At 31.5% G+C, this 57,671-nt stretch carries 69 protein-coding genes and 2 pseudogenes (1 of these 71 running past the window's edge); 58 read left to right on the top strand and 13 right to left on the bottom strand.

Annotation, left to right across the window (positions count from 1 at the left end):
• Positions 1-89: the 5' portion of an insulinase family protein gene (locus tag KPL50_RS19950; protein WP_216300302.1), read on the bottom strand. The gene continues 2,983 nt to the left of window position 1, outside the view; the window shows 89 of its 3,072 coding nt (coding positions 1-89); its start codon is at positions 87-89; its stop codon lies off the left edge, out of view.
• Between the two features lie 429 nt (positions 90-518).
• On the opposite strand from KPL50_RS19950, the gene KPL50_RS19945 reads away from it, so the two are divergent.
• The 3 genes from KPL50_RS19945 to KPL50_RS19935 all read left to right on the top strand — a co-directional run bounded on the left by KPL50_RS19945 (position 519) and on the right by KPL50_RS19935 (position 3,489).
• Positions 519-1,334 (top strand): GyrI-like domain-containing protein, encoded by an 816-nt coding sequence (locus tag KPL50_RS19945; RefSeq protein WP_216300301.1) that lies wholly within the window; start codon positions 519-521, stop codon positions 1,332-1,334.
• Between the two features lie 124 nt (positions 1,335-1,458).
• A complete protein-coding gene (locus KPL50_RS19940; protein ID WP_216300300.1) occupies positions 1,459-2,622 on the top strand; it encodes an SAM-dependent methyltransferase in 1,164 nt (387 codons plus the stop codon).
• A gap of 63 nt (positions 2,623-2,685) precedes the next feature.
• Positions 2,686-3,489, top strand: a complete 804-nt coding sequence (locus KPL50_RS19935; RefSeq protein ID WP_216300299.1) for a pyruvate, water dikinase regulatory protein — start codon at positions 2,686-2,688, stop codon at positions 3,487-3,489.
• A gap of 70 nt (positions 3,490-3,559) precedes the next feature.
• Here KPL50_RS19935 and KPL50_RS19930 read toward each other — a convergent pair whose 3' ends face one another.
• Entirely contained in the window at positions 3,560-4,969 is a 1,410-nt protein-coding gene (locus tag KPL50_RS19930) for a peptide MFS transporter (protein WP_216300298.1), read from the bottom strand.
• Between the two features lie 396 nt (positions 4,970-5,365).
• Here KPL50_RS19930 and KPL50_RS19925 point away from each other — a divergent pair, with 396 nt between their 5' ends.
• Positions 5,366-5,809 carry a hypothetical protein gene (locus KPL50_RS19925; RefSeq protein ID WP_216300297.1) on the top strand — a complete coding sequence of 148 codons (444 nt, stop codon included), beginning with the start codon at positions 5,366-5,368 and terminating at the stop codon, positions 5,807-5,809.
• A 115-nt stretch (positions 5,810-5,924) separates the two neighbouring features.
• Here KPL50_RS19925 and KPL50_RS19920 read toward each other — a convergent pair whose 3' ends face one another.
• Positions 5,925-6,668, bottom strand: a complete 744-nt coding sequence (locus KPL50_RS19920) for an AraC family transcriptional regulator (RefSeq protein ID WP_216300296.1) — start codon at positions 6,666-6,668, stop codon at positions 5,925-5,927.
• A gap of 187 nt (positions 6,669-6,855) precedes the next feature.
• On the opposite strand from KPL50_RS19920, the gene KPL50_RS19915 reads away from it, so the two are divergent.
• From KPL50_RS19915 to KPL50_RS19900, 4 genes are all read left to right on the top strand, one after another.
• A complete protein-coding gene (locus KPL50_RS19915; RefSeq protein ID WP_216300295.1) occupies positions 6,856-8,130 on the top strand; it encodes an ABC transporter substrate-binding protein in 1,275 nt (424 codons plus the stop codon).
• Positions 8,131-8,208: 78 nt separating this feature from the next.
• The gene (locus tag KPL50_RS19910; protein ID WP_216300294.1) at positions 8,209-9,087 is read left to right on the top strand and encodes a carbohydrate ABC transporter permease; all 879 of its coding nucleotides are present in this window, start codon (positions 8,209-8,211) and stop codon (positions 9,085-9,087) included.
• Entirely contained in the window at positions 9,087-9,932 is an 846-nt protein-coding gene (locus KPL50_RS19905) for a carbohydrate ABC transporter permease (RefSeq protein WP_216300293.1), read from the top strand. The genes KPL50_RS19910 and KPL50_RS19905 overlap by 1 nt, the downstream gene beginning before the upstream one ends.
• 49 nt (positions 9,933-9,981) lie before the next feature.
• On the top strand, positions 9,982-12,261 hold the full coding sequence (locus KPL50_RS19900; protein ID WP_216300292.1) for a glycoside hydrolase family 65 protein: 2,280 nt from the start codon (positions 9,982-9,984) through the stop codon (positions 12,259-12,261).
• On the opposite strand, the gene KPL50_RS19895 is transcribed toward KPL50_RS19900, so the two are convergent.
• The 7 genes from KPL50_RS19895 to KPL50_RS19865 all read right to left on the bottom strand — a co-directional run bounded on the left by KPL50_RS19895 (position 12,258) and on the right by KPL50_RS19865 (position 20,215).
• Positions 12,258-13,637, bottom strand: coding sequence for a Na+/H+ antiporter NhaC family protein (locus KPL50_RS19895; protein ID WP_216300291.1), 1,380 nt, complete (start codon positions 13,635-13,637; stop codon positions 12,258-12,260). The genes KPL50_RS19900 and KPL50_RS19895 overlap by 4 nt on opposite strands.
• A gap of 226 nt (positions 13,638-13,863) precedes the next feature.
• A complete protein-coding gene (locus tag KPL50_RS19890; RefSeq protein WP_216300290.1) occupies positions 13,864-15,417 on the bottom strand; it encodes an aldehyde ferredoxin oxidoreductase N-terminal domain-containing protein in 1,554 nt (517 codons plus the stop codon).
• The gene (locus KPL50_RS19885; protein WP_216300289.1) at positions 15,417-16,175 is read right to left on the bottom strand and encodes an ABC transporter ATP-binding protein; all 759 of its coding nucleotides are present in this window, start codon (positions 16,173-16,175) and stop codon (positions 15,417-15,419) included. Before KPL50_RS19885 ends, KPL50_RS19890 begins: the two co-directional genes overlap by 1 nt.
• Before the next feature lie 19 nt (positions 16,176-16,194).
• Complete coding sequence (locus KPL50_RS19880) at positions 16,195-16,833, bottom strand: ATP-binding cassette domain-containing protein (RefSeq protein ID WP_216300288.1); 639 nt, start codon at positions 16,831-16,833, stop codon at positions 16,195-16,197.
• A gap of 9 nt (positions 16,834-16,842) precedes the next feature.
• Positions 16,843-17,622 (bottom strand): ABC transporter permease, encoded by a 780-nt coding sequence (locus KPL50_RS19875; protein WP_216300287.1) that lies wholly within the window; start codon positions 17,620-17,622, stop codon positions 16,843-16,845.
• Positions 17,623-17,624: 2 nt separating this feature from the next.
• Positions 17,625-18,590, bottom strand: coding sequence for an ABC transporter permease (locus tag KPL50_RS19870; RefSeq protein ID WP_216300286.1), 966 nt, complete (start codon positions 18,588-18,590; stop codon positions 17,625-17,627).
• Positions 18,590-20,215 carry an ABC transporter substrate-binding protein gene (locus KPL50_RS19865; RefSeq protein ID WP_216300285.1) on the bottom strand — a complete coding sequence of 542 codons (1,626 nt, stop codon included), beginning with the start codon at positions 20,213-20,215 and terminating at the stop codon, positions 18,590-18,592. The genes KPL50_RS19870 and KPL50_RS19865 overlap by 1 nt, the downstream gene beginning before the upstream one ends.
• Positions 20,216-20,844: 629 nt before the next feature.
• Between KPL50_RS19865 and KPL50_RS19860 the strand changes: the two genes are divergently transcribed.
• The 11 genes from KPL50_RS19860 to KPL50_RS19810 all read left to right on the top strand — a co-directional run bounded on the left by KPL50_RS19860 (position 20,845) and on the right by KPL50_RS19810 (position 33,947).
• A complete protein-coding gene (locus KPL50_RS19860) occupies positions 20,845-21,627 on the top strand; it encodes a motility protein A (RefSeq protein WP_216300284.1) in 783 nt (260 codons plus the stop codon).
• Positions 21,628-21,645: 18 nt separating this feature from the next.
• Positions 21,646-22,362, top strand: a complete 717-nt coding sequence (locus KPL50_RS19855; RefSeq protein ID WP_216300283.1) for a flagellar motor protein MotB — start codon at positions 21,646-21,648, stop codon at positions 22,360-22,362.
• 260 nt (positions 22,363-22,622) lie between these two features.
• The gene (locus KPL50_RS19850) at positions 22,623-24,236 is read left to right on the top strand and encodes a response regulator (RefSeq protein ID WP_216300282.1); all 1,614 of its coding nucleotides are present in this window, start codon (positions 22,623-22,625) and stop codon (positions 24,234-24,236) included.
• A gap of 35 nt (positions 24,237-24,271) precedes the next feature.
• On the top strand, positions 24,272-26,035 hold the full coding sequence (locus KPL50_RS19845) for a sensor histidine kinase (protein WP_253200719.1): 1,764 nt from the start codon (positions 24,272-24,274) through the stop codon (positions 26,033-26,035).
• A 17-nt stretch (positions 26,036-26,052) separates the two neighbouring features.
• Positions 26,053-27,030, top strand: a complete 978-nt coding sequence (locus tag KPL50_RS19840; protein WP_216300281.1) for a substrate-binding domain-containing protein — start codon at positions 26,053-26,055, stop codon at positions 27,028-27,030.
• Between the two features lie 31 nt (positions 27,031-27,061).
• On the top strand, positions 27,062-28,117 hold the full coding sequence (locus KPL50_RS19835; RefSeq protein WP_216300280.1) for a galactose ABC transporter substrate-binding protein: 1,056 nt from the start codon (positions 27,062-27,064) through the stop codon (positions 28,115-28,117).
• A 134-nt stretch (positions 28,118-28,251) separates the two neighbouring features.
• Positions 28,252-29,295 (top strand): galactose ABC transporter substrate-binding protein, encoded by a 1,044-nt coding sequence (locus tag KPL50_RS19830; RefSeq protein WP_216300279.1) that lies wholly within the window; start codon positions 28,252-28,254, stop codon positions 29,293-29,295.
• 163 nt (positions 29,296-29,458) lie between these two features.
• The gene (locus KPL50_RS19825; RefSeq protein WP_216300278.1) at positions 29,459-30,976 is read left to right on the top strand and encodes a sugar ABC transporter ATP-binding protein; all 1,518 of its coding nucleotides are present in this window, start codon (positions 29,459-29,461) and stop codon (positions 30,974-30,976) included.
• A 16-nt stretch (positions 30,977-30,992) separates the two neighbouring features.
• On the top strand, positions 30,993-32,009 hold the full coding sequence (gene mglC / locus KPL50_RS19820; protein ID WP_253200718.1) for a galactose/methyl galactoside ABC transporter permease MglC: 1,017 nt from the start codon (positions 30,993-30,995) through the stop codon (positions 32,007-32,009).
• Between the two features lie 221 nt (positions 32,010-32,230).
• Positions 32,231-32,923, top strand: coding sequence for an iron-sulfur cluster assembly scaffold protein (locus tag KPL50_RS19815; protein ID WP_216300277.1), 693 nt, complete (start codon positions 32,231-32,233; stop codon positions 32,921-32,923).
• Between the two features lie 22 nt (positions 32,924-32,945).
• Positions 32,946-33,947 carry a GGGtGRT protein gene (locus KPL50_RS19810; protein ID WP_216300276.1) on the top strand — a complete coding sequence of 334 codons (1,002 nt, stop codon included), beginning with the start codon at positions 32,946-32,948 and terminating at the stop codon, positions 33,945-33,947.
• Positions 33,948-34,076: 129 nt separating this feature from the next.
• Here KPL50_RS19810 and KPL50_RS19805 read toward each other — a convergent pair whose 3' ends face one another.
• The 3 genes from KPL50_RS19805 to KPL50_RS19795 are packed head-to-tail and all read right to left on the bottom strand — an operon-like array spanning position 34,077 to position 35,992.
• Complete coding sequence (locus KPL50_RS19805; protein WP_216300275.1) at positions 34,077-35,117, bottom strand: tyrosine-type recombinase/integrase; 1,041 nt, start codon at positions 35,115-35,117, stop codon at positions 34,077-34,079.
• 23 nt (positions 35,118-35,140) lie between these two features.
• A complete protein-coding gene (locus KPL50_RS19800) occupies positions 35,141-35,614 on the bottom strand; it encodes a hypothetical protein (protein WP_216300274.1) in 474 nt (157 codons plus the stop codon).
• Between the two features lie 27 nt (positions 35,615-35,641).
• Positions 35,642-35,992, bottom strand: coding sequence for a helix-turn-helix domain-containing protein (locus KPL50_RS19795; RefSeq protein ID WP_216300273.1), 351 nt, complete (start codon positions 35,990-35,992; stop codon positions 35,642-35,644).
• 176 nt (positions 35,993-36,168) lie between these two features.
• Here KPL50_RS19795 and KPL50_RS19790 point away from each other — a divergent pair, with 176 nt between their 5' ends.
• The 39 genes and pseudogenes from KPL50_RS19790 to KPL50_RS19605 all read left to right on the top strand — a co-directional run.
• Positions 36,169-36,381, top strand: coding sequence for a helix-turn-helix transcriptional regulator (locus KPL50_RS19790; protein WP_216300272.1), 213 nt, complete (start codon positions 36,169-36,171; stop codon positions 36,379-36,381).
• Positions 36,382-36,424: 43 nt separating this feature from the next.
• Positions 36,425-36,643 (top strand): hypothetical protein, encoded by a 219-nt coding sequence (locus KPL50_RS19785; protein ID WP_216300271.1) that lies wholly within the window; start codon positions 36,425-36,427, stop codon positions 36,641-36,643.
• 25 nt (positions 36,644-36,668) lie between these two features.
• Positions 36,669-37,430, top strand: a complete 762-nt coding sequence (locus KPL50_RS19780; RefSeq protein WP_216300270.1) for a hypothetical protein — start codon at positions 36,669-36,671, stop codon at positions 37,428-37,430.
• Between the two features lie 63 nt (positions 37,431-37,493).
• The gene (locus tag KPL50_RS19775; protein ID WP_216300269.1) at positions 37,494-37,676 is read left to right on the top strand and encodes a hypothetical protein; all 183 of its coding nucleotides are present in this window, start codon (positions 37,494-37,496) and stop codon (positions 37,674-37,676) included.
• Positions 37,677-37,860: 184 nt separating this feature from the next.
• A complete protein-coding gene (locus KPL50_RS19770) occupies positions 37,861-38,163 on the top strand; it encodes a hypothetical protein (RefSeq protein ID WP_216300268.1) in 303 nt (100 codons plus the stop codon).
• A 34-nt stretch (positions 38,164-38,197) separates the two neighbouring features.
• Positions 38,198-38,566 carry a hypothetical protein gene (locus tag KPL50_RS19765; RefSeq protein WP_216300267.1) on the top strand — a complete coding sequence of 123 codons (369 nt, stop codon included), beginning with the start codon at positions 38,198-38,200 and terminating at the stop codon, positions 38,564-38,566.
• A 35-nt stretch (positions 38,567-38,601) separates the two neighbouring features.
• Entirely contained in the window at positions 38,602-39,309 is a 708-nt protein-coding gene (locus KPL50_RS19760; RefSeq protein WP_216300266.1) for a Rha family transcriptional regulator, read from the top strand.
• 2 nt (positions 39,310-39,311) lie between these two features.
• Positions 39,312-39,494 carry a hypothetical protein gene (locus tag KPL50_RS19755; RefSeq protein ID WP_216300265.1) on the top strand — a complete coding sequence of 61 codons (183 nt, stop codon included), beginning with the start codon at positions 39,312-39,314 and terminating at the stop codon, positions 39,492-39,494.
• 4 nt (positions 39,495-39,498) lie between these two features.
• Entirely contained in the window at positions 39,499-39,630 is a 132-nt protein-coding gene (locus KPL50_RS27570; RefSeq protein ID WP_290443262.1) for a hypothetical protein, read from the top strand.
• A gap of 12 nt (positions 39,631-39,642) precedes the next feature.
• On the top strand, positions 39,643-39,825 hold the full coding sequence (locus KPL50_RS19750) for a hypothetical protein (RefSeq protein ID WP_216300264.1): 183 nt from the start codon (positions 39,643-39,645) through the stop codon (positions 39,823-39,825).
• A 16-nt stretch (positions 39,826-39,841) separates the two neighbouring features.
• Positions 39,842-39,979 carry a hypothetical protein gene (locus KPL50_RS19745; protein WP_216300263.1) on the top strand — a complete coding sequence of 46 codons (138 nt, stop codon included), beginning with the start codon at positions 39,842-39,844 and terminating at the stop codon, positions 39,977-39,979.
• A 60-nt stretch (positions 39,980-40,039) separates the two neighbouring features.
• Positions 40,040-40,756, top strand: coding sequence for a hypothetical protein (locus tag KPL50_RS19740; protein WP_253200717.1), 717 nt, complete (start codon positions 40,040-40,042; stop codon positions 40,754-40,756).
• Between the two features lie 34 nt (positions 40,757-40,790).
• The gene (locus tag KPL50_RS19735; RefSeq protein ID WP_216300262.1) at positions 40,791-40,973 is read left to right on the top strand and encodes a hypothetical protein; all 183 of its coding nucleotides are present in this window, start codon (positions 40,791-40,793) and stop codon (positions 40,971-40,973) included.
• A 5-nt stretch (positions 40,974-40,978) separates the two neighbouring features.
• Positions 40,979-41,215: a hypothetical protein gene (locus tag KPL50_RS19730; RefSeq protein WP_216300261.1), complete on the top strand. Its 237-nt coding sequence runs from the start codon at positions 40,979-40,981 to the stop codon at positions 41,213-41,215.
• Positions 41,216-41,254: 39 nt separating this feature from the next.
• A complete protein-coding gene (locus tag KPL50_RS19725; RefSeq protein ID WP_216300260.1) occupies positions 41,255-41,878 on the top strand; it encodes a hypothetical protein in 624 nt (207 codons plus the stop codon).
• Positions 41,879-41,880: 2 nt separating this feature from the next.
• Entirely contained in the window at positions 41,881-42,267 is a 387-nt protein-coding gene (locus KPL50_RS19720) for a hypothetical protein (RefSeq protein ID WP_216300259.1), read from the top strand.
• Entirely contained in the window at positions 42,260-42,817 is a 558-nt protein-coding gene (locus KPL50_RS19715) for a DUF4406 domain-containing protein (protein ID WP_216300258.1), read from the top strand. Before KPL50_RS19720 ends, KPL50_RS19715 begins: the two co-directional genes overlap by 8 nt.
• Positions 42,818-42,856: 39 nt before the next feature.
• Positions 42,857-43,687 (top strand): phage replication initiation protein, encoded by an 831-nt coding sequence (locus KPL50_RS19710; protein WP_216300257.1) that lies wholly within the window; start codon positions 42,857-42,859, stop codon positions 43,685-43,687.
• Positions 43,680-43,856: a hypothetical protein gene (locus KPL50_RS19705; RefSeq protein WP_216300256.1), complete on the top strand. Its 177-nt coding sequence runs from the start codon at positions 43,680-43,682 to the stop codon at positions 43,854-43,856. Before KPL50_RS19710 ends, KPL50_RS19705 begins: the two co-directional genes overlap by 8 nt.
• Positions 43,853-44,020, top strand: coding sequence for a hypothetical protein (locus KPL50_RS19700; RefSeq protein WP_216300255.1), 168 nt, complete (start codon positions 43,853-43,855; stop codon positions 44,018-44,020). Before KPL50_RS19705 ends, KPL50_RS19700 begins: the two co-directional genes overlap by 4 nt.
• Positions 44,021-44,062: 42 nt before the next feature.
• Positions 44,063-44,464: a hypothetical protein gene (locus tag KPL50_RS19695; RefSeq protein WP_216300254.1), complete on the top strand. Its 402-nt coding sequence runs from the start codon at positions 44,063-44,065 to the stop codon at positions 44,462-44,464.
• A pseudogene (locus tag KPL50_RS19690) lies at positions 44,465-45,499 on the top strand (nucleoid-associated protein).
• 295 nt (positions 45,500-45,794) lie between these two features.
• Positions 45,795-46,736 (top strand): phosphoadenosine phosphosulfate reductase family protein, encoded by a 942-nt coding sequence (locus KPL50_RS19685; protein WP_216300253.1) that lies wholly within the window; start codon positions 45,795-45,797, stop codon positions 46,734-46,736.
• Between the two features lie 158 nt (positions 46,737-46,894).
• Complete coding sequence (gene xerA, locus KPL50_RS19680) at positions 46,895-47,887, top strand: site-specific tyrosine recombinase/integron integrase (protein ID WP_216300252.1); 993 nt, start codon at positions 46,895-46,897, stop codon at positions 47,885-47,887.
• Positions 47,865-48,344 (top strand): hypothetical protein, encoded by a 480-nt coding sequence (locus tag KPL50_RS19675; RefSeq protein WP_216300251.1) that lies wholly within the window; start codon positions 47,865-47,867, stop codon positions 48,342-48,344. Before xerA ends, KPL50_RS19675 begins: the two co-directional genes overlap by 23 nt.
• 266 nt (positions 48,345-48,610) lie before the next feature.
• Positions 48,611-48,835 (top strand): hypothetical protein, encoded by a 225-nt coding sequence (locus KPL50_RS19670; protein WP_216300250.1) that lies wholly within the window; start codon positions 48,611-48,613, stop codon positions 48,833-48,835.
• Positions 48,832-49,389: a tyrosine-type recombinase/integrase gene (locus tag KPL50_RS19665; protein WP_216300249.1), complete on the top strand. Its 558-nt coding sequence runs from the start codon at positions 48,832-48,834 to the stop codon at positions 49,387-49,389. The genes KPL50_RS19670 and KPL50_RS19665 overlap by 4 nt, the downstream gene beginning before the upstream one ends.
• A 265-nt stretch (positions 49,390-49,654) precedes the next feature.
• Positions 49,655-49,798 carry a hypothetical protein gene (locus tag KPL50_RS19660; RefSeq protein ID WP_216300248.1) on the top strand — a complete coding sequence of 48 codons (144 nt, stop codon included), beginning with the start codon at positions 49,655-49,657 and terminating at the stop codon, positions 49,796-49,798.
• 53 nt (positions 49,799-49,851) lie between these two features.
• The gene (locus tag KPL50_RS19655; protein WP_216300247.1) at positions 49,852-50,289 is read left to right on the top strand and encodes an HNH endonuclease; all 438 of its coding nucleotides are present in this window, start codon (positions 49,852-49,854) and stop codon (positions 50,287-50,289) included.
• Between the two features lie 163 nt (positions 50,290-50,452).
• Positions 50,453-51,016: a P27 family phage terminase small subunit gene (locus KPL50_RS19650; RefSeq protein ID WP_216300246.1), complete on the top strand. Its 564-nt coding sequence runs from the start codon at positions 50,453-50,455 to the stop codon at positions 51,014-51,016.
• On the top strand, positions 51,009-52,715 hold the full coding sequence (locus KPL50_RS19645; RefSeq protein ID WP_216300245.1) for a terminase large subunit: 1,707 nt from the start codon (positions 51,009-51,011) through the stop codon (positions 52,713-52,715). Before KPL50_RS19650 ends, KPL50_RS19645 begins: the two co-directional genes overlap by 8 nt.
• Before the next feature lie 68 nt (positions 52,716-52,783).
• Complete coding sequence (locus tag KPL50_RS19640; RefSeq protein ID WP_216300244.1) at positions 52,784-53,968, top strand: phage portal protein; 1,185 nt, start codon at positions 52,784-52,786, stop codon at positions 53,966-53,968.
• A 2-nt stretch (positions 53,969-53,970) separates the two neighbouring features.
• Positions 53,971-54,573, top strand: a complete 603-nt coding sequence (locus KPL50_RS19635; protein WP_309245199.1) for an HK97 family phage prohead protease — start codon at positions 53,971-53,973, stop codon at positions 54,571-54,573.
• 79 nt (positions 54,574-54,652) lie between these two features.
• Positions 54,653-55,792 (top strand): phage major capsid protein, encoded by a 1,140-nt coding sequence (locus KPL50_RS19630; RefSeq protein WP_216300243.1) that lies wholly within the window; start codon positions 54,653-54,655, stop codon positions 55,790-55,792.
• A 57-nt stretch (positions 55,793-55,849) separates the two neighbouring features.
• The gene (locus tag KPL50_RS19625) at positions 55,850-56,125 is read left to right on the top strand and encodes a head-tail connector protein (protein WP_216300242.1); all 276 of its coding nucleotides are present in this window, start codon (positions 55,850-55,852) and stop codon (positions 56,123-56,125) included.
• 13 nt (positions 56,126-56,138) lie between these two features.
• Positions 56,139-56,474 carry a head-tail adaptor protein gene (locus KPL50_RS19620; protein WP_216300241.1) on the top strand — a complete coding sequence of 112 codons (336 nt, stop codon included), beginning with the start codon at positions 56,139-56,141 and terminating at the stop codon, positions 56,472-56,474.
• Positions 56,474-56,911, top strand: coding sequence for an HK97 gp10 family phage protein (locus tag KPL50_RS19615; RefSeq protein ID WP_216300240.1), 438 nt, complete (start codon positions 56,474-56,476; stop codon positions 56,909-56,911). Before KPL50_RS19620 ends, KPL50_RS19615 begins: the two co-directional genes overlap by 1 nt.
• An 85-nt stretch (positions 56,912-56,996) precedes the next feature.
• Positions 56,997-57,464: a DUF6838 family protein gene (locus KPL50_RS19610; protein ID WP_216300239.1), complete on the top strand. Its 468-nt coding sequence runs from the start codon at positions 56,997-56,999 to the stop codon at positions 57,462-57,464.
• Between the two features lie 15 nt (positions 57,465-57,479).
• Positions 57,480-57,671, top strand: a pseudogene (locus KPL50_RS19605) (phage tail sheath protein); the annotation flags it as partial.

The following is a 57,671-nucleotide window of genomic DNA, read 5'->3' as shown; positions in this document are numbered from 1 at the left end:
TCCGCATTTGCAGAAACAATAGGACTCGCGAGTGTTCCCATAAAGCACATAATAGTAAGTGCGCTACAGAAAATTCTTAATTTTTTCATGTTTTTCCCCCTAGAATATTTAAATTTTACCATATTAAATTTAAAGTGTGTTACTTTATACAGTATTATATATAATACTCCTTATTTTGGAAAATTTCAACTTAAATAATCACTATAGCAGCTTAAAGTCTAAGTTGCTATAGTGACTATATTTTCAGAAAAGTCTATTTATCCACAAATTTACCTTTTGTTTATTCTATGCCTTAAGAGACTTATTATACTTATCAATTTCATTAATTTTATAATTTTCTTAATCACTGCAGTAATAAAATAATTATATATTAATTAGAGTATTGACCTTAGAGTGAGTCTAAGGTCAATACTCTAATTTTATTTGTTTATTTATCCACCTTTTTATTACTTTAATGCTTATAATTAAAGTAATAAAAAAAATAAGGTACAATAACAGGAAGGTGAGAAAAGAGATTTATGGAAGATAAATTTTTAATTGGCGAGTTGTCCAAACTTTTTAATATAAGCACAGATACACTAAGACATTACGATAAAATTGATCTTTTAAAACCTGAATACGACACTAAAAATAAATATAGATATTACAGCATTAGAAATTTTTTCAAATTAAGTAGAATACTTTTTTTGAAAAATCTTGATATTTCTTTAAATGATATAAAGAAATATATGATAAATAAGAATACTAGCAATTTAGTAACCCTTCTTAAGGGGAAAGAAGAGGAAATTGATACGAAAATAAATAAGCTTATAAATTTGAAAAAGAAAATAAATGATAAACTTGAGATTTTAGAGAGTATAAAAGAAGAGATGAACGTGGTAAAAATAAAAAGACTTACTGAAAGAAGAGGAGTTTTTCTAGATACTAATAATAGTAAAGACGACTCTGAAATTAAAGAATCATTTAAAAATAGTGAGCAATATTTGAAACTTAGTTCTTGGCTCATTGAAGGGCAACTATATGCTTCATTATCAATAGAAAACATAATAAAGAAAAATTTTAATAGGGTTAGGTATTTCATTGAGATAGTATCCATAGAAAATTCATTACATAAACAATTAAAGATAATTCCTGAAAATGACTATGCCTGCATTGTATTTTCAGGTCCATATAGGGATATCGAAAAACATTATAGATTTCTTATTGGATGGATTGAAAAAAATGGATATCAAATATTGGGAGATTCTATCGAAAAAAATATAGTAGACTACGATTTTGCGGATTCTGAAGAAGAATATGTTTCAGAAATACAAATTCCTATTAAAAAGCTATAATCTTATATATATTGAAAGGGTTTTTCTTGATAATGACCTTAAAGTGGTAGAATTAATTAATTTGTTATATAGTGATATAATTGTATAGAAAAGTAGTTTAAAATAAATAATAAGGTGTGTTGAAATGGAAAAATTAAAAAAAGCGATTGATGAAATAGTTCAGCAAGATATTATAAAATTAGTTGTTAGTAATAAAATGAATATGGATGCGAACTACAATAGAATAACATTTGTATTAAAAGAAGATGATGTAAAACAATATTATCAAATAGAAAAATCCACTGACAAGCAAGTTTTTCATGAGAATATTGATATAGATATTTTAGGAGAAAAACTTTTAGAATATGTATCATCTAATTATAAACAAGTGGATGCTTGGTCAAACACAACTACATTTGAATTAAAAATATCTAAAAAAGGTAAAGTTCACTTAGGTGTAAAAAAAAGCAATAATGTAAAACTGGCTAATAAGGAACATAACAAAGAAAAAAATTATATTCTTAAAGAGGGAATGATAATAGAGCCTCTTATAGATTTAGGTATCTTTACAAAAGAAGGCAGAGTTGTTAATTCAAAATATGATAAGTATAAGCAAATAAACAGGTTTGTTGAAATTATAGATGACGAAGTTAAAAATAATGATTTTAAGGAACTCACTATATTAGATTTTGGTTGTGGGAAGTCTTATTTAACCTTTATATTATATTATTATTTTGTAGAAATTAAAAAAATCAATGTGAAAATGATAGGCCTAGATCTTAAAGAAGATGTAATAAAAAAATGTAATGATATAGCTAAAAAATACAATTATGAAAATTTACATTTTGAGCTAGGGGATATAAACGGATTTAAATATAATAATAGTGTAGATATGGTTATTACCTTGCATGCATGTGATACGGCCACTGATTACGCACTATATAATGCTATAAAGTGGGATAGTAAGATGATTTTCTCTGTTCCTTGCTGCCAACATGAATTTAATAGCCAAATTAAAACAGAGTCATTATCCATATTAACAAAGTACGGAATAGTTCAAGAAAGAGTTTCAGCACTTATGACAGATTCAGTAAGAGCAAATCTTTTAGAGTGCGCGGGATATAAGACACAGCTCCTAGAATTTATAGATATATCGCATTCTCCTAAAAATATATTAATTAGAGCTTCAAAAGCCAATATATCTAAGGAGAAAAGAGAAAAATCACTAACGGAAGTTAATGCTTTAATGAATCAATTTAATCTAAATCCAACCTTATTTAATTTATTGAAAAAAGATAATTTAATTTAAGTTCTATAATTAACCTTATTTTAACTGAAGAAAAATATAAAAGAAAGTAGATGTGATGCAAAGATGTTAACAATATATGCGGTATCGGATTCAATAGGTGAAACAGCGGAACTTGTGGCTAAATCAGTAGCAAGTCAGTTCCCTGATAGTGTAATAGTAAAAAAAACACCACATATCAAAACAGCTGAGGATGTTAATAATTTTATTAGTAAAATAGATACTAATTTCAAAGCAATGGTTATTTCAACGATAATAATGGTAGATGTAAAAGAATTTTTAGTTCAAAGATGCGTAGAAAAAGGAATACTTGTATCAAATGTATTAGGACCAGGAATAGGCCTAGCTTCTAAGTTATTAGGTAAACAGCCAGACTATATTCCAGGAGCAATATGGAACATGGATGAGGAGTATTATAAAAGAATAGAAGCTATGGAGTTTGCTATACATTATGATGATAGCCGGGATTATAATGGAATAAAACATGCAGATGTAGTGCTTATAGGTGTCTCAAGAACTTCAAAAACTCCATTATGTATGTATTTAGCTAATAAAGGAATTAAGGCAATAAATATACCCTTAATGCCAGAAATTCCTGTTCCCGATGAGCTATACAACATTCCTGGTAGGAAGATAATAGGGCTTAAAATAGATCCTTTTGTGCTTATTGAAATAAGGAAGCATAGAATGGATAAATTTAATGGGCTTAATTCTAGCTTCCAATATGCTAATGATGCAAGGATATTAGATGAATTAGATTATGCAGAAAAAATAATGAAAAAAACAAGATGCTTAACAATAGATGTTACTAAAAGGGCTATAGAGGACACGGCTTTAATTATTATGAAGAGTATTGGATATAATCAATAAAAAATTAAATTAAAAAGATGATTTCTGAAATACAGAAATCATCTTTTTAAGCTTAGTGCACTTCAATAGATTATGAGATATGTTTGTGAGCAGGCATAATCTTATCAAAAAGTGGGCTAAGAAAGCATAGTAATAAGCCTGAAGCAATTGTTAATACAGCTACGAAACCAAATACCTGGAGTGCACCCCAAGTTTCAACTAAGGCAGCAGCCATACCAGCAATATAGTTACCCATACCTGTAGCAAATAACCATACTCCCATCATAAGAGCAGCAATTTGCTTTGGTGCAAGTTTACTAACCATTGAAAGTCCAACTGGAGATAAGAACATTTCCCCAACAGTGTGCAATGTATATGCGCCTAAAAGCCAAAGAATATTAGCTTTAATTGCTGCATCCGCTGAATTACCTCTTTCCATTGATGCACCAACCATAAGTGCAAAGCCAATACCAAGAAGAATCAAACCTAAACCCATTTTAGTTGCTGTAGGTATGTCTCCTTTTGGTCTTTTTGAAAGTCGCACAAAGAGCATTGCAAAAAGGGGACCAAGAATAACACATAAAAATGGATTTATAGATTGGAACCAAGATGTTGGCACTTCAAATCCACCTACAGTTCTGTTTATAAATTTATTTGTGTAAATTGTTAAGCTTGAACCAGCTTGCTCAAATCCTGCCCAGAAAATAATTACAAAGAAAGCAAGAACAAAAATTGCAACAACGCCTTTCTTTTCATCTTTTGTTAAAGCTTCTTTCTTAGCCTCCGCGGAAGCTTTTTTAGCTTGTGCTTTTTCAAGAGCAGCCTCTTTATTAAATGCTCCAACTTCTCCAAGAACTTTTTTTGCAAATAAAATATAAAGAATAGTTCCTATAAGCATTCCGAGTCCTGCTGCAAGGAAACCATACTTATAACCATAACTTATCACTTCTGTTCCATTGGTAACTGCAAAAGTTTTTTCTGCAAGCGTACCGCATATAAGTGGTGAAAAGAAAGCACCAATATTGATAAATGTGTAGAAAATTGAGTAGGCTCCATCTTTTCTAGGGTCTTTATTGTCATAAAAATCTCCTACTATAGATGTAATATTCGGTTTCCAAAATCCATTACCAATAATCATCAAGCCAAGTGCCAACATAACCATTGGTTTTCCTTGTGCAGCAAAGAGAACGAACATACCAGCTGCTATAAATATTGATCCGATAAAGAAGGTTTTTCTTTTTCCCCAAAAATTGTCGGCTATATAACCTCCAGCGAGTGGTGCAAAATAAACAAACATAGTGAAATTAGCATATAATGTAGAGGCAGTTGCTGTGTCAAGGCCTAATCCGCCTTTAATCCCTTCTGTTACAAGATATAGTATTAAAAGTCCTCTCATACCATAGTAGCTGAACCTCTCAAAGACTTGTAGCAATGAGACGAACCAGAATCCCATAGGATAACCTTTGAATGATGGATGTTGATTGTGTACGGTAGTATTCATTATGAGCCCCCCCTTAAATGTTTTGGATACTTACTCATCATAGAAGCTTTTTTGTTATAACATATGTATGAATGGAGTATTTCAAAATAATTCCATGTAAACGTATCCAAATTTTTCTGTTTTTCAGGACTATTTTACCACAAGGAATATACAAAATGCAACAATATATTCTAACATATTTTATTTATGATAGAAAAAAATCGCGAAAAGAAGGAGTTAAAGATAATGATTAGTTAGCTCCTTCTTTTTACTATTTACTAACCACTTATTTTTTCTAAATTTGCCATTGTTAAGTAATATTAAATATATATAATATTGAAAATATAGAGTAAAATACAAATAAGAGTAAATTTGGAGGAGATATTTATTAAGAGGGATAATGGGGGCGGAATTGAAATGAGGAAAGTTTATCGTTTGTTGTTTGCATTACATCTATTTGTAGGAATAGGAGCCATGGCCGGAGGACTAGCCGCTATTAGCAATGCCCAAGCACCACTCGGTATTCCAGTTGAGGTTTTAAAAAATTCACCCTTTAGCAATTTTCTTATACCCGGAATTATTTTATTTACCATAATTGGTATTGGTAATGTTATTAGTGCTTTAATGTTTAGGTTTAAGTCAAGATTTCAAGGTTATATAAGCAGTGTTTTTAGTTGGGCTTTAGTGATCTTCATCGTTGTACAATGCATTATAATGAATGATATTGTATTCTTGCATGTTTTATTTTTTATGATTGGATTAATTGAAGCTGGTTTATCAATGATTATTATATTTGAAAAACGTCTATTCCCTGCAAATCTTATTTTAAATGTTTATGAAGGCAGGGTAAATTGCAAGTAATCCTCATTTAGCAGCAGGCACGCATATAGAATTCTTATTATATACAATCTTTATAAGCATAATGCCACCCCTAGTAGTTTAAGGGTGGCATTATGCTTTAAGTGTAAAGAGCTTATTAATCCTCCACTAAGGAATTTGTACTTGAACACTGCTTTTTATAGTCACTTGGCGTTAATCCGGTTTGTTTTTTGAAAAAACGAGAAAAATAAGTTACATGGCTGAAATTAAAAGCATAGCTTATTTCACTGATGCTTGAATTTGCATGGTTCATGTAAAGTTTAATTGCAATAATTCGCTGATGATTAATATATTCGTATAAGGTTTTGCTCACTTCCTTTTTAAAAGCAGCACACAGGTAATTGGGATGCACGTTTACAAAAGAAGAGATTTCTCCTAGGGATAAATTATTTTCTATATTCTTATTTATATAAGTAATAACTCGATTAATAAGTGGATTATAGATATTTTCTTTATATTTTTTTAAAACCATAATAAAATCATTTAGCATTTTGTATTCTAAAGCCTGAACTTCAGATAGAATAGTAGTTTCGTCAATAAGGTTAATATAATAATCACTTAACATAAAGGAAGTCTCAGTATCTAGTCCTGCTTCAATTACAGCCCGTGTAAAAAATGTACAGGAGGCTATAAGTGAGTACTTTAGCGAGCTAAGGGGTAGTTTAGAAAGTTGAGCTCGTTCTAGGGAATTGATTTGTTTCAAGATCTCGATACTTTTATCGTTATCCATATGTTGAATAGCTTGTACCAACTCACACTCCAGTGCATATGGTGGATGAATATAAGAGATATATCTATTTCTTGCCATCGTATGTTCAAGTTTCTCGTATATATTTCCCAAAGAATTATCACCTCACAAAAATTAACCATAATAAAGTGCAAAATATATTAACATTGTGTAAAAAGCATACAATTTTCTGGGTATAATGTCAATATACTTTGAATATTTTGACTATACCAAACTATTGGTGTAAAGGTATTCATTATATTTTGAAGCCGTAAAGAAATAAAAAATAGGGGGAATTAGCATGAAAAAATCCATGAGTACTATTTTAGCTATTGTATTTGCATTATCAACTATGACTGGATGTGCCTCAAAAAGTGGGGATACAAAACCAACTGATCCAGTTAAAAAGGAGAAAGCAGTAATTACAGTAATTCAAAACAAGGTTGAAATTCAAACACAGCTTGAAGATGCAGCAAAGACCTTTAATAGCTCTCAAACTGATGTTGAGGTTCAAATCTTAGGTTCAGCAGGAGATAATTTAGTAACAACCCTACAATCACAGTTTGCATCTAGTCCAGAAAAAGCACCTACACTTTTCACTTGCGGCAGTGGTAGCGAGTTTGAAAAGTTCTTCAGTTTTATGGCGCCACTGGACTCTGCAAAAGCAGCAAAACAAGTAGCTAAAGGACAGGCTGATGATGCAATGAAGGATGGTAAGCTATACGGTTTGCCAATGGCTATTGAAGGCTTTGGATTAATATATAATAAAACTATGTTCAAGGAGGCAGGAGTAGACCCTGCTAGTATCAAGTCAATAGATGATTTAGCCCAAGCAAGCAAGAAACTTGCACTTGTTAAAGGTGTGAAAAGTCCAATAGCCTTTGCAAAAGAAACATACTTCCAATTTATGCACCCATTCAACTGGCCATTTGCAACAATGAGTAACTACAAAGAGGTTATTCCTAAGGTTATAAGTGGAGAATTAAAGTTAAAAGACGTCCCAGAAGTTAAACAATATGCAGAAGATTTAGCAAAGCTTAAACCATATACAAATCTTGCCAAGGATAGTTATGACGATCAAGTTGCAGGATTTGCACAAGGAAAATTTGCAATGATTCATCAAGGAAACTGGGCACAAGGAATAATTGACGATTATAAAGTTAGTTTTGAATATGGTATGATGGCAATGCCAATAAATGGTAATCAGTCCATATCAGTAGGAAACTCAAACTTCTTTAGAGTAAATAAAGCTGCTTCGAAAGCACAACAAGCAGGAGCAATTGCGTTCCTTGATTGGTTATTTACTAATCCAGCTGGGCAAGTATATGTTACTGAGAAATTCAAGGTTATTCCTGCATACAATGGCTTTGATACTAGTAAATTAGATGTTCTTTCCAAGGATGTTTCGAAATATTCAGAGGATGGAAAGACTCTTCCATGGACTTTCAGTCTATTCCCAGCAGGTGTTGACAAGGATTGTTCCAGTGCAATGGAAAAATTTTATGCAGGCAAAACAAATACAGATCAATTACTAGATGAAATAAACGCAGTTTGGATTAATGCAGCAAAGAAATAGCATACCTTCTTAGATTAAAAGCCTCCATAAGGGGCTTTTAATCTAAGAAAAATAAAAATAGAAATGGAGGGTGTAATAATGAATAAAAAACTCAAAGGCAAAATAACTACAGCCTTGTTTGTTATTCCTTCGCTGTTTATATTTATAAATGTAGTTATTATTCCTTTTGTTATGGGAATAGTATACTCTTTTACAAATTGGAATGGTTTTGCTTTTAAAGGTTCAACTTTTGTAGGATTTACAAATTATGCAGCGGCTTTCGGAGATAAAAAGTTTAGTGACGCTTTTTGGCTTACAACACAATATACTTTTGTTATGATTATTCTTGTTAATATTGTAGGGCTTTCACTAGCTCTACTAGTAACTTCAAAAATTAAGGGTAAAAATTTTTTTAGAGGGGTATATTTTTTACCTAATTTAATTGGCGGTCTTATTCTAGGTTTTATATGGAAATTTATATTTACAAAGTTTTTCGAACAATTTGGTATATTGACACATACAGAAAAGATATTCTTTAATTGGTTAGATGAGCCTACATCAGCCTTTTGGGCCTTGGTTGTTGTAGGGGTATGGCAAATGGCGGGATATGTAATGGTAATATACATAGCTTCTATTGAGAGTATATCTGAGGAAGTTATGGAAGCTGCCAGTATAGATGGGGCAAACAACTGGACTAAATTCAAAAGAATAACACTTCCTCTAATAGCACCTGCTTTTACAATAAGTTTATTTATCACTTTATCAAATTCTTTCAAGCAATATGATACTAACCTATCATTAACGAACGGTGGGCCTTTTGGAAGTACAGAACTTGTTACCATGAATATATTTTCAACAGCCTTTAGCTATAATAAGTATGCACAGGCACAGGCTAAGTCTATTATCTTTTTCTTGGTCATAATGGTAGTTACTGTCTTACAGATCTATACTACTAAGAAAAGAGAGGTTGATATGTAATGAAAGGAAAATTAAAAGCATCTACAATGTTTGTTATACTAGGAGTTCTTTCAGTAGCGGTAACCTTATTCCCTATGTATATTATGGTGGTCAACTCTTTTAAAGGTAGAGCTCAGATTTTCACGGACACCATAGGACTACCGAAATCCTTAGATTTCTCTTTTTATATATCAGCTATTGAAAAAATGAAATTTCTAAAAGCCTTATCAAACTCTTTACTTGTAACAATAATAAGTATTGTTTTGATAATAATTTTTTCATCAATGTCAGCATGGGCAATAGTAAGAAGTAGTTCAAAGCTTGGCAATTTCATATTTTACACTTTTGTTGCAACAATGCTTGTTCCTTTTCAGTCTGTTATGATTCCACTAATGCAATACATGAGCGGGTGGGAAATTAAAGCTATTAATTTTTCGATGATAGATACCTATTATGGACTAATTTTTATGTATATTGGTTTTGGAACCAGCTTATCTGTCTTTCTATATCATGGATTTATAAAGGCTGTTCCACGATCCCTAGAAGAAGCTGCAATGATAGATGGATGCAACAAGTTCCAGGTGTTTTGGAGAATCGTATTTCCTAACTTAAAGCCAATTACAGTTACAGTAGCCATTTTAAATGTAATATGGATATGGAATGACTATTTACTGCCATCTTTGGTACTAAGAAGTCCAACCCTCCGAACGATTCCACTTTCAACCTTCTATTTTTTCGGAGAATTTACAATACAATGGAATCTGGCAATGGCAGGACTTGTGCTTACGATTATACCAATAATTATTTTCTATCTATTTTCACAGAAATATATTATTAAAGGTGTTATGGCTGGAGCCGTTAAATAATTCAGAGTTATAAGTATATTATCCATAACTCAAAGGGAGAGTAAACATTATGAAAAATGGATGGATTATTAGCGATAATAGTTTAAATAAAGAGGATCTTTTAAAAAATGAAAGTATTTTTAATGTTTCAAATGGATATATAGGAATTAGAGGAAACTTTGAAGAGAAATATCCTGAGAATTACGGAACAATTAGAGGAACCTATATAAATGCGTTTTATGAGGAAGCGCCTATTCAATATGGGGAAAAAGCCTATGCTTTTCCAGAAATTATGCAAAAAATTGTAAATATTACAGATGCACAAAATATTAATATAATAATTAATGGAGAACAGTTCTCTCTGTTTGAGGGAACTGTAAAAAGCCTAAATAGGTACCTAGACATGGAAGTTGGGTGCTACGTTCGCGAAATATGGTGGGTTTCACCGGGAGGATTAGAACTTAAAATAAAGATAACAAGACTTGCTTCATTAAAATACTTAGAATTATTCGCTATTAATTACGAAGTAGAAAAAGTTAATTTTAATGAAGGAATTATTATAGAGTCTGCAATTGATGGGGATGTAACAAACTTTACAGATGAAAGCGACCCTCGTCTAGCAGCAGGACATGGTAATATCTTATCTGTAGTGTCTATGGTGGTAGAAAGTGATATTATGCAGGTAGTATCGGAAACAGAAAACTCTAAGAAGCTTGTAGCTGTCACAACAAGGCATAGCTGCAATGTTAATTATGAAGTTTCTCTTGTGAACACAGGCAAAGCAGTAAAGACTATTTTTAAAACAGGGTCCGGGAAAGAAATTATAAACTTTACAAAATATAATGTATATACCGATTCAAGGCGATACGAAAATCTAGTGAATCAAGGAATAGATATAGTAGAAAAGATAAGCAAAAAACCTTTTAGGCAATTATTAGATGAGCAAAGAGATTATTTAAAGGGATTTTGGAGCCTAGCAGACATTAATATTGAAGGAGATGAAAAACTTAAGCTTGGGCTCAGGTATAATCTATTTCAACTTCTTCAAGCAGTAGGAAAGGATGCTAAAAGCAACATAACAGCAAAGGGATTAAGCGGAGAAGGCTACGAAGGCCATTATTTTTGGGATACAGAAATTTATATTCTTCCATTCTTCACTCTATGCTATCCGGAACTAGCAAAGGGACTGTTGAAATATCGATACACTATTTTAGATAAGGCAAGGAAAAGAGCAAGAGAGCTAGGTCACAAAAGTGGGGCAGCATATCCTTGGAGAACTATAATAGGTGATGAGTGTTCAGCTTATTTCCCTGGTGGAACTGCTCAATACCATATCAACGCTGATATAGCATATTCTTATATACAATATTATTTAGCAACGGGAGATATAGATTTTATAAAAGAGTGTGGGGCAGAGGTTGTTTTTGAAACCGCAAGAATATGGCTTGAAATAGGACATTTTCATAAGGGACAATTTAAAATTGATGCGGTAACAGGGCCGGATGAGTATACTGCCATTGTAAATAATAATTACTATACAAATGTCATGGCAAAATATAATTTAAAATGGGCATCAAAATTGTATTATGAACTCTTAGAGAAGGATTCGAAAATGCTAAATAGCTTATGTAAGAAAATAAGCTTAACTGAGGAAGAAATAGAGCAGTTTGCAGAAGCCTATAAAAATATGTGTTTGCCCTATAATGATGAACTTAAAATTAACGCCCAGGATGATACCTTTTTATCTAAAGCAGTATGGGATTTTGAAAATACACCAAAAGAGAAATATCCTCTTTTGCTAAATTTCCATCCACTAACTATCTATAGATACCAAGTGTTAAAGCAGGCAGATACGGTACTTGCACATTTTCTCGTGGAAGATGAGTCAGATACTCAAACTATTAAAAATTCTTATGATTATTATGAAAAAATAACAACACATGATTCATCCTTATCCTGTGCTGCCTATAGCATTATGGCATCCAAGATAGGATATTCTGAAAAAGCATATGAATATTTTATAGAAACAGCAAGATTAGATTTAGATGATACTCATGGAAACACTAAGGATGGTGTACATACTGCTAATATGGGTGGGACCTGGATGGCAATAGTGTATGGCTTTGCAGGTCTGAGAATAAAAGAAGATTATATTTCCCTTACACCAAAGCTTCCTGAAAAATGGAAGGAGCTTAAATTTAAATTTTTATATAAAGGTGCTCATATTCAAATAGATATGAAAATGGATAAAACAGAAATAACTGTTGAATGTGATTGTACCATTAGTTTGAAAGTTAATAATATATTATACGAAATTGTGGAAAGTGGGAAAATAGAAATAGTGAATTAAAGAGTTTCCGCCACTGATTTTTGCTTTTCTTTAAGTCTATATGAAACAATTATTGTAATAATAGGGGAGAGATAGCACAATACTGCAAAGGGCGCATAGGAAGTAGCGGAAATTCCAGTAAGAGATTTAAGTATAAGGGCATTAATATTCCAAACCATTAAAGGTGCAATTATGGTACCTGTATCCGAAATAGTCCTTGCAAGAAGGGTAGTATCGACACCAAGTTCATTATATTTATCCTGTAGAAGTCTTCCAGGAAGTAATATGCCAACAGTCTGATCACAGGTTATTATGGTTAAGAAACTGCTAATTAGCGCTGTTTTAAAAATAAGCTGCCTCTTGGTACGTACACCACTGGTTAGTTTTTCAATTAGTGGAGCTATCATTCCAGTTTTCTCAAATAGGCTTGTTAGACTAACTGCACCCATAACTATAAGAACCACCTCTACCATAGATTTAATACCACCACTAATAAGTATTTTATTAAGCTCAGTAGAGGCAGTAGAACCATGGTATCCAAAAAAAAGTGATTTTATAAGGGAAGCAAGGGACATATGCTGAGAGAAAACACTGACTAGGCAACCTGCCAAAAGACCTATTAATATTGTAGGTATTGTTTTAGAACCTAAAAGAGACATCACAAGGATTATGACAGGTAGAAGTGCAATAAATGGTGATATTTTAAAGCCATCTAATATTGCATTTTGATAATATATTAGATTTTCAGACCCAGTGCTAATGCTGAAATTTCTGCCTATTAAGTAATATACTAAAGCGGTAATTAGAAATAGTGGAATAAAGGTTGGGAGCATTGCAGTCATTACTTGTTTATAGCTTCTTTTGGTTGTTGTAAGTGTAAGATTAAACAGACCGGAGATTGGAGACATCTTATCTGCAATAAAAGCACCAGATATTATTACTCCAAGAAGTATTGGGGCGGGTACTCCAAAGCCCTTGCCAACACCAAGTAGGGCAATGCCTATTGTACTTACTGTTCCAATTGCAGTCCCCATAAATATAGATACTAGAGAAACTATTAGAAAGGTAGCAAGAAGAAAATTCATATTTTTCATATATTCAAATCCATAATACATTAGGGAGGGTACAACACCTGAGGCCATCCAAACAGAAGCTGCTGCACCGATAAGTAGAATTAGTACATAAAGCATCCAAGCTTCTTTTAGCCCGGAAAATAATAGAACTGTTATATCCTTTACTGTGTATTTGTATTTTATAAGTATGGTAGATGTAAAAATAATACTACTTAAAAACCCATATGCCAGTGATATTTTAATTGTAATACATGCAGAAATTAGAATTATACTTGCTGCAACAATAATATAAAAATGAATTTTTGATATACTTTTTTTGTTCATGTGTCACCTCTATAAAATATATTTATAATCTGAATTCCACATTTAATAATTACAATTATAAATCAATACAATTTAATAAAGAATCAATGATATTGTTTGTATATTTTACCATTTAAACCGTATCTTTTCAAGGACAAATAATGAACAATATTATTAATTATATGAAATATAATAAAAACTCCCTTTAAAAAGAGGGAGTTTTTAAGGTTATAGCAAATTCCAATAATTAATTCTTATGATCAAAATATCTATAAAGCACCTTTACAAACTCTGGTATAGTGTTTTGAGCAGAAGTAAGTTTCACCGATTTTTCATAGCTTAGCTCTTTTTCTAAGCAATTTAAGCTGTAATCTATTAGTTCTGTATTCTCAATTTTTATTCCAGTAGCATAATAAAATAAATTCTTCAGTATATCTAATACATCTTCATTGTCTATTAACGCGAAGGATGAAAATAAACAGAAACCTAAGTTTTCCAGCATTATAATATAACCATATAGTAAATCTAAATCACTGACATTTTTAAAGCTTCTTTTCATCATAAATTTTACATTGAAGTTTTTTTCTTCTGTGGTAGATGGTCTTGAAACCATAGGTAGAAGCTCAGATTTTTCACTATAAAGTTTATATATTCCTTGAGTTTTACTTCCTATAACCCTTCCAATAATATTTAAATCCTCAACATCTTTTAAGAGCTTTATTAGAACTTCCACAGTTCCAATAATATTTTCTGCTTTTAGATAAAGCCCGCAAGCAAATATAAGCTCTATAGAATCTAATCCTAATTCAAATGCACTTTTATTAAAGAGTTTTGTGAAAGTCAGATCATCTATATCAAATATTTCCTTTAATGCCGCATATGCTTCGCTTTCTGCTGGGGATGAGAATATATTGTTACCATCGTTACTATGTCTGTTTAAGCAACCTATAACACACAAGGGTGAACAGGTTCTATTTATTTTTTCCTTTAGAATTACTGTATTAACTTTTTTCTCTACCTTATTAAACCTTATATTTTTACCACCTTTTAGCAACTTCATCAGTGTTATTGAGCCATAGGCTGGCAACGCACCACCACAAATAGGATCTGATACTATAATTTTTACTAGCTTTTTAGCCTCTGCTTTTAAGGCTTCCTTGTTAAATACACTACTATTAAAATAGCTATCTGATTGTACCAATATAGCTTTTAGACCCTTGTTTCCAAAAATGTCTCCAAAGCCTCCTCGGCAGCAGTAGTAAACGGGATCACCTTTCGGATATGTACTAAATATAGTGCTTAAAGGAAGTTGAGCTTCACCGCTAGGACCTATGCCTATTATAGCCGTATCGATTCCATAAGAAGCTCTAAGAAAATCTATAGTACTATTTACCTTTAAGCCTTTTAAATTTTTCAGGGTTATAATCTTAGCTTCATTTTCACATAGGGTTATTACAGCATTTTTATCTTTGTTTTTTCCTTTTATAATTATAGCTGTAATATCTAAGGAGGCCAGTTTTTGTGCCATTGACCCTGAAATATTATTTATTTGAAGTCCTTTATCTTTCTGAGATTTGGAGGCTAAAATCATTCTTCCCGTACTAGGTACATTAGTTCCTGTAAATAATCCAGGAACTATGACTATGACATTATCTTCATCATATCTGCCCACATTATCTTTTACATTTTTCTGGACTAGATATGCAGCTAGCCCTCTCCCATAATGCCCTAAAGAATTCAAGTCATAATCTTCCACTGATATTTCATTATTAGATAAGTCTATTGTATAGATTTTTTTCACTAATTAATCCTCCTTAAAAATTTATAGCCTTTTATAAGATCTTTACTATATTCGCTTTTAGCATTTATATAAAAATCCTTGAAACTCTCATCATCTTCAATTTCACCGTTTTTAATGACTAAAATCCTATCCCAATATCCATTGAAAAAATCTATATTATGCACTATGGTGATAAGTGTTGTACCTTGGTTAATTCTTATGTTATTGAAGCTTTTGAATATATCGGTACTGCTCTCTTCATCCAACATAGAAGTACATTCGTCTGCAATAATTATTTTAGGATTTGGAATCAGTGCCCTTGCAATTGCAACCTTTTGCCTCTGACCTCCACTTAAAGTACAAATCTTTTTATCTAAAAGTGGTAACAAATTTAAATCTACTAAGCTTAAAGCTCTATCAATGGATATAAAATCCCTTTTATGCCTTTTGCATATTCTAATGGGCTCTTCTAATTCCAATCTAAGGCTGTGACAATCTTCCAGTGAACTATAAGGATCTTGGAATATATACTGAATGTCGGCACAAATGGTGAATTCTCTTTTTTTCAAAGACTTTAGACGAATTCCACTGTATAATATTTCACCAATATCTAATTTTTCTAGTCCTATTATTATTTTGGCTAAAGTAGTCTTTCCACTTCCACTTTCTCCGATTATGGCTACCATCTCACCTTTATAAAAGGTTAAGTTAACTTTATTTAAAGCCAACTTATCTTTGTAAAACTTACTCAAATCCACTATATTAAGTATCTCTTCCATACATGACCTCCATATATTCCTAAATATAAATCACTCTATGACAAACATTTTGTAAAAATCCTTTGTTATGAGATACTATAACTATCGTTAAGGTATTTTCTATTAATATTAGAAAATCCATAATGATTTTTAAAGTTATAAAATCTAAAGCAGAAGAGGGCTCATCTAATATTAGTAGCTGGGGCTTTTTTATATAAGAAAGCATTAGGATTAATCTTTGTTTCATTCCCCCACTTAGCTCATATGGATACTTTTTCATAACTTCTTCAGGGAGACTTAAGGCGTTTAAAACTTCTATAATTTTACTTAGATCAAAGTCCAAATTATTTCCCTTTAAAGTAAGCTTTATGTATTCTTCTATAGTAATTTTAGGATTTAACGCATCTTGAGAAAATTGAGGCATGTAGCTAATATAGGAGTATTTTTCACTGCTACTAAGTTTTAAATCCTGTCCTAAGAGTTGGCATTTTTCATATTTAATAACCCCACAAAAATTTAAAGAAAAAAGAGAATTAAGCAGAGAAGTTTTTCCACATCCACTCCTCCCCATTATTCCAATAAATTCTCCTTCAAATATTTCAGCGTCCTCAAATTCTAAAATTTTCCCATCATCATAAGTTATACTATAATTTTTAAATTCTAAAATTGTACTACTCATTACACCACCCTAGCTTTCATCGAAGGTTAATAGACTTAATGAAATTATAAATATTGAAAGGCACAATATAGGTGGAAGCAAATACCAAAAATACACCCCATCATAAAATATGCCTCCATAGTTCATAGCATTTTTTAACATTTTACCCCAAGTCATTATTAGAGGATTACCTATTCCAAAATAAGATAGGGTGGTTTCATATACAGCTGCTTTATTGCATTGAAGTATGAACATGGTAGTTAGTATTGGTTTTATTTCACGCCAAAGCTTTTTAAACAAATCAACTATATTTCCTTTTAAAAGTAAGGTATATTTTATTTTATCTTTTTCTATTACAGACATGAGCTTCCCTCTAACTATTCGGAAAACTTTTCCCCAGGAAAAAAACACAATTGCGTACAATGTGTTTTGCAAAGAAGGCTCAGAGAATGTGGCAAAAAACAAGATTATTATTATTTCAGGAATCATTAAAAACATATCTGAAATCCTTAGAATGACCTTATCTACAAAACCACCATAATGTGCAGCGAAAACGGCGAGTAGGCTTCCTAAAAAGGTGCTAAGAAAACCAGAAATCAAGGTTATAAAAATAGTTATTCTAAATCCATTTAAAAGCAATGTAAATAAATCATGACCCATATCATCAGTGCCAAGTAAATGATATTTCGATGGAGAAAGTAATGAGTCAAAACTAAAATTTGTAATATCATAGGAGGATAAAAAAGGACTTAATAAGGCTATTAGTAAAAATAATATTAACACCCAAAATGAAATCTTCTTTATGTTCATATTTAATACCTCGTTGTAAATTTTTTTAAAAGGGATTCAAATATTAGAGTTACGAAAAACCCATAAAAAGCTATTAATAACAATATTCCTTGCATCAAAGGGTAATCTCTACTTGAAGTTGCAATTTTTAAAAGTTGCCCCATTCCAGGATATGAAAAAATAGATTCTACAAAAATAGAACCTGTAATGGCATATAAGAACTGTATATTAAGTTTGCCTAATATCTCGGGAACCATATTGTAAAATATAAACTTCTTGTTTATATCTTTTTTTTCAATGTTTAAGTAATTTGCCATGATTATATAGTTTTCTTTATTTATTTTTTTTGCGCTATTATAAGCCATTATATATAAAGATGGTACTTCGCCAATAACTAAAGCCATTAATGGTAGAAATGAATGGCTTATTAGATCTGCATAAAAGCTTTTACTGAAAAATTGAACCCCTACATTATAAGCTCCTCCAGAGGGGAACCATTTAAGTCTATAAGAAAATATAAGTTGAATTATTAAACCTAAGATAAAAACTGGTATGGATTGAAGGGCTATCATAGATATTAGCTTCAGCCTAGATCTTTGGTCTTTTAATGCATCTTTGATAGCTAGTGGAACAGCCACAAAAAATGATAATATTAGGGAGACCATGGACAAAAATAGTGTCCATGGTCTTCTCCCTAAGATCAATGATAGGACAGGCATTTTAAAATAAAAGGAATATCCTAAATCAAGTGTAAATACATGTTTTGTATATATTAAAAATTGATCTACCAAAGGCTTTTCAGGAGCATAGTAATCTTTGAAAGCATTAAAAGTGTCTTCTGGTAAAGACTGATTAAGTATATAGGTATCTGTCTCACTTAGTGCTAATGGGCTTCCTGGTATAATCCTAGGTAAAAAGAAACTAAGTGCTAAAATTAAAACTATATATATAATATACTTAAGCTTAGACAAATCATTAGTTCTCTGCATTACTTTTTCCAGGACCCCTTTATAAATACTAATTTGTTTTGTACTGTAGGAACAGCGATAGCTACTCCATCCTTTGTGAAGAACCAACCATCAAAAACACTAGCGTCATAGGCAAAAACTATTTTTTTATAGTATAAGGTTAATGTTGGAAGCTCATCTGCAATTATTTGTTGAAGCTTTGCAACTTCATCATATCTTTTCTTTTTATCTAATTCTCTTAATTGCTCTTCAAAAACTTTGTCGAATTCTTGATTGATCCATTTTGCGCCACCTTGAGTTGTAATCTGTGGAGTAGAACCACTAGATGGATTAGAAATGAATCTTTGAAGAAGAACAGGGTCGCCTCCAAATGAACCGTGCCCACCCAGAGCTAAGGTGAATTTGCCTTCTTTAATCATTGAGTCTACAGATTTGGAATCTAATGTTTTAACAACAAGCGCTATCCCAATATCACTTAGATACTTCTTTAGCATTTCAGCCTGAGAAACGTCACTATCCGCTACTATTAATTCGTATTTTAACTCTTTTCCTTTATACTCCAGGATTCCATTAGAATTAGAATCTTTCATTCCAATACCTTTTAACAATTCCTTTGATTTAGTAGGATTAAAGTCATAATTTAGCACATCTTTAGAATACCACTCAGAATCAGGATGAATATGGCCTGGATTCCCTGGATTAGCACCGCCCTTGAAGGCCTTAGCAACATATTCCTCTCTATTTATTCCATAATAAAGAGCCTGTCTAAATTCCTTAATATTAAACTCTTTTACCTCAAAATTGAAGTATAGCCTACCAACCCAAAATCCTGGTCCCTCTATTACTTTAAACTTGCCTGCTTCTTTGAGCTGTTTCGCTTCACCATATTTTATGTTTGCAGCACCATTTAATTCTCCGCTTTCCAAAGATGCCTTAGGATTATTAGAAGCAGAGATTATAAGCTTATCTATTGCAGGTGCTCCTAAGAAATACTCCTTATTAGCATTGAAAACATAGCTGCCGGCTTCTTTATCGTATTTTTCAAGTTTTAGTGGTCCTGAGCCTATTACAGCATTTTGTGTATTAAACTTTTCTGGTTCTGTTACGTTTTCCCATATGTGTTTAGGCATAATAGGTACATTACCAGCTATATCTGTTATAAATGGCGCATGTACGTCATTAAGTTCAACTTCAACTGTATATTTATCTATTGCTCTAACTTCCTTAACGGGAGAGACCGATATCCACTGATAAGGATGCTTTTTAATGTAATCAAAAGAAAACTTAACATCTTCTGAAGTTACTTCTTTTCCATCTGTAAATTTTGCAGTTTCATTTAAATTAAATGTCCATATTTTATTATTACTTGAAACTGTCCACTTCTTAGCAAGTAAAGGGATTATACCCGTTTCATCCTTCCAAGTTAAGGTGTCAAATATATAGCTTGTTAATAAATAACCACGACCCTTAGAAGAAACAGTATAAACAGATGGATAACCTAGATTGTCTCCGTCTATTCTAAGTGTTTTTTCTTCAGTAACACTCTTTTTTGTTTGAGAACTTACTTGTGGAACATTTATGCTACCACATGCTACCATAGAAAAAGCAAGGATTGTACTTAATAAAATAGATATTACTCTTTTCAAATGCGTTTCCCCCTATAATTTTGAATATTAAAAAAAATTTAACAATATAATTTTAGCATATAACCAAATTATTTCAATTCAATTTAGGAAGTATAGAGTTTTTCAATAAGTAGGGTAAAATGTATTCCCTTACTCAATAGCAACTAAAATTGATTATGTAGCTTTTAATTTTAATTATTCCTGCGGGTTTAAAAAAAGCATCGTTATTTAAAGGGCCTTAGTTTGATAGCTCCAGTTTGAAAGCTTTCTTTTTAACAAAGTATCCATTACTGTTATAAGCAATACTACTTTTTTTCTACCCATACCCTTCTAGTCCGCAGAATTTTTGCAAATGCTATATATTTTTTTCTTCCATTTGTTGCTTTTTTTTAAAAGTTTTGATACAATTATGGTTGCGAAAAATAAAAAGACAAAAATGTTATTTTTTAGACGATAACTTTGGATTTTCTAAGAGCATTGGAGAGAACTTTACAAAAAAATGTAGAATGACGGAAATATGTATTGGATTTTATATCTAACACATAATATTGCAACATCTCAATTGATAATTTAGTTCGATATTTGTTCTAGAAGAGTATATAAGTAAAAAAAATAATAATAACGTTTATTTGAATTAGGGGGAGATAGCTTTGGATATTATATCACTTATAGGTATGGTGGTAGCGGTTGGTTTTATTTTATTTGGAATATTGACAAGTGGATCTATTTTAACTTTTGTTGATATACCTTCTATACTTATAGTTATAGGAGGAACGGCAGGGGCATTATTATTAAGTGCCACAAAGAAAAATGCAATGCAGTTTATAAAATGTATAGGAATGGTATTTAAAGAAAAGGGAAAACATGAAGTTGAGATTATAAACATGTTGGTTGAATGGTCTTCTAAAGCTAGAAAAGGAGGTCTTTTGGCTTTAGAAGAAGAAATACCAAAAATTGAGGACAAGTTTATTAAAACAGGTTTAATGATGATTATAGATGGTTCAGAGCCTGAAACTATAAAGAGGGTTCTTTCTATAAAGCTGAGAGGAACAGTTGATAGGCACAGTAGTAACAGGGGATTAATGGATACGGGAGCGTCGCTAGCACCAGCATTTGGTATGGTAGGAACCCTTATAGGACTAGTAAACATGTTGAAAAGTCTATCAGATCCATCCACAATAGGACCACAAATGTCTGTTGCCTTAATTACCACGTTCTATGGTTCTTTACTAGCCAATATAGTTTTTCTACCTATGTCAAAAAAGCTAAAGGCTAAGACAACAGCTGAAATATATCAAAAGGAAATGATAATTGAAGGACTTATGAGTATTCAAGCAGGTGAAAATCCTAATACCATAAAAACAAAGTTAATGGCATTTTATAACGACAAAGAAAATGAAGCAATTGATGCAAAAGTTACTCGTCAAGAATAGTATGTAAGGAGGACCAATATGGATGATGAAAATAAATTTGACACAGAAGATGAGGGTATAAACAATGAGTGGCTTGCAACTTATGGAGATTTAGTTACACTTTTAATGTGTTTTTTTGTACTCCTATATTCCATGGCCGTTATTGATCAAAGTAAGGCAAAGCAAGCTATGGCTTCTTTGAATAATATGGGGGTTTTTTCTCAACAATCAGGTACTAATCCATCCGTAGGTAACGGAATGTTAGATGGTAACGCTGCAATTGTAGGCTCACCAGAACAACAAATGGATAACCTTTATAAGGAAGTTAAAAAAATTGTAGAGAAAAAAGATTTACAATCTTCTATTGAAGTTGAAAATCAACCAAAGGGTGTCTTAATTAGATTTAAAGATGATATGATTTTTGACACGGCAAGTGCAGAATTAAAACCAGGAGCTAAGGAGATTTTGACACAAATTTCAGATATATTAAAAAAATATAATAAGAATATAAAAGTAGAAGGGCACAGTGACAATATACCGATAAAAAGTGATAAATATCAAAATAATTGGGAACTTTCATCAGCTAGAGCAATAAGCGTAGTAAAGTTTCTAAGCAGTGAACTTCCACCAGATAAACGCATAAAAGAGAAAAGTTTTGAGGTGTCTGGATATGGGGAGTTTAGACCTATAGCACCAAATGATACAGAAAAAAACAGACAAAAAAACAGAAGAATAGTACTACTCATAATTAAGTAATATTGCAGCACAGCAGGTAAAGATTTAATTATGTAGCTATGACTTTATAAGGAGAATAAAATTCCTTGTAAAGTTTTTTTGTTATATAGAAAATAGCTTGCGCAAAATTAACAGGACATATAATTTGTAGATTTCAGTATATTGCTTGTTTTTATATTTTAGCTAAAAAAGATTATTGAAGTGAGGGAATTGTCAGTGCTATAATGAAAGAAATACTAAGATTTAAGAAGAGGCTATCAATGAATGCATAGGGGGACAATATGTATAAATTAATTTTAGTGGATGATGAAGAAGAAGTAAGAAAAGGCATAATACAAAAGATAAACTGGCAGCAATATGGTTTTGAACTAGTAGGAGAAGCAGAAAATGGCCGAGAAGCCTTAGAACTTTCAGAAAAGTTTACTCCAGATGTAGTTATAACTGATATTAAGATGCCTTTTATGGATGGACTTCAGCTTTCAGAAGAATTAAGAAAACGATATCCTACCATTAAGATAATAATACTAACTGGTTTTGATAAATTCGAATATGCACAAAAGGCAGTAAATTTAAATGTTGTTGAGTACGCACTAAAACCAGTTTCGGCAAAGGAATTCATTGAGGTACTTTTGAGGGTTAAAGCACAGATTGATGAGGAGATGTTAAGAAAAAAGGATATGGAAGCAATGAATGAATATTTTGTAAAGAGCTTGCCTATTTTGAAAGAGAAATTTCTTACTTATCTAATTACTAGCAAACTTAATAAGGACGAAATTGAGGAAAAATGTAAAAACTATAATATTAATTTAAATGGAAATAGATTTGTTGTAGCAGCTATAAATATTGATCGGAAAATTATATATAAAGACAAGAAAATTGATAATAGTAATGAAGTGGATTTGATCAAATTTGCAGTAATTAATATAATAGAAGAAATCCTTTTTGAACGTGATAGAGGTATAGTTTTTATACACAACGATTTAATTGTAATAATTAGTCCATATTTGGAAGAGGATAGAGGCTATATTTTTAACAGTATTCAAGCTACCCTTGAAGAAATAAAACAGAATATTGAAAAGTATTTGAAATTAACTATTACAATTGGTCTTGGAACAATTACAAGTGATGTTTCAAATATATATGATTCTTATCAGAATGCTATTCTTGCATTAGACTATAGGTTTATCATGGGCAATAATCGAATTATTTGGATAGAAGATATTGAGCCAAGCAGTAGTGAAAAAATAGTTTTTGATGAGATTATGGAACATGACCTGAGAAGTTCTATTAAAGTAGGAACTGAAAGTGAAATTATCCAAACAATAGATGGGTTGTTTTATCAACTTTTAGATGTAAAGGCGCCGTTTAAGCATTTTCAAATATACTTGTTAGAAATACTAACAACAATAATTAAAACAGCAGAAAGCTTAAATGTAGATTTAACCTATATTTTTGGCGAAAACTACAATTTATTCGTGGAATTGTATGAATTTAATGATTTAAATCAGGTTAAGAGTTGGTTCGAATATATTTCTATTAAAATAATGAACTACATTACAAAAGATAGGCAAGACAGTTGTACGCTTTTAGTTGAAAAAACTAAGGCATATATAAATAAACATTATAGTGATAGTAGTATAACTATTAATAGTCTTTGTAATTACCTGTACATAAGTCCAACTTATTTTAGTTTTATTTTTAAAAAAGAGACAAAAATGACTTTTATAAATTATTTAACTCAAATTAGAATGGATGCTTCAAAGGAGCTAATTAAGGCTACAAAATTGAAATCTTTTGAAATCGCTTACAAAGTTGGATATGCAGAGCCAAATTATTTTAGTTACTGCTTTAAAAAACATTTTGGGATTTCGCCATCTGAGTTTAGAAATAATTAATTAAACATTCTTCATACCTAAGAGGAGATGAAATTTTGAAAAACAAGATTGTGCAATTTTTGAAGAATACCTATAATGTTGCAGTTAATACCTTTAAGGTAAGAGGAATACAATTTATCATTACCATATCTTTTACACTCATTACGGTTCTGGCTATGCTATTTGTTGGTATTGTGATTTATAATAAGTTTTCTATTTCTTTAGAAGATAATGCTACCCTAAGTACAAAGCAACTAGTTAATCAGGTAAATTCAAATATTGAGTACTATTTAAAGAGTACTAAGGAAGTTTCCAATTTATTAGATAAAAATATTTATTTAAATCAACAAATACCAAATAGTAAGTTAAAAGATCAAATGAATGTAATACAGAATATTAGAGGAGATATTGCAAGTTTAGCTGTTTTTTCAGATAAGGGAGAACTTATAATTGAATCTTCTACGTCAGTATTAAAGGAAAATGTAAATATAATTGATCAAGATTGGTTTAAATCAGCACTGAACAAATCAGATAACCTAAAGTTTTCGTTACCCCATGTTCAAAATCTTTTTAATGGAAAACATGATTGGGTTGTTTCATTAAGTAGAGTTATATACTTTTATAAAGGGAATGAAAGGGTACGGGGAGTGCTATTAGTTGATATGAATTATAGCACTATAGGCCAGCTTTGCCAAAACATATCTATAGGAAAAAGAGGCTATATTTATATTGTTGATTCTGATAATAACATAATATATCATCCAGAACAACAGCTCATTAACATAGGTTTAAAATCTGAAAACCGTGAGGATTACTTAGGTAGTTATCTAGAAAATTCTGATGAAGGAAAACAATTAATTACAATTAAAACAGTTAATTATACTAATTGGAAGGTTGTAGCAGTTGCATATATGTCAGAAATATTAGATTTTAAAAAAACTAGTACTAACTTCATAGGATGGATTTTGTTTGTCTGTATCATATTAATTATTTTTATATTTGGGTTTATTTCAGCTAAAATATCACATCCAATAAAGCAGTTAGAAGAGTCAATGAAGATGGTAGAAGCGGGAGATTTTAATATATATATTGACGTTAAAGGAGAAGATGAGGTGGAAAGATTATCTACAGCCTTTAATTTGATGATTTCTAAAGTTAGGTATCTTATGGCACAAATAGTGATAGAGCAGGAAGCAAAACGGAAAAGCGAATTAAATGCACTGCAAGCGCAGATTAATCCACATTTTCTATACAATACCTTAGATTCAATTGTTTGGATGGCGGAAAATGAGAAAAATGATGGCGTAATAACAATGGTGACTGCTCTTGCTAAACTATTTAGAATAAGTATAAGTAGGGGTAAAAATATTATTACAGTCCAGGAAGAAATGGAGCATGCAAAAAATTACTTAATAATACAAAAGATTAGATATAAAAATAAATTTGTATTTGAAATTATAATACAAAAGGAAGTTCTAGAATATAAAACCTTAAAGTTAATATTACAGCCCCTAATAGAAAACTCAATTTATCATGGTATCGAGTATATGGTAGACAAAGGTTTTATAAAAATATCAGCCTCAATTACTAATGGTAAATTATTGTATGAAATATGTGACAATGGGCTTGGAATTGAACCGGAGAAATTAAAGCACCTACTAGAATATAGAGGAAAAGATAATACTGGGTCAGGAGTTGGAGTGAAAAATGTACATGAGAGAATTCAACTAAGCTATGGCACGGAATTCGGTCTTGAAATACAAAGTGAAATTGAAGAGGGGACTACAATTAAAATTTGGCTACCTCTTACAAAAGAATAGAACTGAGGTGTTGCAATATGTCTAAAAAGAATTTCTTATTAATTTTCTTGTTTATCATACTCCTTATATCACCTTTCTTATTTGGAATTATAAATCTAAGTACTAAGGGGGAGGAAGAACCTAAAAAGATATCATTAATATTAAAGACTCAAAATGGTGATTACTTTAAAAATGTTAGAATGGGTGCGGAGGTTGCAGCTAAAGAATTTAATGTAAAAGTAGACTTTACTTCGCCTAGCGATGAAAATGATATTGATGGACAAATAGCCCTTGTGAATGCAGCTATTGAAAGAAAAGTAGATACAGTAATACTGGCACCAAGTGATTATAATAGGCTAGTGAACGTAACTGAAAAAGCTATAAGTGAAAAAATACCGGTACTCGTCATAGACAGTAAATTAAATACTAATAAGATTAGCAGCTATATAACTACAGACAATGTTAAAGCTGGAAGGATGGCAGGGGAAAAGCTTGTTACACTATGTGGTGTAAGCTCAAGAATTGCTATTATTAATTTTGTTGAAGGAGCAAGTAATAATAAGGAGAGAGAAGAGGGCTTGTGGTCCATAATTTTAAAAAATCCTGAATTAAAGGTGGTATATAAGGATTATGTGGCAGCAGATTCAGAGAGTGCATCAGTGCTTACAAAAAAACTTGTGTTGGGTGATGATAAAGTTAATACAATAATAGCATTAAATTATATAAGCTCTATAGGTGTAGCAAAAGCAATTGATGAAATAGGGCTTGCTGGAAAAGTGAACGTCATTACATTTGACAATACTCCGGAACAAATAGAATTTTTAGAAAGTGGTGTAATACAAGCTACCGTTACTCAGAGTCCTTTTGGCATGGGGTACTTAGCAGTTAAATATGCGGTACTCAATTTACAAAACAAGAAAATTCCAAAGTATGTTGACACGGGCCTTGTTGTGATAGATAGAGTTAACATGTATAAACAAGAAAATCAAAAGATATTATTTCCTTTTACTCAATAAATATATGCAGAAATATATAGGGAGAATTTTAATGAATAATATAAAAAAAATCATAATAGTCTTGGCAATGACATTTATTATAACAGCTATTTTTAAGGGGTGTGCAGACAGTGATACTTATTCAAAGACTGGCTACAAGGGAAGTTTACCGAAAGTAGGAGCAGCTATTTATAAATATGATGATGAATTTATGTCTTATATACGTAATTCAATGGAAAATGATGCCTATGGAAGAATAGCATTGAATATGAATGACTCTCAAAATGATCAAAACATACAGTTACAACAAGTGGATGAAATGGTTTCAAAAGGAGCTAGAGCATTAGCTATAAATTTAGTTGATCCAAAAGCTGCAAAGGCTGTAATTGACAAAGCAAAGGCGGCCAACTTATCAGTTATATTTTTTAACAAGGAACCAGATGCATCAGTATTGAATAGTTATGATAAAGCATGGTTCGTAGGTACAGATTCAAAGGAATCTGGAATTTTGCAAGGTAAAATGATAGTTGATCTTTGGAATGAAAATAAGAATGAATGGGATAAAAATCAAGACGGTACACTTTCATATGTATTACTTAAGGGTGAGCCAGGGCATCCGGATGCAGAGGCTCGCACAAAATATGCACTATATGAAATTAAGAAGGCGGGTATCCATGTAGAAGAGCTCGCAGAGTCGACAGCTATGTGGGATGCTGCAAAAGCAAAGGATAAAATGGATGGATGGATATCAAAGTTTAATGATAGAATTGAATTTGTAATTTCCAATAACGATGTTATGGCACTGGGTGCATTAGATTCACTAGAAAAAGCAGGATACTTATCTGAAGATAAATTTATACCCGTAGTTGGAATAGATGCCATTCCAGATGCTGCTAAAAAGATAAAAGAAGGTACTATGGTGGGCACAATATTAAATGATGCCAATAGTCAAGGCAAGGCAATAATCGATTTAGTTACTAATGCTGCAAATGGAAAGAATATTGTTAATGGTACTTCTTGGAAAATAACTAATAATAAATATGTACGTATTCCCTACGTGACTATAATAAAAGACAATATTGATGTAGCAGAGCAGGCTTATAAATAGCAATAACCATTAAATTGGAAAACACCGTAGGATTTTAATATATCACAGTAGGATTTTGTATTAATATTAAACCCCTTTGATGTTATTATTAATACAGGTTAACGTTTACATTAAAATTTAGAGGGGGAAAATTCATGAAAAAGGCAATTACAATGATTCTAGTATCAGCAATGATGGCGACCATATTAGCAGGTTGCTCAAGTAAAACTACATCACCAGCCCCAACCACTGGTACTGAAACTAAAAAGGTATCTATAGGAAGCACAATTTATAAATTTGATGATACATTCATGACAGGGGTTCGTAATGCAATATCTACAGCTGCAGCTGATGCTAAATCAAGTGTAGAAATAGTTGATAGCCAAAATTCATCAGCAACTCAAAATGATAAAATAGATTTATTTATTACTAAGAAAGTAAATGCACTACAAATTAATCCAGTTGATTCTGCAGCTGCGGGTGCAATTGCAACTAAAGCAAAGAATGCTAACATCCCAGTTGTATTTTTTAATCGTATGCCTTCAACTACTGACATGAATATTTGGGATAAACTTTATTATGTAGGAGCAAAACCTGAACAGTCTGGAATAATGCAGGGTAAGATTTTAGCTGCTTATTGGAAAGCTCATCCAGAAGCAGACAAGAATAAAGATGGAGTTATGGATTATGTTATGCTTACTGGCGAACCAGGACATCCTGATGCTATTGCCAGAACTAAATCTTCCATTGATCAAATAGTAAGTGAAGGAATAAAAGTTAAGGTTATAGCTAGTGATACTGGTATGTGGGATCGTGTTAAAGCACAAGATAAATTACAATCAATTTTAGCTGCTAATGGTGATAAAATTGAAGCAGTACTTGCTAACAACGATGACATGGCACTAGGCGCTATATCAGCATTACAAGCTAAAGGATACTTCAAAGATGGTAAATTCATGCCTGTTGTTGGCGTTGATGCTACAGCTCCAGGACTTGCAGCACTAGCTGATGGAACTTTACTTGGAACAGTACTTAATGATGCTAAAAATCAAGGAATTGCAACTTTCAAGATTTCACAATTACTTGCTGAAGGAAAGGTTCCAACTACTGAAAACATTGGATACACTCTAACAGACAATAAATATGTATGGATTGATTACAAATCAATAACTAAAGATAATATGGGTGATGCTAAATAAGCCTCTATATTTATAGTATATAAAATGCACCAAAATAACTAAAGTACAATAGGGTTTCTATTGTACTTTGGTTTGTTAATGAAATTATAAAATTTATTTATTATTAAGATATAATTTATTATTAAGATATAATTTATTATTAAGGTATACAGGAGGCATTACAATGAAGGAAGATAATTATTTGCTAGAGTTAAATAATATATCCAAAGCGTTTCCTGGTGTAAAAGCATTAGATGATGTAACTCTTAAAGTGCGTGCTGGAAAAGTACATGCACTAATGGGCGAAAATGGTGCAGGTAAATCTACACTTATGAAATGCCTTTTCGGTATATATTCGCAGGATTCAGGAGAAATATTTTTAAATGGAAAAAAGGTAATAACAAACAATTCGAAAGAAGCTCTAAATCTTGGAATAGCCATGATACATCAAGAGATTCACCCAGTTAAATTTCGTAATGTAATGGAGAACATGTGGCTTGGACGTTTACCGATGCATGGCATTGGACCTTTTAAATTAGTTGATGAGAAAAAAATGTACAAGGATACACAAGAACTTTTTAAAAGTCTTGGACTTGATGTTAATCCTAATACAATAGTAGGAAATTTATCCGTTTCTATAGTGCAACAGATGGAAATAGCAAAGGCAGTTTCCTACGATGCAAAAGTAATAATTATGGATGAACCTACATCATCTCTATCTGAAACTGAAGTTGAACATTTATTTAGAATAATTCGCGACTTACAAAAAAAAGGGGTTGCAATAATTTATATATCCCACAAGATGGAAGAAATTCTTAAAATCTCTGATGAAGTATCTATAATGAGAGACGGTAAGATGATGGGAACTTGGGATGCTAGTGAACTTACAACTGATTTGATAATTAAAAAGATGGTAGGTCGCGATCTGACTAATAGATTTCCAGATAGATCAAATGTGCCAGGTGACGAGATTTTAAGGATTGAAGGATTTACTTCCTCATATCCAAGATCATTTAAAGGCGTTTCTTTTAATCTAAGAAAGGGCGAAATACTTGGTGTAGGTGGTCTTGTAGGAGCTCAAAGAACAGAACTTATGGAAGCTGTTTTTGGCCTTAGAAGTTTGCATGCAGGTAAGACTTTTATAAATAATAAACAAGTCAGTATTAAGTCGCCAATCGATGCAAAAAAACATAATATGGCTCTAATTACAGAAGAACGTAGAGCAACAGGGATATTTCCAGTACTATCAGTTATGGAAAATATGGTAATAGCAAACCAGGCAAAATACCTGAATAAAATAGGAATATTAGATGATAAAAGGCGAAAACAAGATTCTATAAAGAGTATGAAGCAGTTAAATGTAAAAACACCTTCATATAAAGAACTTATACAAAATTTATCCGGTGGTAATCAACAGAAGGTATTACTCGCAAGGTGGCTTCTTACGGCTCCAGAGATCCTGATTCTTGATGAACCTACACGTGGAATCGATGTAGGCGCAAAATTTGAGATTTATTCAATTATTACAGAACTTGCAAGGCAAGGAAAAAGTATTATAATGATATCTTCTGAAATGCCTGAGCTCTTAGGTATGTCTGATAGAATAATGGTAATGTGTGAAGGTCATCTTTCAGGTATTATAGATGGAAAAACAGCAACAGAGGAAGCTGTAATGGTGCTTGCTAGCAAGTATATGGAATAGTGAGGGGGAAAGATAAATGGAAATGGAAAAGAAAAGGTTCGGAGGTAAGGATATACAAGCTTTCTTAAAGCAATATGCTATATATGTAGTACTAGTAGTATTAATAATTGGTATAGCTATAAAAGATCCACGCTTTATTTCATTAGATACTTTTATGGATGTTTTGACTCAAAGCTCAACGAGAATAATAATAGCACTGGGAGCTTGTTTTGCAATTTTGACTGCTGGAGCGGATCTTTCAGCAGGACGTGTGGTAGGATTCTCCGCAGTTATTTCTGCTTCAATGATTCAAGCTGCTGATTATTCAAGTAAGTTTTACCCGAACTTAGGTCATTTGAACATATTAATTCCTATAATAGTAGGTATTTTAGCAGGAGGTGTAGTTGGCCTTTTAAATGGATTCATAGTATCGAGATTTGATGTACCTCCATTTATAGCAACCCTTGGTACAATGGTTATTGTTTATGGAGCAAATTCTATATATTTTGATATGGCTCCTAATAGATCACAACCTATAGGAGGTCTAAGGGCTGATTTTTCTAAACTTGGAACAGACTCATTTTTAGGAATTCCATATGTAGTAATTATAGCGGCAATTGTCACTGTAATAATATATGTGGTTTTAAATAAGACAAAGCTTGGTAAAGATGTGTATGCTATAGGTGGAAACAGGGAAGCTGCAACTGTTTCAGGTATTAATGTACGTAAGTCTTTATTAACAATTTATGTAATAGCAGGACTTCTTTATGGTTTAGCTGGTGTTCTAGAAGCTGCAAGAACTGGTGGAGCAACAAATAATTATGGTAATGGTTATGAACTAGATGCAATCGCTGCCTGCGTTGTGGGTGGTTGGTCTGTATCTGGAGGTGTTGGTACTGTTCCAGGAATTGTAGTAGGTGTATTTATATTTAGCGTAATCAATTACGGGTTAACATTTATAGGCGTTAATCCATATTGGCAACAGATAATAAAAGGAGTAATTATAGTATCAGCAGTTGCTGTTGATATAAGAAAATATCTTCGTAAGAAATAAAATCTTGAAATTGTATTTAAAGCCCTAAATATCGCTGGATTTATTTATTAATAAATCCAGCGATATTATTATGTTTACATTTATTCTATTGTTAAGTTAGGTTTTTTTTGTTAAAATAGAATTGATAACATAATTAATATTTTGTCCCAGTGGGACATTTTAGTTCCAGGAATGTTTGTAAAACATTAAATTACCATCTACATAAGGAAGGAGATAATATTATGATTTATTCAACAGAAGTTTCAGAAATGATTTGTGTTGCAAAAGGACCTAATCATGGATCGGCACCAATTCCTGAAGAAGGAAAATGGGTACAATCTAAAGAAATTAAAGATATCTCAGGTTTAACACACGGAATCGGTTGGTGTGCTCCTCAACAGGGTGCATGCAAGCTTACATTAAATGTAAAAGAGGGCATAATACAAGAAGCATTAGTTGAGGTAATAGGATGTTCAGGTAGTACTCACTCAGCTGCAATGGCTTCAGAAATACTTCCAGGAAAAACTATTTTGGAAGCATTAAACACAGACTTAGTATGTGATGCAATAAATACAGCTATGAGAGAGTTATTCCTTCAAATCGTTTACGGAAGAACTCAAACTGCATTTTCAGAAGGTGGACTACCTATAGGTGCTGGCCTTGAAGACTTAGGTAAGGGTCTTAGAAGTCAAGTTGGTACAATGTATGGAACACTAGCTAAGGGTCCAAGATACTTAGAAATGGCTGAAGGTTACGTTACTAATATTGCTTTAGATATGAACAACGAGATAATAGGTTATAAATTTGTCCAACTTGGAAAAATGATGGATATGATTAAAAATGGCATGGATGCTAATGAGGCTATGGAAAAAGCTACTGGAAGTTATGGTAGATTTGATGAAGCTACAACAGTAATCGACCCAAGACAAAAATAATACAAGAAGGAGGAATAATTAAATGGCTTTATTTGAAAGTTTTGAAAGAAGAATAGACCAAATATTACCTGTATTAAATAAGCACGGAATATATTCACTAGAAGAAGCAAAATCAATTTGTGAAGATAAAGGTATTGATGTTTTTGGTATAGTAAAAGGAATTCAACCTATAGCATTTGAAAATGCTTGCTGGGCATATGTAGTAGGGGCGGCTATAGCAATCAAAAATGGCTGTACTAAAGCAGCTGATGCGGCAGTATATATAGGCGAAGGTCTTCAATCTTTTTGTATACCTGGCTCTGTTGCTGACGATAGAAAAGTTGGAATTGGTCATGGTAACTTAGCAGAGATGCTACTTCGCGAAGAAACTAAATGCTTTGCATTTTTAGCTGGACATGAATCCTTTGCTGCTGCTGAAGGAGCAATTGGACTTGCAAGAGCTGCTAATAAAGTAAGAACAGAACCACTAAAAGTAATACTTAACGGTCTTGGAAAAGATGCGGCTTTTATAATTTCAAGAATTAATGGATTTACATATGTTCAAACTAAGTTTGACTATTATACTGGTAAATTAGACATAGTTAAAGAAACAGCTTATTCCACAGGAGAGAAAGCTAAAGTTAGATGCTACGGAGCAGATGACGTACGTGAAGGCGTTGCAATAATGCATTCTGAGGGAGTAGATGTTTCGATTACAGGAAACTCAACAAACCCAACAAGATTCCAACATCCAGTTGCTGGTACTTATAAAAAAGAATGTTACGAACAAGGTAAAAAATACTTCTCAGTAGCATCCGGTGGTGGTACTGGAAGAACTCTTCATCCAGATAATATGGGAGCAGGTCCTGCTTCATACGGAATGACTGATACTATGGGAAGAATGCATTCAGATGCACAATTCGCAGGTTCTTCATCAGTTCCCGCTCACGTTGAAATGATGGGACTTATAGGAATGGGAAACAATCCTATGGTTGGAGCTTCAGTTGCAGTTGCGGTTGCAGTGGAAGAGGCAATGAGTAAATAATAAACCACTGAAACCCCTAGTAATATAGGGGTTTTGTTTTGCCTAAAACCTTTTAGGAACATATAAAAACAGGTGAATAATACACTGGTAGTACACAAGTAATACACAGGCGTAATACACAAAATTATACTAAAAAAAATAAGCGATTTTCTCTATTTCTTCCTTAAGCTGAGATATTGTTCTATGAGTGTAAATCTTTTCAGTAATATCTACTATTGAATGACCTACAATTAATTTAAGGATATACTCGTTGAAGTTATATTCTTTTGCAAGTGTTATAAAAGTATGCCTAGTATCATGTGGTCTATGGTTCATATTTAGCATTTCCATAACTTTTTTAAACCTCAATCTGTATTTATCATAGGTCATTGAATTTCCTTGCTGTCCATTTAGAACTACAAATAAATGTTCATTATTTTCGTTGTAGCGATTTTGTATTAGCGGAAATACTTTTGAGTGTATAGGAACTATTCTATTTTTCCCTGCATCTGTCTTTAACCCTCCAAGCATAGTTCTATTATTAATATCAATATCTAAGGTTTTTAAAATTGCAAGTTCTTGTGGTCTCCATCCACTATAAATTCCTATTAAAATCATATCTACAAAAGGTAAATTTATATTATCCCATAGAATTTTAATTTCATTCTTGTTGAAAGGTACTCTTTCGATTTTTGGCTTACCTTTTTTAACCGTGTTACATAGAAAAGCATAGTCTTTGTCACAAATCTCATGTTTTAAAGCATACTTATATATTAAATTAAACATGGATTTCATTCTAGCTTTTGTACTATTCCCGACAACTGCGTTCTTTATAGTTTCTTCCAACGTCATAGTTTTTATATCTTTAAATCTCATTGTATGTAAAGAACCACAATGATTATAAGCAGATTTCCATGTCCTTATAGCAGATGGCACAATATTTTGAAAATGTTCTTCGCTCCATTTTTCATATACCTCTGCAAAAGTTATAGAATCTGTTTTAATATCATAAGGGTTAGCATTAAATTCAGCTAAGGCTTGAATTGCTAATTGCCTAGACTTATAATAACCAATTGCTTGATATAATTGCTTACCATTTTCATCCCATCCTATTGTTTTTCTAGCTCTATAAGGATTTCTTCTATTCCCTGTTAGTTTATGTACTGAACCGAAGCCGTTTGGGTTTTTCATAACTATAAAATCACTCCCTTATATTAAAACATTTTAACAATTCCCAAAGAAGGTTCAAGGATTATCAAATAATTATCTATTTCATAATAAGTACCATACTTTTCCTTGTAATGTTGGATTGATGCATCTAAAAAATCCTCTGTCACATTTATATATTCAGCCATTTCACAACGATTTCTCGCTCCTGTGTTGTAGGCATTTAGGATGTCCACAATACCTACTAATTTTTCATAGCCCCAGTTCCTTGCTCTTTTTTCCTGTTTAATACTCGAAAGTTCACAATTATCTAAAATATTTCCACAACTAGTGTAATGATGTCCTAACTCTTCTGCTAGCACGCATGTTTTTTCTTTGGCTAACTCAATATTAGAATCTATGGCAATTTTACTATTTTTATATAATCCTTTTAAGTTATTTAAAAAATCATTTTTACTGAAATCGACTTCTTTTACCTTAACTATCCCTTCACAGGTTGCTAATAGTTCATCATATGTCAAAACCTACGCCCCCTAGCTTATTGAGTATTACTCTTCATCTTCAAAAAGTGCATCTATATATTGTTCTATTAATTTCATTTTTTTAGGAGTTAATTTTTTGCCATCAAAGTGTGCTGCGATTGTATCAATTGATTGGTTTTGTTCTTTTTCCTTTTTATTATCAGATAATCCAATTATATAATCAAGTGTAACATTAAAATACTTAGTTAAAATTCTGGCATTAGCTAACGTTGGTTCAGCTTTCCCATTTTCCCATTTAGACACAGTGCTCTTTGCAAGATTTACGCCATAAGTTTTGGCTAAATCATCACACATCTTATCCATAGATACGCCTTTATCTTCTCTTAACTCTTTTAATATACTTCTCAATTCATTCATTTTTTTCAATCTCCTTCAACTCCAGTAGTTTCCTGTAGTGAAAGTATATCACATTTGTTTTTCTTTGTGAACAATTATTTAAATAAAAAGACAAAATGTTATTGACATGGAAACTTAAAGGGGTTATATTTATAGCACAAACAGTTTCCAAAAGGCTAACAGAAGGAGGTGACATATTGGACAAGTCAAACAAAAGAGAATCCTATTTTAAATTCAAAGGCTATTTAGCAGAAAATAGCATTCAACAAAAGGAAATAGCCCATATTATAAATATTTCACAGGCTACGTTAAGCAAAAGGCTAAACGGTAAAGGGGGTGACTTTACTATCCAAGATCTAAAGAAAATTTGTAAAACATTAAATGTAAAAGCCGAAATTTTTTTTAATTAACATGTTTCCAAAGAGCTAATAGATTAATAGAGGAGATGTGAAAATGGGTAAAAACAGTAGCAGTAACAACCTAACAGTAAAAGAAGTAGCAGAACTGCTCGATAAGACGCAACAATTTGTGCGTATCGGTCTACAAAGAAATATACTACCTTTTGGTTATGCCGTAAAAATGTCTAGCATATGGACATATCATATATCTGCATATAAAGTTTACAGCTATTTAGGAATTACACAAAGTTACATTAACCAAGAGAGGATATGAACAATTAACAAAAGGAGGACAAGCTATGAATAAATTAACAAAATTATTTGAAGGTCAAGAAGTGATAATCAAAACAGATAAAGGCAATAAACTTATAAATTTAGTTAGTACAGCTAAGAGTTGTGGGTTGGTGAGAAATAGAGGAAAGAATCAAATTATAAGATGGGATGATGTTAAAAAGAAACTTAACCATATATTTGGGAGTGTCGAAGGTTCGACCTCGAAAGGAGTAAAAGCAGAAATTACCTATATCCTAGAAGAAATAGAAAACACCGATGATAGAAACCAAGTCTACATGTCAAGTTGGTTATCCAAAAGATTAGCACTTGAATGCCACAGTGATAAGGCAATGAGGTATAAGAATTTCTTAATAACAATGGATGAAGCTAGAGAAAATGAACAATCAATATCAGTTGGGAATAATCAAGTAGACCCACAGGCAGTGCTTCAGTTAGCACAAGGTATGCAATTTATAGGGAATGCAGTACAAGGTATGCAGGCCGCAATGCTTAACATAGAAACATATGTTAAGGACAGTATTCAATCAAAGGATATGCAGATAGAACAAACTATGAAATTGGTAGGACTGAGGGCTATAAACACAAAAAGGATATCGGACAGGCTAAAAGAAATTTTAATTTACAAAACTGGGATGCCAGTAAGTGCAAGTAGTCCCAGCTACATTAAGGCTAAGAGACAGATATTCAAGCAATTCAAGGTTATTAAATGGGAGGACATTCCAGTAGGTCAATATAATGCGGTTCATGCTTTTATAGAAGAAATGTAAGTATTAAGAATAAATTACCAATCAAAGTCACACACTATATAAAAACTTAGGAGTGTGAATTATATGAATAGACCAAAGCCCTCTTTAATAGAAACTAAAGATGGTTGGATAGTGACAGACGGGTGGATAAGAGATGCACATTTCAGAGTGCTTAAACAGCCAAGTGAAAAAGCCTTGAAATATTTAGATGAATTTTTCTTAGATAGTTATATTGAAGCTAAAAAACAGAGAAATAAAGTATCTTAACAAAACCAATTTTAACAAATACCACATCACAACAATTCTAATATTATTACATCTGAACAACTCTAACCACATTAAGCACCACCCAAGGTGTACAACCCCAGCAGAGGGTAAAAAAAATAAGTCGCAATGGTGTAAAAGTCCCCAACAACGGGCAAAAAAATATATGCGAAGGAAAGTGAAAATTATGGATTATAACAAAATCGCAAATAAGTATACAAACGCAGATATCAAAGACTATAAATTTGCAAATGCTTTAGAAGTTAAAAAGGTATTAGGATATGATTTTAGGACAATAAGAGGATTCAAAGCACTATCTGATGGAGATAAAGTAAAAGCTGAACGGTTAATTTGTAGGTTTTTAAATGGTCATGGACTAGAAGCAAGAGAGGGAATAAGGCCTACAAAAATAAAAAGAGAATCTGGGAAATTTACTCTTCACTATGGTAAAAAATACAGTTATTTGTACGATGGCGGTTCAGTTGGATAATGAAAATAGAACGAATTATGAAAGGGGAATGAAAATGTTAAATAAAGAGGAATTAAAAAACATGATTGACCAAGAATATTCAATCGAAGAAATTGCTGAAAAATTTGGTGAGGGGCATTGTTCAGAGGACTTTGGAATGAAATCCAATCAATGTTGTGAGGATGCAGATTGTAATAAATGTTGGATTGATTGTTTAACATTAAAGGTTGATAAAAGTGTATTAAGCGACATATTACATGAGTATCTAGGAAGAGAAAAAATAAAGATGATAGGAATTTGCTCTATGTCAAAAGTAGAAAGTAGCCAATATCAAATATATGTTGATGTTGAATATCCTGATGGAGAAAAGGAATGTAACTTATATCAAGTAAACATAAAAGATGGAGAAGTAGAAGAAATTTAATGTCGCAATGCAAATAATTATAAGGAGGACAAGCTATGAATAATTTAACGGTAATAAAGAGATTTGGAGAGCTAATGGTAGATAGCAGAGAAGTTGCAGAAATGGTTGCTAGGGAACATTCAAATTTAATGAGAGATATAAGAGGATATGTAAGTATTTTAGAAAATTCAAAAATGAATTCTCAAAACTTTTTTATGCCAAGCACTTATAAAACAGAAGGAAATAATAAAACTTATGATTGCTACCTATTAACTAGAAAAGGTTGCGATTTAGCAGCTAACAAGATGACAGGAGAAAAAGGAGTGCTTTTTACCGCAGAATACGTTACACAATTTGAAAATATGGAACAAACATTAAAAACCGTACAACCTAAACTATCCAAAGAACTCCAAGCCATATTTGCAATAGATGCAAAAACAGTTGAAATTGACAACAGGCTAGTAAAGTTAGAAAACAACATGACAATAGATTATGAACAGCAGGAAATATTAAACGGTAAAGCTAGATTTACAGTTGTACAAGTATTGGGTGGCAAAGATGCCCCAGCATATAAAGAATGCAGCAGAAAGGCGTTCAGTGAATTATGGAGATGCTACAAAAGAGTTATGCAAGTTAATTCTTATAAAAATACTGCATGTGTAAATTATGACAAAGGGAAAGAGATAATTGAAAACTGGAAACCTAACAGAGATTTAGAATTGATGATTTTAGGTGCTAATAGTCAATTTAAATTACGTATGTAGCCATGGATAAAGTAATCTGCATAGTTTGCAATAGACCTCTTAAGGATCCATTAAGCAGAAAAATCAAATGTGGCCCTAAATGTCTAAAAATATTAAATGAAGCTAAAAAAATGTACAAGTCTAAAAATAAGAAACATAAAAGAGTTGAACTAAAAGGGCAGATGAATCTATTCAAGGAGGATTAAAGAAATGCAAGTAGTTCAAATTATACCATTTAAAAATTATACAGAAAAAAAGTGGTTAATGAAGAGGTACAAGAAATATAAGCAGCTTAAAGTTGAAGCATTTGAAGATTATATATTAATTGAAAAATTATCGTAGGAGGTATTAATAATGTTAAGAAAAGCTTTAGAAAATAGAGTAGGACATCTTAGTAATGCAGAGTTTGCAATAGTATGTAACATAGCTACTGACGATTTAAAGTTTAACAGAATTAACTTTAAAAAAAGTACAAGCATTAATTATGTATTAGATATAGCGGTTAGATGCTCAAATGTTTTTAAAAGTTGCAATTAGAAAGAAGGGTTGAAAAATGGAAAAGACTACGGAAGAAAAGTTACAAAAAATAGTTAAGTTATATTTTGATGGTCATACCGCAGCAGAAGCTATAAAAGAAGTAAATAAAAAAGAACCCTTTACAGAGGGTCCAGTGGTAAACAACTTAGTTTAATTGTATCACAATTGACAATTAATGCGAAGCAAATAATTAAAATTTGAGAGGAGTAAAATTATGAATTTAGAGAATGGAATAAAAGATATTATAGGTAAAAAATTAGAGGATGGAACTATTGAAAAGCTAGTATCAGAGCAATTAGAACTAGGCATCAAGAGATCATTAGAGGATATTTTAGGCCACTATGGAGATGTAACTAAAATTATTGAAAAGAAGATCAAAGAAGTTATGATTCCCTATCTCGAGAGCTATGATTATTCACAATATATTGTTAAGTTAGATTCTGTGTTGGTTGATGTACTAAAAGATTCAACATTAGAAAATAGAAAATTATTAGAAAATTTCAAAGAATTAATGACAATTGAAGAAAATCTAAAGGATATTAAGATAACCCAAATTTATAAAAAATGGTGTGAATATTGCACTGAAAAAATAGATTCAGAAAAAATAGATGGTTATGACTATGAAGGTGGCTATATTAATACTAGTTTAGATGTAGAGGAAGTTAGCAGCGATTGGAGCAATTATGAAAAACATATAGTTAGGTTTGAATGTGAAGAAGATAAGGACCTAAATATAGAATTTATACTTACAAGATGGAAGGAATTTGATAAAACTCATAGATTAGATTGGAAGAAAACTAATGAATTAAGTTCATTAAAGCATTTAAATAAATTTGATATGTTCATGATGAAGATAGACCAGGCTTTTTCAAAAATAGAGATAGATGATAGCAGCACCAATGATGAAATATTTATTGAATATAAGGAATAGTTAAATTCACAATTTTGAAAAGAGGTGCCGCCAAATGTTAAGTGAGAAGACCTTTAAAGAAATGGAAATGAATTATGGTTGTGGTTACTGGGGAATGTGTTATGAACACTCATGTCCATGTGCAATAGTAACTGAACATAAAGGATTGCAAGAAAGTATTTACAACGGATTTATTATAGAAAACCGCAAATTAACTGAGGAATATGAAAGGGGTTAGAAATTATGAATTGTTATGATTTAAAATTATGTAAAGATATAGATTGTGTTACATGCAGCAAATTAAAACCTAGCAGGGCCGTAATTAGTAAAGAATTAATGGTTTGTACCTGTGGAAATTCTAAAAATGAAATTTATGCTGAGTTGGTTGGTATGAAAATTTCGAAAATATCTATTAAATGTCCAAAATGTAAAAAAGAAAGTTTAATAGCTCATATGGATGGTAATTTAAGAGACATGTAGCTACAGAATATAATTAAAATTTGAGAGGAGAATTAATTTATGAATTATAAAAAAATAGAAGATGAAATTAAGGAATGGTTTGAGGACCATATTGCAACATTTAAAAAGTATGATGATAGAGTTTCTGCTTTAAGTTGGGGAGGTCCAGATACAAATAGTTATTATACTAGATTTGTATTTGATGGTTCAAGAATGTATGTTACTGGTGATATCGGCGATGCAGTATTTTGTTTTACAGAAAAAGCTACTATTAAATCAATTATAACTTATGGACTTGACTATTTTCATGGCAAATTATCGGCACTTGATGAAGATAAATACTCATTTGATAGTGACGAAGCAATTGCAAGAATTAGAGAAGAAATAAAAAATATGCAGGATGATGAAGAATTTGATTTTGATAATAAAAGAGATAGGGAAAGAAAAAAAATAGTTGATAACCATATTAGGCTTTTAAGAGGCTTAATAATTGAAAGTAGAGATTGCACCAGTAAAAGCAATTGGGATTATGTAGTTAACCAAGTTTATGACGATTTAACCGATTGCGATTGCGATGCTGCAGAATGGATATTTAGTGCAGGGGATATTATCCCTTATAGAGTTCAAGGCTACTTAATAGGTCTTAAAATGGCTTATGAGCAATTGAATAAGGAGGGAATATAGTAATGAATAATGATGAAGCAAGAGAAATATTTAAAAAATTAGGATTAAGTTATGAAAAAATATCTCAACTCCATGTAAGGATGTTATCCAATATGGTAGAAGCGGAGTTAATAACTTATCTCGCAAGCGGTGATTTTCACGCTGCACAAATGAATATGAGAGTAAGTGCTGCAAAAGTTAAAGACTCAAAATTTGAAAAAGGTAAATTGCAATATTGTTATATGAAAGTTGATGGTAGTTACTTTAAAGGCAGAGAAGCAATCTCTTTTAATAAAGATGGATTTATAGGATTTGGTGGGGAACTCAGTAGTGTTAACACAGAACCAATTCTAAAAGCATTTTGGAAATGGTGCAATATGTTAACGGATATCGTGGAAAGCAATGAATAAAAATATTTATATAGCAGGAAAAATAACAGGATCAGAAAATTTTAAAGAAATATTCAAAGCAGCTGAGGTTGATTTAAGGGAACGAGGGTTTGTACCAATGAACCCAGCAACATTAAACGGAGGGTTTGAACATGCTGACTACATGCACATATGTTATTCGATGATTGATGTATGTGACACTGTGTACTTGCTTATAGGGTGGCAGGAGAGCAAAGGAGCAGTAATGGAATATGAATATGCTAGGAAAAACCATAAAGACATAATAAGAGAAGGAGAAAAAACACTCAAAATATGTATTGTAGGTAGAGGGTGGCAACCACATAAATTCGATAAATTTGAATTGGCTGGTTTCAACTTAACAGAAGATCAAAAGAATGCATTTAATAGATTAGGAATAGCATTAGAAAAATTAAGAGCTTTGATTAAAGTACCAGAAAAAACACTCGCCGAAAAATGCTTAAATCTTTTTGAAGAGTTTGAACCACTGCAATTTTCAGATGAAATAAAAAGTAAAACTAAGAACTGGAATAGAAAAAGATTTTATGATTAAATTCACAATATAAAAAAATACCGACATGGGGGAATATGAATGGCACAAAAAAGAATGTTTTCACTAAAAATTATAGACACAGATTTATTTTTAGAAATGCCAGTTAGTTCACAATTACTATATTTTCAATTATCTATGCGGGCTGATGATGATGGATTTGTTAGCTCACCTAATAAAATAATAAAAATGGTCAATTGTTCAAGTGATGATTTAAAAATACTAATAGCTAAAAATTTTATAATACCTTTTGAAAGTGGAGTTTGTGTAATTATTCACTGGAGAATACACAATTATATTCAAAATGATAGGTACCAAGAGACTTTATACGAACAAGAAAAAGCTTACTTAGAGGAAGATAATGGAGCTTATAAACTTATGGATACGGAATGTATACAAGATGGATACAATTTGGACACGCAGGTTAGATTAGGTAAGGTTAGGATAGATGAGGTAAGTAAAGATAAGAGTATTAAGAAAACTTTTGAAATTATAATTACTGAGTTTACAGAAAATGAGGAATTGAAAAAAACTATTATAGAATTTATGAAAATGAGAAAATCAATTAAAAAAGCCTTAACAGAAAAAGCACTAGAGTTGATATTAAAAAAATTAAACGGTTTAACCTCATTAGATAATGAAAAGATACAAATTTTAAATAATAGCATTATGAGTAGTTGGCAAGGAGTATTCCCTTTAAAGGATGAAAAATCTAAAACTACTTCAAATAATTATGGTAGAAATAAAAACCAATTTGTAGAAAATTGTCCTGCAAGAGATTACGATTTTAAAGAATTGGAAGAAAAACTTTTAGGAGAAAAGGAAGAAGTAGTAGAAGGAAAAGTAGGAATTAATATAGCTGATTATGAGTAATGAAGAAATATGGACCTTAAAAGAAATTGCAAAGGAAGTAGTCAACTTAATTAAATTTACATTAGAAATGCAGGCAGTTACTAGGTATAAGGCAAATGAAAAACCTAAAATACAAATATTAATGTTATGGACCACAAATATATTAAAAAAGGAAAGTGATAATAAATGAGAGGCGTATCAAATAGGGCCATGGATGATTTGCAGACAGTGCATAATTTAGCAGATATATTAGTTGATTTGTGTAAAGAAGCTCCTACGGGAAAACTATTAGAGCAAATAAATAAAAATGTAAAAAGAATTAAGAAAATCACAAAAGAATACTTTGAAAATTAATATGTTTTGGTAAATAAAAAATAAATATTGGAGGTATATATTATGAGTAGAATATCAGCTTTTAAAAATAAAATTAATAGGTTAGAGGGTGAAAATAGTAATTTAAAAATAATAAATATTGGAAATACTAAACTTGTTTTAAAGTATAGAAAAGATTTAAATGTTCTAAGAAATATAGTCATGGACCAGGATATTAAAATATTCAAATTAGAAGATGTCGCGACTTTTAAAAGTTTAGCAGCTAAAGAAAAAGAAATAATTGGGTTAAAACAAGAGGGACAATGTAAGCAAATAATTATTGATGGCTTGCACTATAAACTAGATAGGTCTGATAAGGAGTTAAAAAATGCGTATGTGAATGTAACTAGGATGGACAAGCTCATTAAGGATTCAGAAGATAAGAAAATAAAAAATAGAATTAGAAAATTCTTAGGAGGTAACTAAATGGAATATATAAAAGAAATAAACATCAATGAAGCAGTAATCCATGTATTAGATAATAATTCAGATGAACCTATATTGAATGAATATGTTTTAGATTTAGATGAAGAAAAGTATAGTTTTTTATTAAAACATGTTCAGAAATGTTTAAAGGATGAAGAGTTAAGGTAGGCAATTTTTAACAAAGAAGCAAGTGAAGTAAAGGACGTATCTCAACAATACCTAAATGGTGAAAACAATTTACTAGATGTGTCCAAAGAAATAGCAAGAAACTTATTCAGCATCATGAGGAGCAAAGGGGATATTCCTTCCTGTGACCTTATAATAGTCTCATTTACTACAGAGTTTGGACCAGTTTTAGGCATATTCAAGATGGATTATATTAAGAACTATATGCACGCTATAGATTTTATAGATAATAAAATGGGCGTTGATATAGTACCTCAATTTACTGGTTTACCTGGAAGTGGCCAAAGAGTCCAAAGGTGTGCTTTTATAAAACCGATTAGAAAAGATAATTCTTTTGATTTAATGGTTATTGATAAGTGCAGTAAGAATAAGGTTGAGGAAGAATATGGAGCAAAATATTTTATCAACAATTTTTTGAACTGTGAGATTGTAAACAATGAAAGGGATATGACTAAGAATTTCATGGTTGCTGCAGAGAGTTGGGCTAGAAATAATTTTAAAGAAGATGCTAGTAAACAAGAAATGTTTAGAAAAGATATTAAAAGGCAACTTGAGGAAAAGGACAACATCAATTTAGAGGAATTCACTGAAAACATATTTGAAAATGATGAAACTATCGAAAGTTTCTTGGAAAATATGCAGAAATATGATGTAGCTAAAACAGTAATAATCGACAAGGAATATGTAGAAAAGAAACTTAAAAGAACTAGGCTTAAGATAGATAAAGATATAGATATATATATAAATCAAGAGGCCTATAAAGATAACAGCAGATTCGAAATACAAAGGGTTGGAGATGGGACCATAAACATGATAATAAAGCATGTCAGCAATTACATTGAAAAATAGTTAGGTCACAATTGCTAAATATCATGACAAATGAAAGAAGGAGTTAAAATTGAAAATTAAATATAAAATTCCGCTTTCAAAATCCCTAGTAAACTAGGTTTTGAGGTTTGAGGGGTAACACTACCTAATAGATTTGCAATCCACAGAGATGTGAACCGCTTCAGGTGTTGAAATGAAGAGTAAAACTTGTCAACAATAGCGTTGATACCTGTACTAATAATACATGCAAGGGTATTTGGCCTTGGAAGCCTAAACGAGTGCTCCTTCTTAGCAGTGAATAACTTGCTGAGAAGGAATGAAAGTGGAAACATCAGAATTGAAAATGCTTCAAGCCTTACCTTTAGAAGTGAAAATAATGAAGTCTAAAGCAAGAATTGAGGAATGGTATAGATATTATAGTGGTCAAGTTTATGTTAGTTTCAGTGGTGGTAAAGATAGTACGGTGCTGCTTCATTTGGTTAGAAGTTTATACCCTAATGTAGTAGCAGTTTATTCAGATACAGGCTTAGAATTTCCCGAAATAAGAAACTTTGTAAAAGAAACTGAAAATGTAATTTGGGTAAAACCTAAAATGAACTTTAAGGATGTAATTAAAACTTACGGGTATCCAGTAATAAGTAAGGAAATAGCATTAACGATTGAATATGCTAGGAAAGATAGTAAATGGGCAATTCAAAAGCTAAATGGAGAATACACACTTTATGGAAACCATAAGAAATATAAATTTCTATTAAATGCAAATTTTAAAATATCTAGTCAGTGTTGTATGATAATGAAAAAAAGACCGCTTAAAGCATTTGGACATGAAACAGGATTAAAACCATTCATAGGAACAATGGCAGCAGAGGGTGGTATGAGAGAAAGCGCATATAAAAAAACTGGGTGTAATTCATTTGATAATGGCCAAAGTGTACCTTTGGGTTTTTGGACTGAGAAAGATATATGGGATTATATAAAACTTTATAATTTACCTTATTCCAAAATATATAAAATGGGGTACGAAAGAACTGGTTGTATGTTTTGCATGTTCGGTGCTCACCTTGAAAAAGGAGAAAATAGGTTCCAAAGGATGCAAAGAAGTCACCCAAAACAATATGATTATTGCATGAAAAGTATAGAAGATGGCGGTCTAGGAATGACGGTGGTACTTGATTATATAAATGTACCTTATGAAAATAACATTACCAATATGAAGACGTCAGAGGGTGTAAAATATCAACAATTTAAGATAGTCTAGTGACGTAATAACAAGATACGACGACATAAAGCACAAAAAATAAAAAGAGAGCCGCAGTCTGGACAACCTCAAGCTCTCTTAAATCTCAACTAGGAGATATAGATATTATACCCTATATCTCCTTTAAAACAAATGAAAAATTTAGGAGGTAAATTAACATGGGATTAGCAAATGATGAAGTAATAATTAGAATGGTAGGTAAGTTAACATTGGAATTTACCGATATAGATCAACTAAAAGTTAGAAGAATAATTGAAGAAGTCTTATACAAATATGATGTAGTACCACAGGAAACTGGTCTTACAACAAGTGGCGATACAGAAGATAAACTACAAATTTATTTAGTAGTGAAAAAGTTAGAAGGATTAAGCATAACAACATTAAAAAACTACAATCGTGAGATACTAAAATTTGCAAATTATCTTAGAAAGCCTCTTGCAACTGTCACAAGTATGGACATTAGAATGTACTTAGCACAGAGATGTAAGAATCTTAAGCCTAGCACTACCAATACACAAAGTTATATATTAAAATCATTTTTCAGTTGGTTATTAGCAGAAGAATATATACCTAAAAATCCTATGTTAACAATAAAAGCAACCAAAGAGCGGGGAAGACTTAGACATGCTTTGACTGTTGATGAAGTAGAAATACTAAGACAGAAATGTAAGAGTATAAGAGAAAAAGCTTTGTTAGAATTTACGTATAGCAGCGGATGCAGACTATCAGAAATAGTTGATATAAATAAAGAAGATATAGATTGGCATAATAAAACATTAAAAGTAATTGGAAAAGGTAATAAAGAAAGAATAGTTTGTTTTAATACAAAAGCTAGATACCTTTTAAGAGAGTATATATTGTCTAGAGCAGATAATAACCCTGCTTTATTTGTTACCAGCAAGGGTAAACATAATAGATTAGGTGGAAGAAGTATTGAGAGAGAAATTAAAAATATTGCTATAAGAGCGGATTTAGGGAAATCAATATACCCACATCTGTTGAGACATAGCATAGCCACACATTTGCTAGCGGCAGGAATGGCATTGCATAATGTACAAGCATTGCTAGGTCATAGTGACCCAAAAACAACTCAAATTTACGCAGAAACAAGTCTAGAAAATGTAGTTTATGAATACAAAAGAATTTCTTAAAATAAAAGGAGTGATTATTATTTACGCTATTAATACTTACAAGGATTTATGCACTGAAATAGATATAGCAAACATAAATATATCAAGACTCAAAAGTCAAAAGAAAACTTTAGAATTATCACTTAAAGCACCAGGAGAATTACAAGCACAAACATATTCTGACATGCCACATGGTTCAAAGGATGCCACAACATTAGAAAGAATTATACCTCGTTTAAATATAATAGATGTAAGACTTGAAAGAGAAGAAATGATTTTAAAAGGTATGTTAGAACAAAAGGAATTAATGAATATAAAATTAAAATCATTAACAGGTATAGAATATAAAATTGTTAAACTAAAAGATGTTGACGATTTAAACTATATACAAATATCGCAAAGGCTAAATATAAGTAAAAGCAAGGTAGAAAGAACTATGGCAAAAGTTAAAAAAGAAAGAAAATTAAAAAATAAATAAAAATATTTTTAAAGTGACGTCTTTTGACGGTTTTGCTAGATTATAGTATGTATAACGACAAGTGAATAAGATTAAAAAAGACATTAGCAGTTTGGCTGGTGTCTTTTTTTATGTTCAAGAGGTCGTTCAAGAGGTGAGCGTATGTGTCCTAACTGTGATTGTGAATTAGAAAACGGTCGGTGTCCAATCTGTGGGTTTGTGGGAACATGATGTGATTAATAGAGTAGGCTACTCTAAAAATAAAATAAAATATAAGGAGCAAGGATATGTTAAGTATATATACAGTTCTTAAATGTAAAACATGCATGTTAGAGTTTGTATTGCTAAGCGAAGATATTAAGGCAATGTCTGAGGATAGATATTTAACGTGTCCTTACTGCAACAGCAAAAGGATAATAGTTACAAAGGCTAATGATAGTTTAAAAGAATGTATGAGCCATAGTGCCTACCAAAGAGTTCATGGAAAACTAAGGCAGGTGAAATATGAATGAATACAGTTGAACCTTTAAGAGATCAAGATTTACTTTTTGATATTGAAGATTATTTGAAAACTAAAAATTATAGAGATTATGTGTTATTCGAGACTGGTATATTTTTAGGCAGAAGAATATCTGATATGCTTAAATTTAAAGTTAGAGACGTAAAAAACAAAGATTATGTTTATTTTAGAGAAAGCAAGACAAATAAAGAAGCTAAAATTGTTATAAATGATGAACTGAAAAAAATATATAAAGATTATATAAAAGATATGAAAGATTATGAATTTCTTTTCCAAAGCAGAGAAGGTAAAAACAAACCAATTACAAGACAAAGAGTATGGCAAATATTAAATGAAGCAGCCGACTTTTTTGAGTATAAAGAAAATATTGGTTGTCATACACTTAGAAAAACATTTGGGTATTGGTTATATAAACAAAGTAAAGATGTTATGGGTATAAAAGAACTATTAAATCAAAGTGATATAGCTATTACAAAAAGATATATCGGAATTAATCAAGACAGTAAAGATAGTTTAGTCAAAGGATTATCTTTTAAGAGAAAGTAATTAATTATATTTTTTTAGCTATTAGTTTGACTTAAAATGTCAACGTAAAATTAAAAACCAAAAATAAACGCGTATATTAAGAAGGAAAAATCTAGTGATAGTTTTACAGAATATATAGATATGTCAAACTCCACATACAAAATACGAACGATATTGTAATGCTTTTAGTTAATATTCGTGCGTTTATCAGTGTTTTCATAGATAAAAACATTATAATAAAAAACATATATACATGGGATAATATTTCACGAGAGGGGATGTTAGAATGTCAGATGAATACATTAGAGATATATTAATAGCACTTATCAATAAAGGTCAAGTGTACTTAGGAGCAAGTAATAAAGAAATAGCTGAGAGCATAGCCGAGTTTATAACTACACTAAGGAATGAAACTAAAATTAAAATCTAAAAGAATGAGCTCTTAATGGGGCTCATTTTTTATGCAGTGGAGCAGGTGAGTTTATGCTATATAAGCTATGCAGATGCAATAAGAAGATACCATACACTACTAAGATGTGTGATGAATGTACTAACATCAGTGCCAAGGATAAGAGGGAAGAAAATAGGCACTATGATAAGACGGTAAGGAAGCACGCTAATATATATGGTACTAAGACATGGCACATACTGCGTGCGCAGTGTTGCAGTAAGTTTAATGGATTAGATATATACAGTTACTATATTAATAGCAGAGTTGAGTATGGTAGCCTAGCACATCATATAGTACCGTTAGAAGATGACTTAACAAAGTGTTATGAGTTGGACAATCTAATATATCTAAGCCGAGAGTCACATGATCTAGTACATATAGAATATAACCGAAGTGATAAGAGCAAGGATGATATGCAAAAGTTATTGAGAGAGTTGATTGAGAGGTACGAAGAGGAGTTTGAAATTTAGTTTTGAACCCCGGGGGGATGGTCGAAAGTTTTTAGGTAATTGCCATTCACCGACTATCCTCTGTTTTCACGCAAAAACTCGGGAAATGGAAGGTTCAGATAACAAAAAAGAGGCTTTTTGATTTTTTACGAACATTGATTTTTAATGAAAGGAGATGTCAGTTATGGCAGGAAGAAACGGAAAATCTATTAACCTTCACATAGCTGAAGGTAATCCTAGTCATTTAACAAAAGCAGAAATTAAGCATAGAAAAGAAAGTGAAATGCAAATAGGAAGTAGTACTATAAAATGCCCTAGCTATATTAAAGAAAATATTAATGCTTATATAAAATGGAAAGAAATAATAAAACTTTATAAAGATACAAAAATTATTTCTAGTGGGGATATAACATTCTTGGCTAGATATTGTATGGCCTTCAGTGAATATATTGAATTATTAGAAAGGAAGAAAAGAATTAATCATATTAGTGAAAACTGTGATGATCTTATAGATTACATTGAAAACAGTGACGAATTTGATTTTAGAATTCAAAAGCAACTTAAAGATATGGTTTCTACAGAAGCTATTCTAAAAATAGATACTGCGATTAATAAAAAAATGGACTTATTAATAAAGATGGAGGATAGATCCTTTCTTAATCCTTTAGCAAAAGTAAAAAACATACCAAAGGCCCCAGAAGAAAAACCAACAAATAAATTTGATAAGTTTGGATCTAGAAATGGATAGAGTATTAGACTATTGCAATAAGGTTTTAAACGGTGAAATAATTGCTGGCGCAAGTGTTAAAATGAGCTGTGAAAGACACATAAGAGATTTAGAAAATAGCAAACTAGCACCTTATAAATACACTTTTGATATATCTAAAGCTAATGATATTATACAATATTCAGAATCATTAATACTTATAGAAGGTTCAAAAGAAAAACCATTAAATTTATATCCATTTCAAGATTTTATACTAGGATCACTAATGGGTTGGGTAAGCAAAGAAACAGGGTTTAGAAGATTTAGAGAAAGTTATATACAAGTAGCGAGGCAACAGGGTAAGAGTTTACTAAGTGGTGTACTTACAACTTATTTTGGTAATTTTGTCCCATATAAAAAGGGGCTTATTTTACTTTTTGCAGTAGATTTAAACCAAGCAAAAATTGTTTATACAGAAGCTACAAAGTTTATAGAATCTGACCAAGACTTACAAGATTTATTTAATATTAAGGAATACAAAAGTGAAATAGAATGTTTGAATAGTGGGAATTTAATAAGGGCAATCAGTAAAAATGCTAAGGCAATGGATGGATTTAGAACTATTTTCGCTAGTGCTGATGAACTTCACAACCACGCTAAGGGCGATTTATATAATTTAGTTAAAGATGGTCAAGCCGATTTGGATGAAACGCTATTAAACTCTATAACAACTGCGGGATTTACAATAGATGGATTTTGTCATAAAAAATATAGATATTGTAAAGACATTTTAGAAGGTAAGGAAATTAATGAGGAATATTTTATATTTATATCTGAATTAGATGAAGAGGATGATATAGAAGATATAAATAATTGGTATAAAGCCAAGCCAGCATTGCAATATGATGTAACAGGCAACAAAATAAAAGTGCTTGAAAATAGTTACCGTGAAGCTAAAAAAATGGGTGGGGTTCAATTAAATAATTTTCTTACAAAGCATTTAAATATGTGGGTAGAGTACACTGATGTGAAATTCATGAACATGAAGCACTTTAGAAAATGTGCGTGCGATTTAACCTTAGAAGATTTTAGAGGTCGTATGTGTAGTATAGGGCTAGATTTGTCCAGTGGTGGAGACTTGACTTCATTAATTTTTGAATTTACTTTTTTAGAAGGTGAAGAAAAGAAATACTTTGTGCACCAACATAGTTTTATCCCAGCGCTAAGAGTTGAAGAACATAAGTTAACGGATAATGCACCCTACGGACTATGGATTACAAAGAAATTACTAACCTCTACAACTAGAGCACAAGGTATTAAAACAGACTACAAAGAAGTATTGAAGTATATTAAAAATACTATAAAAAAATATGAACTAGAAGTTGATATGATTTATTATGATGAAGCAAATGCAAGTGCATTTCTTGCTGACTTAGAAGAAATTGCAGATTGCTTGGACGTATACCAAAACTCTAAGAGTTTGAATGATTCTGTTATGGATATAAAATACGAAGCTGAAGCTTGTAATCTATTATATAACAAAAATGATGAGTTGCTTGTATGGGCCATGAATAATGCAGAAATTACAAAGCCGGTTAAAGGAAAAGTAATGCTAGATAAAAATAGTAGATTTAAAAGAATAGATCCAATTGCTGCATGGACAGATTGCCATAAGTTTGTTATGCGTTGCGAAGCTAAAAGCTATGACGCAGTTTCTGAACTCGATAAAATGGATTGGTAAGGAGGTGAGAAAAAACGAGCATATTAGATTTTTTTAAAAGAACTGAAAAAAGAGATTTAACCGCAGATTTGAGTAAATATACTTGGGAAGAATTATATAACCAGGGGTACGATACGGATAGAAGTGATTTAAAAGAAAGTACCTATTTCAGCTGTATAAAAATAATATCTGAAAGTGTCGCAAAGTGTGATATACAAGTTAAGCAAAAAACCAAAGAAGGTGAATTCGTAGCAGAAAGCCACCCACTTTTTGAACTTTTAAATTTAAGATTTAATGACTATATGAGCTCCTTGGATGCAGTAAAAACATTTATTGCAATAGGTAAACATTACGGTAGGGCGGGGCTTGTCATACAACGTAATTTTAATGATGTGATAGGATTGTATCCTGTTAAGTTGACGGGAGTTACGGTTGATACAACAGGCATTATAAGTGGTGCCATGAATAACAAAGTGCTATGGGACTACGAAAGTGTTGGCGGTGAAACTGGAAGTGTATTTGATAAAGATGTGATAGTTTACAAGGATTTTACATTAGACGGGATTAACACAAAAGCAACTACAAGTATAGTAGGGCAAACACTAGATACCTCTATAAAAAGCCAAAAACATTTAAATGATATTTTTAGCAATGGAATGAGTTCAAAACTTGTAATTCAACTTACTTCAGACATAAAAGATGAAAGTGAATTGAAGAAAATACAAGAAAAATTTAATAGAATTTATTCATTCAACGGCAAAATATTTACCTTGCCTGCTGGATTTACTGCACAGCCTTTGGATTTAAAATTAACCGATATGCAATTTGCAGAATTAAGGCGATTGAGCAAAGAAGAAATAGCAACATCGATGCAAGTGCCTTTGTCAAAGTTAGGCATTTTAAGAGAAACCGCCATTAGTGAAGAACAGGATAACATTAAGTTATGGTCAGATAATTTGTCAGTTATAATAACACAGATTGAAAAAGAAATGGACTATAAATTATTAACAAGGGAAGAACGTGCTAAAGGTTACAGAATAAGGTTCAATATTGATATTTTACTTAGATTAGATGCAAAAGCACAAGCTGATGTATTAACTATGTATGTAAATAAAGGAGTGCTTACTGCAAATGAAGCAAGAGAAAAGCTAGGAGTGCCAAGGACACAGTATGGCGATGAAATATTTATGCCTTCAGGACAAATAAGTATTAAACAACTTATGGAAGGTGGAGCATCATGGGCAAATAAAAATCCAGTGAAAGGGGGTGAATAAGAGTGATAAACATAGAAGTAAGAGAAAATGAGGTAGTCATAAAGGGCTATATTAATACAGTAGAAAGAGATAGTAGGGAGATGCCAAGTCCACAAGGGAAGTTTGTTGAACAGGTAAAAACGGGTACATGGACTAGGGCATTAAAAAGCGGTAAAGACATAAGCCTATTATTGAACCATGATTGGAATAGAAAACTAGGTGGAACAAAAGAGGGAAATTTAACACTTAGGGAAGACAATATAGGATTATATGCAGAAGTAAGGTCCGCAGATGCAGAAGTTATCCAAAAAGCTAAAGATAATAAGCTAGTCGGTTGGAGTTTTGGATTCAACAATATTAAAGACAGTTGGGAAAATGCCGAAGGAAAAACTTCAAGAAGATTTTTGGAAGAAATAGACTTGAAAGAGGTTTCTTTGTTAGACAATACTAGAATACCAGCCTATGTTGGCACTAGTGTAGAAAGTAGAGATAATAAGGAAATAATGACGGAAGAAAGATTTATAAAAGATGAAATTGAACTTATAAATCATGCTAAGGAAGAAAAAAGAGAATTAACAGAAGAAGAAAAAACTAGAAAAAGAATATTAATAGAATTAGAATTATAGAATTTTGCTGAGATGATAAGCGAAGTTCTTTTTTTATGTTCAAAAATGAAAAAAATAAATTATAAAGGTAGGCAAAAATATGAATAAGAAATCAATAAAAAGAATTTTAGAGATTAGGTCATTACAAACTGAAACAGTTGTGGAATTAAGAGCTGCATTAGTGACATTGCAAACAGAAACAAGAACATTACTAGTTACAGATGTGACAGCAGCAGAAACGAAAATGGTTGAGGTTAGAAATCTTCAAAAGAAGATTGTTTTGATGGAAGAAATTGAAGCCGAAGAAAAAAGGTCACTTGAAGCACAGAAGGGTAAAAAGAAAGATAAAAAAACCGAAGTTGATGAAGCTGGAGAAATGAGAGCAGTTGTTAAAAGTATCATGGGAACTGAAATGACTACAGAAGAAAGAGCAACTATAAAATCTGTAGACAATGCAGCAGTAATTCCAAAACAATTTATAAACCAATTACAAGAAATCAAAAAAGGTTTTGGGTCTGTAAAAGAATACTGTGATATAATCCCAGTTACAAAAAATGAGGGTACAATCCCAGTTGTAGATCTAGACCAAAATACATTACCAGAGGTTGTAGAAGGCGACAATATCATCGATGGAACATTAGTAACTACAGATTTACCTTTTAAGTGCGCAAAACATGGATTAATCCAAACTTTAACATCTGAATTGCTTGATGATGCAGAAATTGAAATTGAAGGATTAGTTAAAAAGAACTTTACTGAAATAGTCATGGTCGCTGAAAATACTAAGATACTTAAAATAGTAAAGGATAATGCAGCAGTAGTAACTGGAGCGATAAACTATGAAGATGTAACTAAAACAATGGATGGTGCTTTACCAAGTGTAAGAGCCGGGCTAGCTTGTCTTACAAATGTAGCAGGATATGTACTTCTTAAAAATATGAAAGATGTAAACAAAAGAAGTCTTGATTTAGTTACAGAAATAGGTGGAAAGTATTACTTCAATGGCAAGGAATTAATAGTTGTGGATGATACTTTATTACCAGCAACAGCTTTAAAAGCGGTTTATTATGTATTGAACTTCAAAGAAGCAGTTAAGTTTATGGATAGGAAAGCTGTAACAATCGCAAGGTCAGTTGAAGCTGGATTCACTACAGACACTGTAAAAGTAAGAATACTAGAAAGATTTGCAGTTGTTAAAGGGTCAGTTAGAAGTATCAAGAAAATTGAATTCACAATATAAGTATTTTAAAAGAGGGGGGTATATTCCACCTCTTTTATTTAAAAATGAGGTGATCATGTGTTAGATTTAGAAAGTGTAAAGCAATATTTAAGGATAGATTTTGATAGTGATGATAACTATGTAATTGAACTTATAGAAGTATCTTCAATTTATATTGAAACTTGCGTGGGAGTAGCTTACAAAGCAGATTTAAAGGCTGTAAAATTAGCGGAATTATTGCAAAATAAATTGATAAATGATATGTATGAAAATAGAAGTGCAGAAGTTACTGGAAGTATAAAACAAGACAGAATTGTCACAACCATTTTAGATAAATTATCTAATTTTATATAAATGAGGTGATAATATGAAAAATATAACAAATAAATTAAATTGTAGGGCTGAATTGTGGGGAATGGTACCTTTTGAAAATGAATTAGGAGAACAGGATGTAAAAGAAGGCAAAATAAAAGAAGTTATATACTGCAATATATTACCCGCTAGTGCTTCACAAAGAAATAATGGAGTTACAGAGGTAATAAACCATAGCCACAAATTTACAGTGAGAACTAAGTCTATAGAAGATATAAAAGTTAATATGTTTTTTATATTTAAAACTCAAAAATATGAATTTATTTATTGGAACCCAGACTTTAAAAATAATGAATATATCGAGATCTTTACAAAGCTGGTGATGGAATAGTGGCAAACGTAGGATTTGATACAAGTGAGTTAGACACTTACATGAGAGATATGGCAGGGCTTAGTAGAACAATGCCAAAAGAGTGCAAAAAGTTTCTTAAAAAAAGCGCAACAGACTTAAGCAAAGTACAAAAAAGCACTTTTAAAAGTTTTGGAATCGGTGACACTGGTGAAACTGAAAAAGAAATATTAAAGTCTATAAAGTCAGGTAAAACTTATAAGTACGCAGGAGAAATGCATTGTAGGGCATATTGTTCACATCCTTTAGGGCACTTATTTGACGTAGGATTTATTCATAAAGGTGGATTCAAGGACAAAATTGGTGCAGAAACATGGGTTGAAGGGTATCACTTCATTGAAAAAGCAGAACAGCAATTTCAGGGCGGATATGCTAGGTCGATAGATGATTTTATCGATAAAATGATTCGAGAAATGTAATAATATTTACACTCTTTATTTTAATATAAAAATTGTGGCAAATATAGATATTTAAATAAGGGCGTTTATAAAAATACATTGGGAGGTGGTTTGTATTGTAACACTTAAAACAATCAATTTTGCTATTGTAACGCAGATAACAAATGCCTTGAAAGATACTGCCTATAAGGATGTAAAGTTTGCTAGTACAGACATAGTTGAGAAAATAACAAGGCCTTCATTTTATATAGATTTTCAGAACAATAAAACAAATTTAATGTTAGCAAATGCCAGGGAGCGTAATTTAGAATTGCGACTCTTTTATTTTTGTAAAAATATTAAGAATAGCAAAATTGAATTGATGGATATGCAGGACCTGCTAAGTGCAATTTTTATTAGTCATCTGAAAATTGATGAAGAAACCTATATTCATATTCATGAGTGTGATTTTGATATTAATAAAAAAGATGGTTATTTAATATTAAAGATTGCTGAATTGTATTTGTTAGAGCAGTTAGAAGAAGAAGGTACAGAAATGTTAGAAGTATTAGAAGTAAACACTAAAATAAATTAGAAAGAAGGTAACAGTATGAACCAATTACCAACGATTGATATAATTTTTAAGCAACAAGCTTATTCATTCGTTCAAAGAAGTTCGAGGGGAAATGTAATCTTAATCTTAAGAGATTCAACAGACATTACATTTAAAACAAAGGAATACAAGCTACTAACAGAGGTTGTAGCAGATATTTTAAAATATACACCGGAAAATTTGCAATAT

It is taken from the genome of Clostridium sp. CF012 (genome assembly GCF_018861755.1).
GTDB lineage: Bacteria > Bacillota > Clostridia > Clostridiales > Clostridiaceae > Clostridium_AD.
The sequence above is the reverse complement of the archived record's forward strand: the minus strand, read 5'-3'. Positions and strand labels throughout refer to the sequence as shown.

Excerpts from the sequence above, each read along its gene's own strand:
- KPL50_RS19945 (WP_216300301.1), top strand. The coding sequence starts at position 519 with ATGGAAGATAAATTTTTAATTGGCGAGTTGTCCAAACTTTTTAATATA.
- KPL50_RS19940 (WP_216300300.1), top strand. The coding sequence starts at position 1,459 with ATGGAAAAATTAAAAAAAGCGATTGATGAAATAGTTCAGCAAGATATT.
- KPL50_RS19935 (WP_216300299.1), top strand. The coding sequence starts at position 2,686 with ATGTTAACAATATATGCGGTATCGGATTCAATAGGTGAAACAGCGGAA.
- KPL50_RS19930 (WP_216300298.1), bottom strand. The coding sequence starts at position 4,969 with ATGAATACTACCGTACACAATCAACATCCATCATTCAAAGGTTATCCT.
- KPL50_RS19925 (WP_216300297.1), top strand. The coding sequence starts at position 5,366 with ATGAGGAAAGTTTATCGTTTGTTGTTTGCATTACATCTATTTGTAGGA.
- KPL50_RS19915 (WP_216300295.1), top strand. The coding sequence starts at position 6,856 with ATGAAAAAATCCATGAGTACTATTTTAGCTATTGTATTTGCATTATCA.
- KPL50_RS19910 (WP_216300294.1), top strand. The coding sequence starts at position 8,209 with ATGAATAAAAAACTCAAAGGCAAAATAACTACAGCCTTGTTTGTTATT.
- KPL50_RS19905 (WP_216300293.1), top strand. The coding sequence starts at position 9,087 with ATGAAAGGAAAATTAAAAGCATCTACAATGTTTGTTATACTAGGAGTT.
- KPL50_RS19900 (WP_216300292.1), top strand. The coding sequence starts at position 9,982 with ATGAAAAATGGATGGATTATTAGCGATAATAGTTTAAATAAAGAGGAT.
- KPL50_RS19895 (WP_216300291.1), bottom strand. The coding sequence starts at position 13,637 with ATGAACAAAAAAAGTATATCAAAAATTCATTTTTATATTATTGTTGCA.
- KPL50_RS19885 (WP_216300289.1), bottom strand. The coding sequence starts at position 16,175 with ATGGAAGAGATACTTAATATAGTGGATTTGAGTAAGTTTTACAAAGAT.
- KPL50_RS19880 (WP_216300288.1), bottom strand. The coding sequence starts at position 16,833 with ATGAGTAGTACAATTTTAGAATTTAAAAATTATAGTATAACTTATGAT.
- KPL50_RS19875 (WP_216300287.1), bottom strand. The coding sequence starts at position 17,622 with ATGAACATAAAGAAGATTTCATTTTGGGTGTTAATATTATTTTTACTA.
- KPL50_RS19870 (WP_216300286.1), bottom strand. The coding sequence starts at position 18,590 with ATGCAGAGAACTAATGATTTGTCTAAGCTTAAGTATATTATATATATA.
- KPL50_RS19855 (WP_216300283.1), top strand. The coding sequence starts at position 21,646 with ATGGATGATGAAAATAAATTTGACACAGAAGATGAGGGTATAAACAAT.
- KPL50_RS19850 (WP_216300282.1), top strand. The coding sequence starts at position 22,623 with ATGTATAAATTAATTTTAGTGGATGATGAAGAAGAAGTAAGAAAAGGC.
- KPL50_RS19840 (WP_216300281.1), top strand. The coding sequence starts at position 26,053 with ATGTCTAAAAAGAATTTCTTATTAATTTTCTTGTTTATCATACTCCTT.
- KPL50_RS19835 (WP_216300280.1), top strand. The coding sequence starts at position 27,062 with ATGAATAATATAAAAAAAATCATAATAGTCTTGGCAATGACATTTATT.
- KPL50_RS19830 (WP_216300279.1), top strand. The coding sequence starts at position 28,252 with ATGAAAAAGGCAATTACAATGATTCTAGTATCAGCAATGATGGCGACC.
- KPL50_RS19825 (WP_216300278.1), top strand. The coding sequence starts at position 29,459 with ATGAAGGAAGATAATTATTTGCTAGAGTTAAATAATATATCCAAAGCG.
- mglC (WP_253200718.1), top strand. The coding sequence starts at position 30,993 with ATGGAAATGGAAAAGAAAAGGTTCGGAGGTAAGGATATACAAGCTTTC.
- KPL50_RS19815 (WP_216300277.1), top strand. The coding sequence starts at position 32,231 with ATGATTTATTCAACAGAAGTTTCAGAAATGATTTGTGTTGCAAAAGGA.
- KPL50_RS19810 (WP_216300276.1), top strand. The coding sequence starts at position 32,946 with ATGGCTTTATTTGAAAGTTTTGAAAGAAGAATAGACCAAATATTACCT.
- KPL50_RS19805 (WP_216300275.1), bottom strand. The coding sequence starts at position 35,117 with ATGAAAAACCCAAACGGCTTCGGTTCAGTACATAAACTAACAGGGAAT.
- KPL50_RS19795 (WP_216300273.1), bottom strand. The coding sequence starts at position 35,992 with ATGAATGAATTGAGAAGTATATTAAAAGAGTTAAGAGAAGATAAAGGC.
- KPL50_RS19785 (WP_216300271.1), top strand. The coding sequence starts at position 36,425 with ATGGGTAAAAACAGTAGCAGTAACAACCTAACAGTAAAAGAAGTAGCA.
- KPL50_RS19780 (WP_216300270.1), top strand. The coding sequence starts at position 36,669 with ATGAATAAATTAACAAAATTATTTGAAGGTCAAGAAGTGATAATCAAA.
- KPL50_RS19775 (WP_216300269.1), top strand. The coding sequence starts at position 37,494 with ATGAATAGACCAAAGCCCTCTTTAATAGAAACTAAAGATGGTTGGATA.
- KPL50_RS19770 (WP_216300268.1), top strand. The coding sequence starts at position 37,861 with ATGGATTATAACAAAATCGCAAATAAGTATACAAACGCAGATATCAAA.
- KPL50_RS19765 (WP_216300267.1), top strand. The coding sequence starts at position 38,198 with ATGTTAAATAAAGAGGAATTAAAAAACATGATTGACCAAGAATATTCA.
- KPL50_RS19760 (WP_216300266.1), top strand. The coding sequence starts at position 38,602 with ATGAATAATTTAACGGTAATAAAGAGATTTGGAGAGCTAATGGTAGAT.
- KPL50_RS19755 (WP_216300265.1), top strand. The coding sequence starts at position 39,312 with ATGGATAAAGTAATCTGCATAGTTTGCAATAGACCTCTTAAGGATCCA.
- KPL50_RS27570 (WP_290443262.1), top strand. The coding sequence starts at position 39,499 with ATGCAAGTAGTTCAAATTATACCATTTAAAAATTATACAGAAAAAAAG.
- KPL50_RS19750 (WP_216300264.1), top strand. The coding sequence starts at position 39,643 with ATGTTAAGAAAAGCTTTAGAAAATAGAGTAGGACATCTTAGTAATGCA.
- KPL50_RS19745 (WP_216300263.1), top strand. The coding sequence starts at position 39,842 with ATGGAAAAGACTACGGAAGAAAAGTTACAAAAAATAGTTAAGTTATAT.
- KPL50_RS19740 (WP_253200717.1), top strand. The coding sequence starts at position 40,040 with ATGAATTTAGAGAATGGAATAAAAGATATTATAGGTAAAAAATTAGAG.
- KPL50_RS19735 (WP_216300262.1), top strand. The coding sequence starts at position 40,791 with ATGTTAAGTGAGAAGACCTTTAAAGAAATGGAAATGAATTATGGTTGT.
- KPL50_RS19730 (WP_216300261.1), top strand. The coding sequence starts at position 40,979 with ATGAATTGTTATGATTTAAAATTATGTAAAGATATAGATTGTGTTACA.
- KPL50_RS19725 (WP_216300260.1), top strand. The coding sequence starts at position 41,255 with ATGAATTATAAAAAAATAGAAGATGAAATTAAGGAATGGTTTGAGGAC.
- KPL50_RS19720 (WP_216300259.1), top strand. The coding sequence starts at position 41,881 with ATGAATAATGATGAAGCAAGAGAAATATTTAAAAAATTAGGATTAAGT.
- KPL50_RS19715 (WP_216300258.1), top strand. The coding sequence starts at position 42,260 with ATGAATAAAAATATTTATATAGCAGGAAAAATAACAGGATCAGAAAAT.
- KPL50_RS19710 (WP_216300257.1), top strand. The coding sequence starts at position 42,857 with ATGGCACAAAAAAGAATGTTTTCACTAAAAATTATAGACACAGATTTA.
- KPL50_RS19705 (WP_216300256.1), top strand. The coding sequence starts at position 43,680 with ATGAGTAATGAAGAAATATGGACCTTAAAAGAAATTGCAAAGGAAGTA.
- KPL50_RS19700 (WP_216300255.1), top strand. The coding sequence starts at position 43,853 with ATGAGAGGCGTATCAAATAGGGCCATGGATGATTTGCAGACAGTGCAT.
- KPL50_RS19695 (WP_216300254.1), top strand. The coding sequence starts at position 44,063 with ATGAGTAGAATATCAGCTTTTAAAAATAAAATTAATAGGTTAGAGGGT.
- KPL50_RS19685 (WP_216300253.1), top strand. The coding sequence starts at position 45,795 with ATGAAAGTGGAAACATCAGAATTGAAAATGCTTCAAGCCTTACCTTTA.
- xerA (WP_216300252.1), top strand. The coding sequence starts at position 46,895 with ATGGGATTAGCAAATGATGAAGTAATAATTAGAATGGTAGGTAAGTTA.
- KPL50_RS19675 (WP_216300251.1), top strand. The coding sequence starts at position 47,865 with ATGAATACAAAAGAATTTCTTAAAATAAAAGGAGTGATTATTATTTAC.
- KPL50_RS19670 (WP_216300250.1), top strand. The coding sequence starts at position 48,611 with ATGTTAAGTATATATACAGTTCTTAAATGTAAAACATGCATGTTAGAG.
- KPL50_RS19665 (WP_216300249.1), top strand. The coding sequence starts at position 48,832 with ATGAATACAGTTGAACCTTTAAGAGATCAAGATTTACTTTTTGATATT.
- KPL50_RS19660 (WP_216300248.1), top strand. The coding sequence starts at position 49,655 with ATGTCAGATGAATACATTAGAGATATATTAATAGCACTTATCAATAAA.
- KPL50_RS19655 (WP_216300247.1), top strand. The coding sequence starts at position 49,852 with ATGCTATATAAGCTATGCAGATGCAATAAGAAGATACCATACACTACT.
- KPL50_RS19650 (WP_216300246.1), top strand. The coding sequence starts at position 50,453 with ATGGCAGGAAGAAACGGAAAATCTATTAACCTTCACATAGCTGAAGGT.
- KPL50_RS19645 (WP_216300245.1), top strand. The coding sequence starts at position 51,009 with ATGGATAGAGTATTAGACTATTGCAATAAGGTTTTAAACGGTGAAATA.
- KPL50_RS19630 (WP_216300243.1), top strand. The coding sequence starts at position 54,653 with ATGAATAAGAAATCAATAAAAAGAATTTTAGAGATTAGGTCATTACAA.
- KPL50_RS19620 (WP_216300241.1), top strand. The coding sequence starts at position 56,139 with ATGAAAAATATAACAAATAAATTAAATTGTAGGGCTGAATTGTGGGGA.